The 57,671-nt window shown below is 59.0% G+C and carries 45 protein-coding genes and 2 pseudogenes (1 of these 47 running past the window's edge); 11 read left to right on the top strand and 36 right to left on the bottom strand.

Going from position 1 to position 57,671, the window contains the following annotated elements; all coding sequences use genetic code 11:
- Positions 1 to 550, bottom strand: the 5' portion of a protein-coding gene (locus ACNJX8_RS18420) for a Ku protein (protein ID WP_439361606.1). It extends 374 nt beyond the left edge of the window; 550 of the gene's 924 nt are visible here — the first part of the coding sequence; it begins with the start codon at positions 548 to 550; the stop codon falls past the left edge of the window.
- 545 nt (positions 551 to 1,095) lie between these two features.
- On the opposite strand from ACNJX8_RS18420, the gene ACNJX8_RS18415 reads away from it, so the two are divergent.
- The 3 genes from ACNJX8_RS18415 (at position 1,096) to ACNJX8_RS18405 (ending at position 2,660) form a co-directional block, all read left to right on the top strand.
- Positions 1,096 to 1,545, top strand: coding sequence for a hypothetical protein (locus ACNJX8_RS18415; RefSeq protein ID WP_439361605.1), 450 nt, complete (start codon positions 1,096 to 1,098; stop codon positions 1,543 to 1,545).
- Positions 1,546 to 1,547: 2 nt separating this feature from the next.
- Positions 1,548 to 2,276, top strand: coding sequence for an SOS response-associated peptidase (locus ACNJX8_RS18410; protein ID WP_439361604.1), 729 nt, complete (start codon positions 1,548 to 1,550; stop codon positions 2,274 to 2,276).
- Between the two features lie 123 nt (positions 2,277 to 2,399).
- On the top strand, positions 2,400 to 2,660 hold the full coding sequence (locus tag ACNJX8_RS18405; RefSeq protein ID WP_439361603.1) for a hypothetical protein: 261 nt from the start codon (positions 2,400 to 2,402) through the stop codon (positions 2,658 to 2,660).
- A 63-nt stretch (positions 2,661 to 2,723) separates the two neighbouring features.
- Here ACNJX8_RS18405 and ACNJX8_RS18400 read toward each other — a convergent pair whose 3' ends face one another.
- The 10 genes from ACNJX8_RS18400 to ACNJX8_RS18355 form a co-directional block, all read right to left on the bottom strand.
- Positions 2,724 to 4,565, bottom strand: a complete 1,842-nt coding sequence (locus tag ACNJX8_RS18400; protein ID WP_439361602.1) for a UvrD-helicase domain-containing protein — start codon at positions 4,563 to 4,565, stop codon at positions 2,724 to 2,726.
- Positions 4,562 to 6,700, bottom strand: a complete 2,139-nt coding sequence (locus ACNJX8_RS18395) for an ATP-dependent nuclease (protein WP_439361601.1) — start codon at positions 6,698 to 6,700, stop codon at positions 4,562 to 4,564. The genes ACNJX8_RS18400 and ACNJX8_RS18395 overlap by 4 nt, the downstream gene beginning before the upstream one ends.
- Before the next feature lie 184 nt (positions 6,701 to 6,884).
- Positions 6,885 to 9,395, bottom strand: a complete 2,511-nt coding sequence (locus ACNJX8_RS18390; RefSeq protein WP_439361600.1) for a hypothetical protein — start codon at positions 9,393 to 9,395, stop codon at positions 6,885 to 6,887.
- On the bottom strand, positions 9,392 to 10,975 hold the full coding sequence (locus ACNJX8_RS18385) for a hypothetical protein (RefSeq protein ID WP_439361599.1): 1,584 nt from the start codon (positions 10,973 to 10,975) through the stop codon (positions 9,392 to 9,394). Before ACNJX8_RS18385 ends, ACNJX8_RS18390 begins: the two co-directional genes overlap by 4 nt.
- A gap of 181 nt (positions 10,976 to 11,156) precedes the next feature.
- Positions 11,157 to 11,933 (bottom strand): HNH endonuclease, encoded by a 777-nt coding sequence (locus ACNJX8_RS18380; protein ID WP_439361598.1) that lies wholly within the window; start codon positions 11,931 to 11,933, stop codon positions 11,157 to 11,159.
- Positions 11,930 to 13,912, bottom strand: coding sequence for a chromosome segregation protein SMC (locus ACNJX8_RS18375; RefSeq protein ID WP_439361597.1), 1,983 nt, complete (start codon positions 13,910 to 13,912; stop codon positions 11,930 to 11,932). Before ACNJX8_RS18375 ends, ACNJX8_RS18380 begins: the two co-directional genes overlap by 4 nt.
- A complete protein-coding gene (locus ACNJX8_RS18370; protein ID WP_439410345.1) occupies positions 13,896 to 14,324 on the bottom strand; it encodes a hypothetical protein in 429 nt (142 codons plus the stop codon). The genes ACNJX8_RS18375 and ACNJX8_RS18370 overlap by 17 nt, the downstream gene beginning before the upstream one ends.
- Positions 14,325 to 14,605: 281 nt before the next feature.
- Positions 14,606 to 18,697, bottom strand: a complete 4,092-nt coding sequence (locus tag ACNJX8_RS18365) for an Eco57I restriction-modification methylase domain-containing protein (protein WP_439410344.1) — start codon at positions 18,695 to 18,697, stop codon at positions 14,606 to 14,608.
- Positions 18,697 to 21,483 (bottom strand): DEAD/DEAH box helicase, encoded by a 2,787-nt coding sequence (locus tag ACNJX8_RS18360; protein WP_439361595.1) that lies wholly within the window; start codon positions 21,481 to 21,483, stop codon positions 18,697 to 18,699. Before ACNJX8_RS18360 ends, ACNJX8_RS18365 begins: the two co-directional genes overlap by 1 nt.
- Complete coding sequence (locus ACNJX8_RS18355; RefSeq protein ID WP_439361594.1) at positions 21,483 to 26,630, bottom strand: DEAD/DEAH box helicase; 5,148 nt, start codon at positions 26,628 to 26,630, stop codon at positions 21,483 to 21,485. The genes ACNJX8_RS18360 and ACNJX8_RS18355 overlap by 1 nt, the downstream gene beginning before the upstream one ends.
- A gap of 598 nt (positions 26,631 to 27,228) precedes the next feature.
- On the opposite strand from ACNJX8_RS18355, the gene ACNJX8_RS18350 reads away from it, so the two are divergent.
- Together ACNJX8_RS18350 and ACNJX8_RS18345 are read left to right on the top strand one after the other, a co-directional pair.
- Positions 27,229 to 28,434: a metallo-hydrolase/oxidoreductase gene (locus ACNJX8_RS18350; RefSeq protein ID WP_439361593.1), complete on the top strand. Its 1,206-nt coding sequence runs from the start codon at positions 27,229 to 27,231 to the stop codon at positions 28,432 to 28,434.
- 66 nt (positions 28,435 to 28,500) lie between these two features.
- Positions 28,501 to 29,622 carry a hypothetical protein gene (locus ACNJX8_RS18345; RefSeq protein WP_439361592.1) on the top strand — a complete coding sequence of 374 codons (1,122 nt, stop codon included), beginning with the start codon at positions 28,501 to 28,503 and terminating at the stop codon, positions 29,620 to 29,622.
- 427 nt (positions 29,623 to 30,049) lie between these two features.
- Here the strand turns inward: ACNJX8_RS18345 and ACNJX8_RS18340 are convergent, their stop codons facing one another.
- Complete coding sequence (locus ACNJX8_RS18340) at positions 30,050 to 30,289, bottom strand: helix-turn-helix domain-containing protein (protein WP_439361591.1); 240 nt, start codon at positions 30,287 to 30,289, stop codon at positions 30,050 to 30,052.
- A 108-nt stretch (positions 30,290 to 30,397) separates the two neighbouring features.
- Here ACNJX8_RS18340 and ACNJX8_RS18335 point away from each other — a divergent pair, with 108 nt between their 5' ends.
- Positions 30,398 to 30,784: a hypothetical protein gene (locus tag ACNJX8_RS18335; RefSeq protein ID WP_439361590.1), complete on the top strand. Its 387-nt coding sequence runs from the start codon at positions 30,398 to 30,400 to the stop codon at positions 30,782 to 30,784.
- 17 nt (positions 30,785 to 30,801) lie between these two features.
- Here the strand turns inward: ACNJX8_RS18335 and ACNJX8_RS18330 are convergent, their stop codons facing one another.
- The 17 genes and pseudogenes from ACNJX8_RS18330 to ACNJX8_RS18250 all read right to left on the bottom strand — a co-directional run bounded on the left by ACNJX8_RS18330 (position 30,802) and on the right by ACNJX8_RS18250 (position 47,504).
- Positions 30,802 to 31,035 (bottom strand): DUF2274 domain-containing protein, encoded by a 234-nt coding sequence (locus ACNJX8_RS18330; RefSeq protein ID WP_439361589.1) that lies wholly within the window; start codon positions 31,033 to 31,035, stop codon positions 30,802 to 30,804.
- 3 nt (positions 31,036 to 31,038) lie between these two features.
- The gene (locus tag ACNJX8_RS18325) at positions 31,039 to 31,560 is read right to left on the bottom strand and encodes a TrbI/VirB10 family protein (protein ID WP_439361934.1); all 522 of its coding nucleotides are present in this window, start codon (positions 31,558 to 31,560) and stop codon (positions 31,039 to 31,041) included.
- Entirely contained in the window at positions 31,454 to 32,857 is a 1,404-nt protein-coding gene (gene trbG / locus ACNJX8_RS18320) for a P-type conjugative transfer protein TrbG (RefSeq protein ID WP_439361588.1), read from the bottom strand. Before trbG ends, ACNJX8_RS18325 begins: the two co-directional genes overlap by 107 nt.
- On the bottom strand, positions 32,854 to 33,558 hold the full coding sequence (gene trbF, locus ACNJX8_RS18315; RefSeq protein WP_439361587.1) for a conjugal transfer protein TrbF: 705 nt from the start codon (positions 33,556 to 33,558) through the stop codon (positions 32,854 to 32,856). The genes trbG and trbF overlap by 4 nt, the downstream gene beginning before the upstream one ends.
- A gap of 178 nt (positions 33,559 to 33,736) precedes the next feature.
- Positions 33,737 to 34,300, bottom strand: a pseudogene (locus ACNJX8_RS18310) (conjugal transfer protein TrbE); the annotation flags it as partial.
- Between the two features lie 175 nt (positions 34,301 to 34,475).
- Positions 34,476 to 34,997, bottom strand: a pseudogene (locus ACNJX8_RS18305) (ParB/RepB/Spo0J family partition protein); the annotation flags it as partial.
- Positions 34,998 to 35,117: 120 nt separating this feature from the next.
- Complete coding sequence (locus ACNJX8_RS18300; protein WP_439361586.1) at positions 35,118 to 36,086, bottom strand: ArdC family protein; 969 nt, start codon at positions 36,084 to 36,086, stop codon at positions 35,118 to 35,120.
- 415 nt (positions 36,087 to 36,501) lie between these two features.
- Positions 36,502 to 37,020 (bottom strand): hypothetical protein, encoded by a 519-nt coding sequence (locus tag ACNJX8_RS18295; protein ID WP_439361585.1) that lies wholly within the window; start codon positions 37,018 to 37,020, stop codon positions 36,502 to 36,504.
- 89 nt (positions 37,021 to 37,109) lie between these two features.
- The gene (locus tag ACNJX8_RS18290) at positions 37,110 to 37,748 is read right to left on the bottom strand and encodes an acyl-homoserine-lactone synthase (RefSeq protein ID WP_439361584.1); all 639 of its coding nucleotides are present in this window, start codon (positions 37,746 to 37,748) and stop codon (positions 37,110 to 37,112) included.
- A gap of 194 nt (positions 37,749 to 37,942) precedes the next feature.
- Positions 37,943 to 38,674, bottom strand: coding sequence for an autoinducer binding domain-containing protein (locus tag ACNJX8_RS18285; RefSeq protein ID WP_439361583.1), 732 nt, complete (start codon positions 38,672 to 38,674; stop codon positions 37,943 to 37,945).
- A gap of 672 nt (positions 38,675 to 39,346) precedes the next feature.
- On the bottom strand, positions 39,347 to 39,778 hold the full coding sequence (locus ACNJX8_RS18280; RefSeq protein ID WP_439361582.1) for a DoxX family protein: 432 nt from the start codon (positions 39,776 to 39,778) through the stop codon (positions 39,347 to 39,349).
- 59 nt (positions 39,779 to 39,837) lie between these two features.
- A complete protein-coding gene (locus ACNJX8_RS18275; RefSeq protein ID WP_439361581.1) occupies positions 39,838 to 40,875 on the bottom strand; it encodes a zinc-binding dehydrogenase in 1,038 nt (345 codons plus the stop codon).
- 103 nt (positions 40,876 to 40,978) lie between these two features.
- The gene (locus ACNJX8_RS18270) at positions 40,979 to 41,947 is read right to left on the bottom strand and encodes a Bug family tripartite tricarboxylate transporter substrate binding protein (protein ID WP_439361580.1); all 969 of its coding nucleotides are present in this window, start codon (positions 41,945 to 41,947) and stop codon (positions 40,979 to 40,981) included.
- 356 nt (positions 41,948 to 42,303) lie between these two features.
- Positions 42,304 to 44,514 carry a molybdopterin cofactor-binding domain-containing protein gene (locus tag ACNJX8_RS18265; protein ID WP_439361579.1) on the bottom strand — a complete coding sequence of 737 codons (2,211 nt, stop codon included), beginning with the start codon at positions 44,512 to 44,514 and terminating at the stop codon, positions 42,304 to 42,306.
- Between the two features lies 1 nt (position 44,515).
- Entirely contained in the window at positions 44,516 to 44,971 is a 456-nt protein-coding gene (locus ACNJX8_RS18260; RefSeq protein ID WP_439361578.1) for a (2Fe-2S)-binding protein, read from the bottom strand.
- Between the two features lie 945 nt (positions 44,972 to 45,916).
- The gene (locus ACNJX8_RS18255) at positions 45,917 to 46,345 is read right to left on the bottom strand and encodes a carboxymuconolactone decarboxylase family protein (RefSeq protein ID WP_439361577.1); all 429 of its coding nucleotides are present in this window, start codon (positions 46,343 to 46,345) and stop codon (positions 45,917 to 45,919) included.
- Between the two features lie 379 nt (positions 46,346 to 46,724).
- Positions 46,725 to 47,504 carry a TetR/AcrR family transcriptional regulator gene (locus ACNJX8_RS18250; protein WP_439361576.1) on the bottom strand — a complete coding sequence of 260 codons (780 nt, stop codon included), beginning with the start codon at positions 47,502 to 47,504 and terminating at the stop codon, positions 46,725 to 46,727.
- A gap of 555 nt (positions 47,505 to 48,059) precedes the next feature.
- Between ACNJX8_RS18250 and ACNJX8_RS18245 the strand changes: the two genes are divergently transcribed.
- The 5 genes from ACNJX8_RS18245 (at position 48,060) to ACNJX8_RS18225 (ending at position 52,084) form a co-directional block, all read left to right on the top strand.
- Positions 48,060 to 48,641: a VOC family protein gene (locus ACNJX8_RS18245; protein ID WP_439361575.1), complete on the top strand. Its 582-nt coding sequence runs from the start codon at positions 48,060 to 48,062 to the stop codon at positions 48,639 to 48,641.
- A gap of 294 nt (positions 48,642 to 48,935) precedes the next feature.
- Positions 48,936 to 49,406, top strand: a complete 471-nt coding sequence (locus tag ACNJX8_RS18240) for an Lrp/AsnC family transcriptional regulator (protein ID WP_439361574.1) — start codon at positions 48,936 to 48,938, stop codon at positions 49,404 to 49,406.
- An 86-nt stretch (positions 49,407 to 49,492) separates the two neighbouring features.
- Positions 49,493 to 50,191 (top strand): fumarylacetoacetate hydrolase family protein, encoded by a 699-nt coding sequence (locus tag ACNJX8_RS18235; protein WP_439361573.1) that lies wholly within the window; start codon positions 49,493 to 49,495, stop codon positions 50,189 to 50,191.
- 134 nt (positions 50,192 to 50,325) lie between these two features.
- Entirely contained in the window at positions 50,326 to 51,408 is a 1,083-nt protein-coding gene (locus ACNJX8_RS18230) for a cupin domain-containing protein (protein WP_439361572.1), read from the top strand.
- A gap of 100 nt (positions 51,409 to 51,508) precedes the next feature.
- Complete coding sequence (locus ACNJX8_RS18225; protein WP_439361571.1) at positions 51,509 to 52,084, top strand: maleylpyruvate isomerase N-terminal domain-containing protein; 576 nt, start codon at positions 51,509 to 51,511, stop codon at positions 52,082 to 52,084.
- 63 nt (positions 52,085 to 52,147) lie between these two features.
- On the opposite strand, the gene ACNJX8_RS18220 is transcribed toward ACNJX8_RS18225, so the two are convergent.
- The 7 genes from ACNJX8_RS18220 to ACNJX8_RS18190 form a co-directional block, all read right to left on the bottom strand.
- Complete coding sequence (locus ACNJX8_RS18220) at positions 52,148 to 53,134, bottom strand: amidohydrolase family protein (RefSeq protein ID WP_439361570.1); 987 nt, start codon at positions 53,132 to 53,134, stop codon at positions 52,148 to 52,150.
- 36 nt (positions 53,135 to 53,170) lie between these two features.
- Positions 53,171 to 53,806 (bottom strand): NAD(P)H:quinone oxidoreductase, encoded by a 636-nt coding sequence (gene wrbA / locus ACNJX8_RS18215; RefSeq protein WP_439361569.1) that lies wholly within the window; start codon positions 53,804 to 53,806, stop codon positions 53,171 to 53,173.
- A 279-nt stretch (positions 53,807 to 54,085) separates the two neighbouring features.
- Positions 54,086 to 54,280, bottom strand: a complete 195-nt coding sequence (locus ACNJX8_RS18210; RefSeq protein ID WP_439410343.1) for a hypothetical protein — start codon at positions 54,278 to 54,280, stop codon at positions 54,086 to 54,088.
- 5 nt (positions 54,281 to 54,285) lie between these two features.
- Positions 54,286 to 55,083, bottom strand: a complete 798-nt coding sequence (locus tag ACNJX8_RS18205; protein WP_439410342.1) for an ABC transporter substrate-binding protein — start codon at positions 55,081 to 55,083, stop codon at positions 54,286 to 54,288.
- 68 nt (positions 55,084 to 55,151) lie between these two features.
- Positions 55,152 to 55,928 carry an ABC transporter permease gene (locus ACNJX8_RS18200; RefSeq protein ID WP_439361933.1) on the bottom strand — a complete coding sequence of 259 codons (777 nt, stop codon included), beginning with the start codon at positions 55,926 to 55,928 and terminating at the stop codon, positions 55,152 to 55,154.
- A 53-nt stretch (positions 55,929 to 55,981) separates the two neighbouring features.
- Positions 55,982 to 56,725: an ABC transporter permease gene (locus ACNJX8_RS18195; RefSeq protein ID WP_439361567.1), complete on the bottom strand. Its 744-nt coding sequence runs from the start codon at positions 56,723 to 56,725 to the stop codon at positions 55,982 to 55,984.
- Positions 56,722 to 57,573, bottom strand: a complete 852-nt coding sequence (locus ACNJX8_RS18190; protein WP_439361566.1) for an ABC transporter ATP-binding protein — start codon at positions 57,571 to 57,573, stop codon at positions 56,722 to 56,724. The genes ACNJX8_RS18195 and ACNJX8_RS18190 overlap by 4 nt, the downstream gene beginning before the upstream one ends.
- Between the last annotated feature and the right edge of the window lie 98 nt (positions 57,574 to 57,671).

The raw sequence follows: 57,671 nt of genomic DNA, 5'->3' as shown, positions 1-57,671 counted from the left end.
GGATCTCGTCGAAATACTCGGCCTCGCTACGCACCTCGTACGGATAGCGCAGCAGCGTGCCGACCAGACCTTTGTCCATCGGCTCAAGCGCGATGATGTGCTCGCGGTTGGTCAGCACCACCCGGCCGATGGCCACCTTGTTCATCTCGCGAATGGTCTCTCGGATCACGGCGAAGGCGTCGTGCCCGACCTTGCCGTCAGGGCGGATGTAGTAGGGTCGGATCAGGTAGCGCGGATCGATGTCGCGCTTGTCGACGAACTCATCAATCTCAATGGTGCGTGTTGATTCCAGCGCGATCTCCTCTAGCTCCTCTTTCGTGACCTCGATGAACTGATCTTTCTCGACCTGGTAGCCCTTGACGATGTCTTCGTTCGGCACCTCGTCGCCGGTGTCCACATCGACCTTCAGGTACTTGATGCGATGGCCGGTCTGCCGGTTGAGCTGATTGAAGGAAATCTTCTCGCTCTCCGAGGTGGCGGGATAAAGCGCGACCGGGCAGGTCACCAGAGACAATCGCAGAAAGCCTTTCCAATTGGCGCGCGGTGCCATGTACGCAGAACTCCGGTCTTGGAATACCTGACTCAAGACGAATGGAGGCGCCGGGTTCCGACAAGCCAGAAAGCCCACTGCACGTTTTCTACGGAAGGGTATCGACTCTTTCGTTCCTGTTATGTTCTAATTGGGGTATGTCTGATCGACCCGCGAGCTGGCGCATGCCCAATCCGAAGCAGATGGAAAAGATGGCCGCTGCTGCCCGCCGACATTCGATGCGGCTCCCTGGATTGGCTCCTGACGCCGATCTTCCGCCGGAATACTGGCAGGCTCTTCTGGAAGACGCTCGCGTCGAAACAGGGCCGGCTCCCTCCTTCCCCAGAGCGCTGCGGCTAAGTCAAATTCCTCACCATGTCTTGCGGGTGGGATGCCGCCGATGCGGCAGGCTGGTCGAGATCCAGAAGGTAGACGCCACACGTGTGTACGGTGCAGACGCGATCTGGAAGGAGCTCGGCAGGCGGCTATTGGACAATACCTGCACGCATCGGACAGGGCGTTACGAAGAGGATGGCTGTTGGCCAACGTTCGACTAGGCACGGCGAATGGCCCCGAAGCACCATCCAACACCCCTTTCCGGGAGCGGCCGAAAGGCTCTCGGGAAGGAGCTCAGCAGAGCCCGTGCGATGACCGCGATCCTCGGCTCGCAGTCGGCTGAAGCCCGCGCCAAAGGCGAGGCACTCATCCGTCAGGCCGACAAGCTGCTTTGCGAGTCGTGGAACGAAAAGATGTGGGCCGATGGAGGACCGATCGATCCGTCCCCCACCATCGACCAAGCCGTGAACGGCGGATACTCCTGGCTCGAGATTGAGTGCTCGCGCTGCAAGACGAAGCGGGACGTCGACTTGGCTGCGCTGAGTCATCCCCCAACAACATTGGTCCAGGACCTCGCGAGCCGGCTTCGTTGCAGCAAGTGTGCTAAGGCCGGCCGACGGCCCGCGGCCACCCTCCTGCAACTGACAAGCCGTCCCCGCCAGGCACCGCCGGAGACCTGAACGTGTGCAACCTCTACTCGATGACCAAGAACGTGGACGCGATCCGCCGCTTGTTCGACGCGCTCAACAGCAGCGTCGGCAACTTGCCGAGCATGCCAGGCATTTTCCCAGACTACCCGGCCCCGATCGTCCGCAACGTGCCACACGGGCGTGAAGTCGCCATGGCGCGCTGGGGTATGCCGTCTTCCTCGGAAACGCTGGTGCAAGCGGCGAAAAAGCGAGCCGAGAAGCTCCAGGCTAAAGGCAAGACGGTCGACTTCAAGGAATTGCTGCGGATGGAGCCGGACGGCGGCACGACCAACATCCGCAATACCAGTAGCAAACATTGGAAGCGATGGCTCGGGCCGGACAATCGCTGCCTGGTCCCCCTAACTTCGTTTTCCGAGTACGACACCGTGGACGGGAAGAAGGTGCCGGTGTGGTTCGCGCTTGACGAGTCTCGCCCCCTCTCCGCTTTCGCGGGCATCTGGACAAATTGGACATCCGTGCGGAAGGTTAAGGAAGGCCCAGTGACAGCCGATGTATTCGGCTTCCTGACCTGCGAACCTAACGCGGAGGTGAAACGCGTCCACCCAAAGGCAATGCCAGTGATTTTGACGACCGCCGAAGAATACGACACCTGGCTGCGGGCGCCCTGGGATGAGGCCAAAGCGCTGCAACGCGCTCTTCCCGACGGCATGCTAAACATCGTCGCCACCGGCGAGAAGGAAGATCCACCGGCCCCAGGGTAGGTTCTACACAGGCCTGCGGAACACGTGGACAAGCTCAGACTCCGCAAAATGGAATCCCTGCCCCGTGCTAAGCGCGCGGAACGAGCAAGGGACGAGAGGATTCGTCCGGCAGGAGCGATCTTCATGCTGATGACGAGAGAAAGAAGGCCGGGAATCCGAACCTCGCGTGGTTGGGCGATCTCCGTACTCCAAGACGCAGGTGCCGTCCGTGAATGCGAGGAGCATGGTTGGATGAAAGATCGTGCCGACCCTCAAGCCCGCGACAGAGCGCTGGAAAACGCGAAACAATATCCACCGGTGGGGCTGTCTGCTGACCAAGCCGCGGCCGAGATTCGGGAGGTGCTGGAATCGTTCGGCGACACTTGTCCCGAGTGCCCGCCCTGAGAACGGGCTCGGTGAGCTTGCTCATAGAACCTGGTCCGCAGAGCGGATGCGCACCAGATGCGGCTACATTGCAATTCGGCGGACGCCAACCGGTGCGAGCAGTTCTTCGATCCATGCAACAGGCTGCCCTCGTTCACGACATAGCGTGAAAAAGGCGCGTTGTTTGGCTCTGGTGAACGCAACGAAGAACGAATTTAGCTCCTCGAGCCGGTCCGGCGTCAGACTCCACCAAGTCTGATTGTCGAGGCCGTAAAAGATCATGGTGTGAAACTCGAGGCCCTTGCTTTTGTGGATCGTCATAAGCGCCACTTGGCCGAGACCCTCGAATTCATCGAGAACGGATGGCCAGTCATTGGCGACTTCGACGCATTCCCGCAACAATTCGACAAAGCCTTCCCAAACCCGGTTGAAGTCAGCTAGACGGCGATAAGCGGGAAACATTTGCCTGACGACGGATACTCCCAGGAAGTCGAGAGCACGGCCGGCGGCGACTGCGGCGGTTTCCGCGTTGGGTTCGAGGGCCCGCATCTCCTTTCGGAGTTCTCGAACGAACTGCGTCAACCTCTGCTGAACCTTGTCCTGAGCAGCCTCATCAGCCGGGTCGACGGCTGCGAGAAAGTGAAGACTTTGGAGCGCCTCGTTCCAATGTTGCGAGCTCCGATTGGTTGAAGCCAATCGTAGGAGCGGAAGAAGTAGTCCAGTGAGGTCTTCACCAAGAAGATCCTGGATGGCGATCTCACCTACGTTGCGAGCGGCGTTCCGCAAGCGCAGTCCCCGTTCTGCGAAATGCGGCGACAGGTTCGCTTCGACCTCGTTCGCGCGCATTCGTACCAGAATGGCCACGTCGTGAGGCCGAACGATGTTGGCCTCGACTTGACCCGCGATCCAGTTTGCCAGCCCTGCAGCCTCGCTTTCCGTTGTTTGGAATTCCCAAATGGCTGCTACGTCTCCATCCACTTCAAGCCGGCCCCTTGCATCCGGAGGCTCGGCGTGAGGGTCAATTTTGCACGCAATTGCGTGCTGGACGCGGACGAGGTCGGCGTGCGACCGCCAGTTCGACAGCAGAGCGATGCGGCTGGCGCCGAACTCCTCTTCAAACTTTTCGAAGGCATTTGGCATGGCACCCGCCCACACCATGATTCGCTGCTTGTTATCCCCCACCGCAGTGAACTTCGCATTGCTGCCCTCGAAGGCAGCTTGCAGCAATTCGAACTGCGCATGCGTGGTGTCTTGGAATTCATCGAGGAAGACGAGAGGGAACGTCTGTTGAAGAGCTTTCTTGATCGCTGGATTCTCCCGCAGCGTCAGGTCGACGATCCGGTTGATCATTGCGAACGACAGGAGCGTCTCCTCGTCCCGATACTGCTCCCGCCAATAGGCCAACACCGCTCGGCCACGTGGTGTTTCGGGATCCTCATCAAGCGGCAAACGGGTGCGGGCGATAGCGGTTTCGAGCTGAACGGCGCTTATTTGGTTGAACCCGTGCCGATCGAGAAATTCGGCGTAGTCGTCGCGATACGGGAAGACGATTTGATAGTCCTGGAGCGGCCGATATGGACGCGGCACCGCGGGCCGGAAGCGGTCGAGAAGATTCTTGGCAAACGCATCGAACGTGAACGAATTGAAGCGCCGCGACTGTTCCGGGGGACAACGGCTCTCGACGCGGGCCGAAAGGTTTCGTGCAGCGTCTCGCTTGAAGCTGATCGCCAAAATGCGCGTTGGGGCGCGACATAGACCCGTTTGTAGAAGATACGCGGCCTTCTGGGCGAGGAACTCGGTTTTCCCGGCGCCAGCCCCAGCCGTGACCAAAACGCTTCGATCGACTTCGCGAAGCGCTTCCCATGCGCGCGGTTCAAGGTCATCGACGCCCTGCGGCCGCCAAGTCTCGGGATCGACGAAGGTCATTCCTCGGCGCCATCCAGTCCGAGCCGCTCCTTGACGCGATCGATCAGCGCCGCGATTTCCGGAGGCGGATCGCCGGCCAATTCCACTGTATCGATTCGACTGAGCGCTGCGAGGTGGGTCTCTGGCTTGCTACTATTAAGAAAGAGATATGGGTACCAGACGAACTCATCATCATACGCGTCGCCGTAAAGGGCCGGATTTCCTCCGGTCTTGAGTGTTACAGCCTTCTTTTCCCGGATCGCCTCTGCCGTGCGGCGCGGGCCGCGGCCTCCTGGATTGACCATCTCATATTCGGAAAACCGCCGCAGCATGGCAAAGTCGAGATCGATCGGATGGGAGAAATAGACACCATGTCGGCGGAGTAGCTGGACCCACTCTTTGTCTTCAAAATCATCGAGGAGGTCCCCATCGTCCAGCGCATCCAAAGCTTCCTGATCAATCTCGCCAAGATCGACATCGATTGCCTGCAGGTTCGCAACTGCGTTCCGGATCGCCTTGGCACCGCCGTGAACGCGCCCCAAGTCTAGGTCCAGCAAAGTTGCGTGTGGGATGTGCAAGTCGGTCAACAGCTTCCAGAAGTGCCCCACATACCTTCCACCAAGCGGCACAATGGCCACAAATGATGGGTCAAGGGGAATTCCCTTCGCTTCGGCGATGCGAGGAATGACGATGCGCTCGGAATCGCCTTCGCACAGAATGACAAACCTAGCGAAATACAGTTCCGGATGCGCTCGTACAGCGAGCCGGACGTAGCGGCTCGCATCCTCATCGTCGGTCGGAAGTGTAAGTTGCCGAACTACCGTTCTGCGAGAGGGACGGACAAGCCGCAAATAACGAACCTCAGCGGGCTCGATTCTGCTTAGGATCGCCGGCGAATGGCTGGATAGAAATACCTGAGCGGCCTCCAGCGCTCCTATGTCCCGCGCCTGAGCGACGATACGGGAGAGGAAGAACGGTGAAAGGCTGTTTTCAGGTTCTTCGATGACAAGCAAGGTCAGAGCGGCGCGCTTGAGCTTTTCCTGATCGAATGAAGCCTCGCCAGGCGGCAGCGCGAATGCATCCTTCTCAACCTCCAGCGTCGCTGCGGTCAGCGCGATATGAAACAATGATCGCTGTCCATCACTCAGATCTTCAAGCGAACGTTCCCGGGCCGCGTCATCCGGATAGAACGCGAACTCAGCTTTACGCACCAGTTCTTCAAAGCGGTCCTCGACGAGACGCAATGCCGGGGTGCTGTCCGTGTCGGCCTCATGAATTTGATTCCATCGCTTCGTCAAGCGCTCGATCACAAATCTCAAGGGTTCCTCGCGCTCAAAGGCCGTCTGAATTGCTGCCGCTGTGTTTGCGGTGTTCGTGCGGAAGTCGGCTGACCACTTGGCAGCCTGCCAGAGGCGCCCTTTGAGCAGGGCAGTGACCTGCGTTGCCGCGTCGCGTGAGGCTGGGACATAAATAAGCTGGATAGCACTGCGCTCTCCGCCTTGGACTCTCTTGCATTCGTCCCACTCGTACTCGCCGTTGAGCGTCGTTACCCAGCGAACGTCTTCATCGACGCTTCCATCCGGCGTTCCGTCATCCGTCCAGGTCGCCTGAAGGCGAATTCTGACCTTTAGCGGCTCGCCCGGTGCCGATGCTGCCATCTGCAGAAAGAATTCGGGAACGGCGTCACTGTATGCGTCCAGGTCCATTCCTTCGAGTTCTGGAAACGCCAGAATGCATTCGATAATCAAAGTCGTGCCTGAGGAAAGCTCTTCCTCGTCTGGGCCGATATGGAAGTCCTGGCGTCGCACGACCCGCTGGCTGGGGGTTACGCCGAATAATCGGGACAGCGCTTGGAAGGCCGCGGTCTTCCCGGAGCCATTGTTTCCAACGAAAGCAGTGACCCCGGGTTCAAATCTGATCTTTCGGGCTGGCCCGAAGCAACGAAAGTTCTTTATCCAGACGCTCTTGATCTTCACCGGCAACACCTCCCCAGCACTCAACCACAAATGGTAGGGCACGACAGGTGCCAGATCAACTGGCTGCGACAAAGTCGGCCGTTGCTTGAGGAACCCAAGCCCTGATTCGCGCATTGCGGAAAGAATAAGGAAGTCGTTAGCAATGGCGAAAGCAAAGAAGCAAACCAGCTGTGGTCGCAAGCAAGACCGCAAACGGGGTAGCTGGTGCTAAGGACTATGAAGTTCAAATATGAGGCGCGGAAAGCCGCCGCAGGCGCTTACGATGTAGCGATTGCTTGAGCATTCCCTACATCAAGTCGCCGTTTCGTCCGCCTGTTGGTCTCAAGAAGGCAAGTTTGATCCAGGCCAGAACACGCTTGTGACCCTAACCCGTGGTACTTGGTGCTCTCGCAGGCGACGGGAATGTCGTTTTCTTTCCCTTGAAGATGTTCCGTACAAGCGCCTGATGGGCGTCTGCTAGCGTGCCAGCATCAAGTCCCAAGCGAATACTGAATCGCTCGGACAATCGGCGCATCAGCAGCTCAACCTCGGCTCCTCGCAACTCTGCCTCGTCCATTCCCGTCAGCCGGTAGATTTTTTCAGCGAGGGAGACCATGTGCTTGGCGAGCGTGGCGTATTCGTCTTTCGAAACTGGCGCGCGGAGGGAGGCATGGAGGCACCAGAAACAGGTTGCCCAACATTCCAGAACGTCATCTGTGAGCTGGTCATGCAGCGCATCAAGCTTCACCTGCCGGATAGCGGGATTGGGGCCTCCGAAGAAGCAAAAGAGTACGCGCCCAAGAAGGCGGGGCCAGCTTTCTCCTCCGCCCTGTACGGGCAGGACTTGCAACGACGTCCTTGCTTGTGTTTCGCCGGTGTCAACGTCCTTGCCACTCCAGCCGGCAGCAGCCACGATCATCAGCAACGCGCGCAAGCGCAGTATATCGAACGTCGTAAGAGCGCCGTCTTTTTTACGTTCGGCTATCCGGTCACCGAAGGCGTTGACAGCATCGACAACCTGCTCGCGCGTGGCCTTTCTCTGCGCTGTTTTTTGTCGTCGCTGTTCGCGCCGCTTTTCCTCGGGCGATACGTCATCGGCTTCTGCCTCGAAACTCTCGCCGCGCTTCACCGCATCTTCGGCGTTAGTAGTTTCATCGCCAAGATCAAACGCTTTGTCGAGGTTTTGCCGGACGTGGATATCCGCATGAGCATCTGCGCTCTCGATACCTAGAATCCTATTGAGAAAACCGCGTACCAGCGACGCTTCACTAGCGCTCAGACTATTCCTTCCAGTCGAAACGCTATCGGTCCGAGGCCTACGCCCGGCGACAAACTCTTCATAGGTGAGTATTCTAAACTTGTCCGGCCGAGCGGTTTCTTCCCCACCTTTCTTGCTCGATCGCTTGATGGATAAGCCTTTATTCTCTGTCTGCAACAAACGCTCTGCCGACTCCAACGTGTCGAGTACGTCAAGCAACAGTAAACTCTCCTCGGTTTCTTCATTGAGCTCGGAGATCGCGTTTTCCGCCTGTTTGGAACGCGCCTCCCTGGCTGTCTCCCGGATTTTGTCGATGAGGGTCACGATGGCCGGTGTGGAGCGCGTTCCGTCGGCATACTGCAAGACGGCGAAGGCTGGCAGTTCTGTCAGGCCCATCAATTGGTGTTGCCTCACATTCCCGCGGATAGAGACTGGGCCGAGACGGCAATCCAGCTCCTTCTGATCGCTGTTGAACAGCTTGATCGCGGGTGTGGAATTTGGGTCGATACCCGCTGGCGGCATCCACATCAACGTGTCATAGTTGCATTCAAATCGCCCAGGCGATCGGCTGCGCCAGGCATCAAGATCAATATCGTTGTTGGCTTCGCCCTCCTCTAAGTCGGCAGGATCGATCTCGCGGCTCGGATTCAGCAGTTCGGATAATTCGAGCGTTTCGATTATCGATCCCGGCGGATACCGCCGATACATAGACACTTCTTCATTGCTGCCCGCAAAGCCTTTCTCGCCCAGCGCGGCAAGGGTGCAATTAGCACTTCCGAACAGGACGTGGTCTGCCTTGCGCGTTTGTGCGATCAAGATCTTTGCGTGCATAAAGCGGCCTTTGCGAAATTCCTTGCGGTCGAAGAGCCGTACGCCCTTCAATTTCTTCAGGGCTGATACTGGAAACTGTTCCGTTTGCGCATCAATGAGCAAGTCGATCTTTGGCGACGATAGCCTCTTGGCGATGAAACTCAGGGCCCTAAGGTTCGGATCCCAATAAGGGCTAACGACGATAAGGCGCCGCACGGACTCCCCATCGACAAGGTCGGCGAATCTTTCGCCGATTCCTCTGGGCTCGCCCGTGGTGAGAAGAGCGGCCGTCGAGCCGTCATTGAGGGTGATGCTTTCCGTTGTCGGCAACGCGCGCCGCAGCCACGGCGAACGGGCTTCGGCCCAAGCGATTTGCGCATCGAGCGCGTGGCCGGTTCGGTCACAGTGCCGCAGCGCATAAGTCCAAGCTTGCGCGATGAGGCGCTGTTCAGCGGTATCTTCCGCGCCGCAAGCAAGTTCACAAGCCAATTCGAGGTTGCCAGCGAGGCCTGTCGCCGTGATGTTGGCCGAGCTGACAATGATCCTGCCGCCATTTCTGCCTAGCTGGACGACCAATTTCGGATGGAATGCGCCGGTTGCGGATACACCATTGACGGTATATTGGCGTCCTGCGGAACGTGGCGGCGAGGAGCAGTCTACAAGACTGTGCGAGAGGAGAGCCGCATCGCAGAGAAGGATGTTGTTCCGACAGCCTGCGCCTTTAAGGCGTGACAGGACAACGCTCTCATAGGTGTCAAAATCGACCCCGAAACTAGTGATGATGCTGGTGTGGTAGCCACGCTCCCCAAAGCGTTCGTAAAGTTTCATGACGCTTGAAGCACCTCCACACCGCGGCGCGTAAGACCGTTGTCGTCGATCAGATGAATATCGCGAAGAAACCGGATAGCCGGACCTAGCCTCGGGTTTGTGAACACGGGACCGTCCTTCTCCCGGAGCCAAATGAGGCCGTCGTCTGCTTCGATCAAAAAAGTGTAGTCGCCCTGACGCTGGAATTTCCGGAGGGCGACCCACAAGTGCCGACGTATCACGCGCTCTTCTATGATCCGCGCCACGGCATCCGAAAACGGGGTGTCACCGAATTGATCGAGATACCGCCCCTCGGTGAGCAACGAATGGAATGCCGTGAGATCGAGGGTTTTCAGCTCTTCGGTAACCGCCTGCGTATTTTGACGGAATCTTCGGTGCAGGAGCGCAAGGAGCGTGAGCGCGCTCCGGGCAATTTCGGCTGAGCAGTAGTCGGCCACTCGGCGAGCGGTCATTATAGCCGCTGCGAGAGCTGCTTCGCTGTTTGCGGCAGACGGATCGCCAGTATTTTCAACGGCGTCCAAGCCGGCGACGAAAGCATTCCACGAGGCTGGCGGATTTCCCGTCGTTGACGTGACGTCTTCAACGCATTGCGCGATCAACGCCGACGGGGCAATGCCACGCGGGTAGTCGCCTAGCTTGTCGAGAATGAATTTGAGGAGGCATTCGAGAGCAACGTGGCAAAGATCGTTTGCCTGGTAGATACGCCACCTCTCGATCTGAGCCTCAAGTTCTTTTGTGCCCGGAGCAAACAACTGGCCCTTCCGGTCCTTACCCGCATAAAGAAGCCACCGAACGTCATCTGGCGTCGGAGCACGCTGGATCTGCTCTGCGACCTTCAGGATCAACAGCAGGCTTGAGCGCCGCGATATAGCCTCTTCGTCTTGCGGACCCGTTCGGGCAAAGAGAATGTCTTCATAGAGCTTTCGCTCAGGCCCGCCCTTTCGGATCCCGGATGGCGCAAGACGTGCAAACACGTCAAGCTCGCGAAGGGAGACCTTGCCTCGCTGGATAGCCTCATAGAATGGCGCGGATAACTCTCCCATCTCCTTATCAAAGGCTTGGGCCAGCTTCTCGCCGAGCTCGAGGCTTGGCATGGCGATCGCATGTTCCCGCGACGGGTCGAAGATGCCGATTTGAAAGAGCTGGCTTGCGTAAGCAAGCCCATAGGCGCCCCAATCGACCGCGAAATAGTAGTCCGAAGTCTCCCTTCTGGTTTTCGCGGCTTCCGCGAAGTCGATCGTACGGCTCGTTGAATCCTTGAGCTTCTCTTGAGCCCACTCGGTACCGGTGACGCCCCCCTCATCGCCGCGGCGCTGAGCGATCAGCGCATAGAGTGCTTCGGTGCGGCGGATCATCCGCTGCCAGGCCTTAGGATTGGTGTCGCCGATGCGCTTGGCATAGACCCAACTCAGCCAAGCGTACAATCCATAGTATCGCATCCGTAGGGTCACGTTACCGATGCCGGGTATAAGCGTTTGGTAGAGATGCACGCTACTGTTCTGCATCCCCAGCGGGTCGAGTCCGTTCTTCTTGCGGTACTCGGTCCATTCGGGAAAGCTCAATTCGGCCACGACGCTCAATGACACACCCGTCATTTAAGGGAAGGGAAAATATAGTTGGCGCACGCTGCGCCGTTACACAAGCTGAAGCCGAGAGAACTCCACGAACTACAGGCGGGGTCGTAGGCGACAAAGGATCTCAGGTCGGAGCACCGCGATAGACAGCGTACCGATCCATGCGAGACTTCCCGATTTCGCTCGCTCAACTCCGCATCCAAACGTGGTTACGATGATAGGCCAAATAGGGCTGATGCTCGTCGCGTAGCGCCAGCCTCGGCACTTTATCTATAGCAAGCGCTTCATACGCAGCCTCCTCCAAATGAGGAGAGGGCAAAACCGTACCATTCTCATTAAAAGTCACCAGTCCAGCGTCAAATGCGGCATCCCATAATGCGGATAGCAAAAGTCCGTTGTGCACATCGAGTCTCTGCGCGTCGGTGGCGCAGTCAGACCACGGCATCATGTGCGAAGCTCGTAGGAGATCTGAATCCGAGATTCCGCTCAACGGGCACCTCCCGTTCCAGTATTCGACGAGGGCGCGGCGAAAGATATCTTGTCCGATCCTAAATTTCTGGGCGCGTTCTCCTTCGGTTTCACCGAACTCCGCTACAGCCTTCACATATTTCTCGAGAGGAAAGTTGGGTAAGCTAACTGACAGGCGGTACACCGCTTGGACTCCAGCATGCAGCTCATCACGCGTAGCAAACATGAAGGCCCCGGCGTGACCTTTGGCCGAGGGAGTCGCAGCTTGAGCGTCCAACGCTCGCACCACTCCTGGCAAGGTAAGGGACAGAAAGAATGGACCGGACGCGCTCGCGGCGGCTAGTCCGATCTCCCCCGGCGCACTGGCTGATCGGAAAAAAATCCATCCACCGGCCTCTTCAGGACCAATGCGGTAGCCGTGTTCGTTCGCGGCGTCGCGCAGCTCAGAGAGAAGGACGAATGGATAAGCTGCAAGACGCGCTTCGGTGCTGGTCATAAGTCGACCCCGAGCAAGCGCTGGGTAGGTGGATCGCCATGCAATTTTAGCTGCAGGTAGGGACGTTCCCTGAACTCGGTTGGAGGCGCCGTAGTTGTCGTTACAATGTACTGAAACAGTGGCTTTCCGCCGACGCGCTCCAAATCCTGCACGATATCGAAGAGCCGTCCATAAATTGACAAGCCAAGATCGGCCTCACGTGGGCTGTCGTGAAGCAGAAATGACGGCACACGTGTCGCGCCTTCGATGCTCACGCACATCGCAGCGAGGTCGAAAGCCAAAACCTTGAGGGAGTCGATCGCGGCTGTCCTGCGGTCGCCGCCCATGTCTACCGAAAGATCAAGCCCGTTCCCGCTAAGGGTGATCCGGCCCTTTGCATCGTGGCCGACCAACCGTCGGACGATCGGGTCGAACTTCTCGCTCATGCGTCCGAAAACCCGGGCCTGTTTGTCACGAAAGGCGCCCAGCCGTTCTCTCTCAGTCTCTAGTTTTGCGCCCAATTCGCGCAGACGCTTGATACCCTCCTCCTGCGTTTCGAAGAGTTCTGCAAGGCGCTCAACATCGTCCTGGAGCCTGCGGGCGGCGTACCAAGTGGATTCTCGGGCATCGCGGGTCTTCTCGATGTTCGTGACGTGATCGACGGATCGGTCGAAGTGCTGCTTGGCTAGAGCAATCTGCGGCAAGAGCTTCGTCTGCTCTTGCCGCAGATCCTCAACTCGCTTCGCTTGGGAGTCGTGATCAGCTTGTCGTTGATTCCAACGCTGCCGGCAGGCGTCGGCATCAGGAATTTTGTGCGAGAGCTTGCAGCCCTCTGCCAGAGCGCGGTCGACGGGGACTTCGCATATCGGGCAGATCGGGCTTTCAGCCTCGACTTTCGAATAGGAAAGCCCCGGCAATTCCCCGCGTATCATCGCCAATGTGCGTTCTTCAGCGGGGATTAGCGCCCCGATACGGATACGTTCGCCTTCAAGGCGCGCCAATTCATTTCTCGCGGCCTCTCGTTGCTCGCGTGCTGCGGTGAGTTCAGCGTCGCCGCCAGTCGGAATCTTACTTGCCGACGCCAAGCGCGTACTGGCGGACCTGCGCATGAGGTCGATCAGCAATGGCATCTCTGGAAGCGACTGCCCCTCAAGGCCGAGGCCCGTAACGAGCCGTGTTTGCGTGCGTTCGATTTCCCACCGGCGATGGCCAATCTCTTGATCCAGGACTCGGCGCTCCTCGCTGAGGCTATTCACTTCACCACGCGTGGCCTGTTCCTCAGGCGTGATCGCCATCAGAAACGAACGGAGCGCCTCAAGCCTTGGTCCCTTCTCCTGTCCGCTCGCGGGCATCGGTGAATCGGAGTCCGAGGTCGGTGACCGCCAGTCAAGGACATCGTCAAATCGACACTCTTGGTCCCGCGTGAGCCAGGCCAGCGCGATCGGCCAAATAGGCCCGTTTGCTTGCGGGCGAACCAATTGGGCAAGCGCGGTGGTGATGATTTGCTGATCGATCGCCTCGACGAACGGCTCCATTCCCGTTGAAGCGCCCTCACCAGCGGCGATCTCGTCGAGATTTCCGCCCGGTACAGCCATATGTCGCCGACGCACGCCGAGCGGGCGAACGATCGCCCAGCAGATTCCGTCTAGTATGACCTCGGCACCCACGATGCCGTTCAAGAATGCAATGCCGATCCGATCACGCTGGGGCTCGGTGGCGAAGCGATCCTCGCCAAGGCAATAGCGGATAAGCCGGCAGAAAAGCGTTTTGCCGCTTCCATGCCCGACGGCATTTGTTTGACCGGCCAAAGCGGCATCATCTGCTCCATCAGGTGACCAGACGATGTTCAGGCCGGGGCGAAGCTCGATGTCCCGCACCTTCTCCCCACCAGGCTCTTTCCATATGACAAGTCGTCGAACCCAAAGCCGCGGCCCTTCGAACCCTTCAGCGGGGCTTACCGTCAGAAGCTGCGGGTCGAGAAGGTCAGGCTGCTGCGGCATTGATCACCCACTGCTGTATGTCAGCGGGCAGCGAATCCACCGCCGCGTCTAGGTTGATGTTCTCCAGAGCACCGAACACGAAGCCTGCACGACCGTCAGGCCATCCGGAAGTGTCGATGGCCTCCAAACCGGGACCAGATGCCCATGTCCCGCGCTGGAGATCCTCAACCAGCCGTCCATTGCCGCGGTGGTTTCGCAGAGCGGCGCCCCACGCTGTGTTGTTCCTCGCGACGAATGTCGCGACATTGCCGGCAAGAGGATCGGACTCCACCCCTATCAGGCGACGCCACTCAGCCGCTTTGGCGGGAGGCAGGAGCGGAACAAGTAGGCGCGGTTCTAGGACCAAGGCTGCGGCAAGACGAACATCGGGGATCGGCCTCGGCCCAACCATCGTTTTGAGAATGGCTGCCAAGACAACTCCCGTGTCACCGGGGTGCGATTGGGCAGTCCTAGCCCATGCGTTGTTAGGCAACGAGGCTGCAAGCGGCTGGCGAACCTCGATGGGTGTGCTCGCCACGTGCGTGGTAGATAGGCGGTCGTAGGCGTCAAGCGTGAGCCTGCGCGTGCGATACTCGCCTAGTGCGGACTCCTCATTGCGCTTTAGGCCACGAAAGGTTTCAGATGGATAGTCTGCCCCATGCGTGTCGGCTGGATCGAGCACATAGCGAAGCTCATCACGGGAAAGACCGTATTTCAGTGCAAAGAAGGCATCGAGTTCTGCTCGGACGTCTGCGCGTCGGCGGGATCGAAAGCGAACGGCGACCCTCCGTATCCAAGATCTTCGGCCCACGCTCGCATGGAGTGAGAGGTATAGGTGAGCTCAAGCACCCGCTCGGTCAGGAAGGCATAGTCGCTGCGGTTGAATTGGTGCGGAGCGAGAATCGGCAGTTGCTTCATGTAGTAGTATTTGAACGACGTCCCTCCAGCCTTTTGGCGCGCCGCATAGTCGAGGGGAATCGAAGTTAAGTTCGCAACAATCGGGAGCGCCGATCGGATTCCCAATGGGTGGTGCATCACAAGGATCTTGTCTCCCACCCCAGCTTTCGGGAACACACTTGCGATCACCGTTCGCTCGTCGGTGGAGCGGCAAATATCCCTCCAACCCATTAGCCAGCGCGGCTGCTTGCGGCTGATCAGGGCCGCAGTAAGTGCCAGCGGATCAGCCGGTCCTGCCTTGATGAAAGCGAGATCATCTTCCGAAAGCGGCGTCTCGCGGTGCATCTCCCGGGCGCTATCCGCCGCTTTGTGTAGCCATGTCGCAAATTTGGCACCAACGATGCCGCGATCAAGCGCGCGTTGTCCCAGCACATCCCGCAAAAGCGCGCCCGCGCGATCAGCGGAACGCGCGAGATTACTCGGCTGCAGATCGGCTGAGTCGAGTGTGCTGATCACCCATTCCGCTAACACCTTTAAGCAGCCATCCGCATTCTCCTTTCGAAAATACTGCTTGAGACGGGCGGGCAAGCGACCCACTCGCAACTCCATCTCAGCTTGTGGTACCCAGTACCACGGCTCTGCTTCGTAATCTGGATCGTTTCTGACGGCATCCGGCGTCGGCGGCAGCGAACCCTCGCCTGAGCGCTCCGAAAGGCCCGCATAAGATCCGAAGCGATGATCGAAATGGTGGATCATCTTGGCCTCGTAGAGCGGCACGAAGATCTGGCTGTCGCGGTTGCGCCAATCTAGCCCCTCGCGGTTGAACCCTTCGCTGGATAGCTGCGCCGCCGTTCGGAACAACTTACTGTCTGACGACATATCAAACAGTCGCTGAAAGGTAATGCTCCACGGATTGTCATCGCCGTCCGGATGTTCCGGCCGCTCGCGGATGAGAATCGGCGCTGCGCGATAGATTTTACGAGTTAGGTCCGCATCAAATTCGGTTCTGAAAATAGGTGTTGTGCCAGTGTTCGGATTCAGCTCAAGTATCTGAGCGGGCGTGAGTGTGAAATGACGCCGCTTGTCACCAAACTCCTCGTCCGTCCGAGAGAAGAAGCTTAGGTCGATCGCGGCAGGCCCAGTATTTGCCTGCCCCACGGTCAAGAGGCAAAATTTGAATCGTGCGTGACCGATATCGTCAAAGTACCCGAGCCCAGTCTGAAAATCATGGAGACTGAAGAGCCTCCGACTGGCGACAAGATCGCGGAAAAATACACTTGTCGAACTATCCGTTGCGATACCAGTCGGCACGATTATTCCGGCGCGCCCATTTACCCTCGTCAACTGGGAAAAGAGTTCCGCAAACAATGCATATGTGTTCACATCACCTGCGCCACTCAACGGGAATCGCTCTGTCTTGCGCACAAACACGCTCGCGGCTTCAGACGCGCGTTTCGCGAACTCAAACTCCTCCGCCAACTGGAATTGGGGAGAGCCCGGCACGGCATTCTTAAGTGCTTTGATGAGCTTCTCGCGTTCGGCCTTGTTGCGAGCCGTCGCAATGTCGGGGTCGCGAGCGGCGAAGAACTCCTTTTCTTGAAGTTTAATTCGTTCCCATGGTGGATTTCCGACCACAACATCGAAGCCACCGCGCGCCATAATCGCCGGGAACTCGAGCGGCCAGTGAAAGGCGCACACCGAGTGAGCAATTGCCTCCACCTCCGCCATAAGAGAGGCATTGAGCGCTTGCCCCCTCGCTGCCATCCAGACGTGATCAGTCTCCGGCATAGACGACGGAGCAATGTTGGAACGCTCTGCGGTTTTAGGAACAAAGAACGCGGAGACATAGGTATCGCAGGCGGTCTTCAACCGCAGCCAGTTGGCCCCACCATGCAATCGGGCGAAGGCAGCTTCTTTGGCGGCGACATCGGCTAGCGTCTCCTCCGGCATGGCCGTCAACGCCTCGGCCGCGCCGATGAGGCCAGGAGGTGGTTTCAACTCAGCAAAAAGGCCGGTAGCGCCCTTGCCTTCCCGCTGCTCCTTATTGCGGCGGGCATGAACCTTTGCGACCTCTGCATCGTCGCCCTCAAGCACCTCGTAGGCTGCATCGGGAATGCCGCCTCCGAGACTTGTGACGTCGAAGACACCGACGAGACTATCACCACATCGTATATGACTGTCTAGGAACGTGAGCGGCTTACCTGGTTCAAGCCCCTCAATCCAAAGCGCGACCTTCGCAAGCTCCACAGCCATTGGGTTGCGGTCCACGCCGTAAATAGAATGGCGTACGACGTGCCGCATTGCCGCTGGATAGTCCGGCGCTTCGCTGTCACGCAGTTGAGCAACGCGGGCGGCCAAGCGACGGGCCGCACCGAGTAGAAAATGGCCAGAACCGCAGGCGGGGTCTATTACCGAAAGCTGCAGGATTGCCTCTGCGCCCCCCTCTGCCTCGGCCCGCGTAAGTACGGGCTCGAGTGTCGAATCGAGCAGCGTCTGAACGAGACTGTCCGGCGTGTAGTAGCTGCCGGAGGTCTTACGCGCATTGCCCTTCGATTCGTCGGCTTCAGCGAAGCCAAAGCGCCGGCCATGCTCCTCGCGGACCGGAACAAGCTCAAGCAAGCCTTCATAGACGGAGCCGAGCTCCTCCGTGGCCATGTCGCGCCAATTTACGCGCACACGCCGCCCATCTTCGATGAGCCAGCTCAGGTGGAAGATGGCTCGCAGGAAGGCGCGGTTCGGCAGCTTTGCATCGTCAAGATCGACCGTCTCACCACGCGTGAAAAGCCCGCCTAACGCTGGCAATCCGAGTAGCTTCTCGCCGTGCTCCAGCCCCCGGAAGACGATCTTCGCCGCCTCCCAAGCATCATGATGGTGATCGTGCGAGGAACGTCGAGCCGACCGATCTCGCATATGGCTGAAGCCGTAAGCGGAAGCATAGAGATCACGAGCCGCTTCCGATGCGTCCGGTCCATGTAGAAGCTCGCGATCTTCAGCGACCGCCAAGAAGATCAACCGATAAACCACGCGTAGGAGCTGCTCAAACCAGCCATGCATGCTGGTATGCTTTTCATCGAGCTTCACCCGCAGGTCGGGGTTCGCATCCAGGAACCCCTGGCCAAGCGCCAGTAGTGCTTCCTTGACGCTCTTTCCAAGTCGATCGCGTGCCGCGGTTCCGGCTCGTAGTCCAGCCTCGCGCCAGCGCTCCAGCGCGCAATCGCCCGCCGCAGCATTTTCCCCGCCGAAACGTGTCGCATGGATCAGCAGCCACGTGGCAGTGAAGTCCGCGAACATCTCGTCGCGGAAGATCGCTCCCAAATCCGCTTCAATGTAGGTTGGGCGGGTGAAGCTGGCGTTGTCCCGCATGAGGCGGAGGCGGTCGCCAGCAAAAACCAGACCCCATAAGAACTCGGAGTTCGCGTTGAGCCAGTCCTGGAGCAACACGCTCGGCGAACGTCGCGGAATTGTACCATGTTCGTCGCCAAGATGCGGAAGCGCTTTGGTGAATGCATCCGCATCCGATAGAGGCGCGGCCACGACGATCGGCACCCTGCCGCCCTTTGCCTCAAGGGTAATACGGTAGGTATGCCCATTTTGCTGGTGAAGATTCGGGCCGTGCAGACCTTCAAATCCGAACGCCTCCTCAAGCAGGCTCTTAACGAAGACGGTCGTTTGAAGCTCGGTGGGCGCTGCCAATTTGGCATAAGCCTGCCAATGCGCCTGGCCGATCCTGAAATAGCGCGTGATCTCGTCACGCAGGTTCGTCCCTTTGGGGCAACCATATTCCGCGGCCGCTTTCTGGTCTGGAGCGGTGGCAGCGATCACTGCAACTTGATCGGGAGAGATCAATCCTCCCTCGATCGAGACGGCGGTGAGCCCAATATTGGCGGCGCGCTTGAGATGCCGGGCCATCACTCGCCCTCCGGAAGGAGGACATAGAGACCTATGACGTCCGCTGGCAAAACAGGAACGACCTCGACCGTCGCCCCACCGCGCGCGGCTTCCGTCAGCCGAAGATGGTCGGCGGAAAGCGCAGCTCCGCGTTCCGCTGCGAAGGCCTCCATCGCAGGCTGGTAGCTCACCAATCGTCCATGAGCTCTCTGGAGCTGACGCGCAGCAGCGAGTTCATCGAGATTTCCTGCTGCCTCGGCCTCGAGAAGCTCAAGGGCAGAATGTCCTTCAAGGATCGACGCTGGAGCTATTCCGCCGAACGCGATGCCCGTCGCTTCCTCGGCAAGCAGCAGCCGGTTTGTGCGGCCGCTGGTGATGAGCTTGAAACGAAGCCGCAACAGCATCAGCGTTGTCATCTGAGCGACGGCTCGCGTGCGCCAGGCACCGCACCGGCCAAGGGGACGGAATGCTGCACCCTCCGGATCCAGCGCCCCCTCCGCCAAACTTTCCGCCAAGCTTGCAACGAGGGGGTGGACGCGCCCGAGATGCGTCACGCCCGGCGCCGGATCATCCTCGAAGCCAACTCTTCGCGTCCCTCGCAGACCACGCGCCTCCAAGCGTTCCTTGATGGCGTCGGGCATCGCATCGAAATGCACTAAATGATGCTGTCCGGCCGTCTCCAATGGCGCACCGGCGCGCTTCAAAGCACGTTCCGTGAAGCGCGCAACTTCGGTCGGACCACCGTTTAGCGCGCGCATCTGCCGCCACTCCGGCAGCACTTCATCGGGCTTCAACGCACCTTGCGCATAGCGCGCGCGGCTTGCTTTCGCATTTTCCTCGGCGTCGCGCCATTTGCTGTCGAGCCGTTCGCTTGAGAGACCGAAATCGAAGGCCAACTGCTCCCGATGCCCGCCGGCGCGAAGCATAAGCGCTTGCATCAGCGCCGAGGTCACGCCTTCGCTGTCTTCGGGCATCGGAACCGAAATGCCCGTCGCCTTACGAATGGCGTCCGCTTTTCGCAGGATGACCTGCAAGACTGCGCCATCAATCGCGCTGTTGTCGCCAAAGATCGTCACTGAGCGGACGACAGGCGAACGCTGACCAAATCGGTCGACACGCCCCTCGCGTTGCTGATGACGGGTCGGATTCCAACTTAGATCGTAATGGACGACGGCATCGAACAGCGCTTGCAAATTGATGCCTTCGGAAAGGCAGTCCGTCGCGACGAGGATTCGGCTCTCGGAGTCTTCAAGCTGATCGATGCGAGTTCGCCGTTCTTCAGATGGCAGCCGTCCTGTTACGACTGCCACGTCAGCCTTTGGCCAAGCACGCTTGATCTCTTCGCCCAGCGCCTCCGCCGTTGCGATGAACCGGCAGAAGATGACCGGCTTGGATCCTTCCTGAAGTAGCGTTTTTAGAACCTTTAGCAGACGCGCCACCTTGGGATCCTCGCCACGACGGCGATCAAGGGATTCTGCAATCGCGATCAGCTTGGCGAGCTCACCGCGCTCCTCGGCGCTGCCGCTGGCGGTACCGGGCTCCACGTCTCCCTGATCGAGCAGGCCTTCGTCTTCGTCGAAGACAACGGGCTGCATCGCCTCTTCGTCGACCACACCGGATAAGCGATTGCGCAGTGCATTGATCGCGGCTGCCGGTGAGGAGCCGACGCATCGCATGAGTGCGAGCGTTCCCCAAAAAGCAAGCCGTCGGCTGCGCTGATCGGCACCGGCTCGCTGTGTAACAGCAAGGCAATAATCTAAGACACGATCGTGGAAGGCACCGAATTCGCCGCTGAGACTGAAGGGCTCATCCTTCACCTGATGAACAGGGAAAGTCCGTTTCTCGTGCCAGCCGGACTCGGTAATGTCGGGGCGCCGTCGCTGAACATAATGTTGAGCCAAACGGCGCGCATATCGCGTGCGCGCATTCTCGTCGCCTTGGGGACCTCCCCCGAAGTCCGGGCTAATGAGGCCTAGAAGACGATCGAACGCCGCTTCATCGCCACTGTGCGGCGTTGCCGTCAGCAGTAGCATGTGACGCTCCTCATCGGAGGCCAGGCGTTCGAGAAGCTCGAAACGCTGATGTCTGCCGCGATCTCCGCCGGTGCAGGCGTGCGCTTCATCAACGATCACAAGGGATGGGCAGGCCCGGGCAAATTCATCGCGGCGGCTGTCGGCCTTAATATAGTCAAGGCTTACGACGGTGTGCGGATAGGCCTCAAATAGGCTTTGAGCCGCAGGAAGACCACGCTCCAGGCTGCGCGCCTTGGCCGACGTCACCGCCACGGCGTCGATATCGAACTTCTCTGCAAGCTCACTCACCCATTGCTCGACGAGATGGGGCGGACACAGTACCGAGAAACGGTCGATCAGACCGCGGTCCAGCATCTCGCGGACGATCAACCCCGCCTCGATGGTCTTGCCGATTCCCACATCGTCGGCGATCAACAACCGCACCACCGAAAGCTTCAAGGCCATCATCAGCGGTACAAGTTGATAGGCGCGCGGCTCCACGCCGAGATGCGCAGCGCTTCGGAACGGGCCAGCCCCTCGGCGAAGCGACAGACGGAGCGCATCCGCTAGCAATCGCGCACCGTCCTGGGTGTCCCGCCGCTCGGGCGTTGGCGGAGCAAATCGCGCAGGCCTGACGGGATTGACTTCAAGCGCGAGCGCAATCCGTTGCGCATCGGCTTCTGAACCTGACAAGGGCCGCACATTGAGGATGTCGTCATCCGGAGACGGAAGGACGACCCATTCGCGTCCCCGCGCCTCGACAAGATCCCCCGGTGAAAATCTGACCGCTTCCACTACGCCGCCCCCAACAACTCAACCAATTTCCGCGGCGCGGCTTCGCCCGGCACCTCGGGAAGCTCGACGACATCCACCCCCAAGTCTGCGCATGCCGCGGCAAGCCCCTCCGATACACGACCTGACACCGCGAGCACCTGAAAGTTTGGCCAGTAAAGCTCGTATAAAGTGCCGTCGACCTTGCGCGGGGATGGTGCTGGCAATCCCCACCGGCCTATCGCACCTAGCCAGCCGCTTGCGGCCTCCACCGGCTCTGCCTGCGCGACCTCAGGCTCTGCAAGCTGGCAGAGAAAGGCCGTGACCTCCGCGTCGCGACGATCGATCAGATTATGGTCGGGCTGGTTGAAGTAGGAGAGCAGGCAGCGGTAACAGCCAGCGACACAAGCATCCGACCGCTCCTTGAGGCCAGTCCCACCCGGCGCGAAATCATAATGCATAAGATCCAGCGCCTGACGGGCGATCTCCGCCGTTCGGCGCGGATCGGAGACAAGGCGGTTCAGAACACCTGCTCCCCCCTCGGTCGCCTCGTAAAGCAGGATTGCCTTGCGGTCCTCGCGCGCAGGCAACGGCTCGCCCAAGAGTTCGCCTTCTTCAAGCTCGGCAACAATCTGGATGCCTCGCAGAAGAGCGTGCTGCAGGGTTGCCATCTGCCGCTCGTCAAAATTTGCAAGCGGCCGTACCAGAAGCGCGTTCTTATGGTCCTCGACGATCGGCACGATCCGCTGCGACTTCGGGATCGTGACGTCCATGTCATCATCATCCCCGCCGTTGAGCGTATCCTTTACCCATCGGCCTGACGTCGGATCGATGCAGAACCCGTTTATCGACTTTGACTTCCGACGGCGAAGTCCCTTGTTGACGCGCGATAGCTTCGCGCGCGCACCATAATCGAGATGCAGCAACGGACCCGCTTCCGAACGCAAGGTAAGCGTGCGGATATCGGGAACGCCCTTTTCGAATTGCCACTGGAAAACGGTCTGAATCTCAAAGCCGCGCCTTTGCCGGTCTTCATCATTCGCCGTGATCCGAGACGACGGCGCGGTTTCGACATTGTCGATCCGATAGACATTGTCGAGCCGATCCACACCGGCCAGCGAAGCGCCGCATGCGTGGCATCGCTCGAGCTTATCATCGGTGTGAGCCGCTCCGCACTCGCCGCACAGGATGAGGCTGGTGGTTGCCAGCTTGCCATCGTCGAGGCGACCGTGCGCCGGCAGCTTCGCACGGACAACCCGGTAGGCGCGCCCCTCGTGATAAATCAGGCTGTTGGGACCGAACTCGGAAATGGCGAGAAAACGCGGCCTTTGCAAGACGGCCGCACGTTTGGTCGCAGGGATGAAAGCATAGAGCGGGAGACGCGGGAAGTTGTATCCCGGCAGAAATCCTTCGGTCGCCAGATATCGATAAGTGTAAAAATCGGAGCCGTTCGAAGCCTGTCCGCGCTCGAGCATGTCAAGTTCTTCAGTCGCCCGGAAATGCCGGCGCGCAGCCTCTTTGCGTTCACCCGGTTTGAAGGACGTCTTCTGCTGGATTTGATGCGCCTCATCCTGCTCGCGGCGTGCGCTTCGGTAGAGCTCCCGCCACCGACTGAAGCTGCTTGCGAAATTCTGCGCGGCTTCCCGGTTGGTTTCATCGACGAATGCATCGATATCGGCCAGCCACGGCGCGTCGACCAACTCGACCGCGCTGACAGTCTGATCAAGAAGGCGGCGCATCGTAGGCTTCGCGGTTCCGCTTGCGGCAAGCTTTTCGAACGCCGCTTGGATTGGATCGGAGATCGGCATCTCCGGTGTTGCCATGTTCAAGTTTTCAGGGATGGATGGCTTCAGTGGCACCACGGCAGCCGCCAGCCATTCGGCATGGAGATGGCTCCGCAGCAGATCGCGATTGGCAAGATCGAGGGCTGGCGGCTTCACCACGCCCGCGACAAGCCCCTGCCGATTGTTGAAGTAATATTGGTCGTGAGGGGACTGCGCAGCACAATAGGTGACGACCAGCGCTGCTTGACCACTGCGGCCAGCACGGCCGGCTCGCTGCACGTAATTTGCCGGTGTTGGCGGTGCATTCCGGAGAAAGACAGCGTTCAGCGCGCTGATATCAACGCCGAGTTCCATCGTCGGAGAACAGAAGAGCGCCGGAAGGAAACTCGCCGGTTCGCCTTCCTGGCGCATTTCCTCCCGGTTCTGGGCGATCCTTTCGATATCCGACTTCCCGAACCGGAACCGATCTTCACGCCAAGCACGAACTTTCTGGTCGACCTGGGCGGTATGCTCCCGAGCCTCGAAGGCGAAAGGCAAATTGCCCTCCTGCCCCAGCATCTCCGCAACGTCTTCATAGAGCGTACGGAAGAAAGGATTTTCACGTTTGCCGTCGGCCCTCTTGGTCGCCGGAAAGAGGCGCAAGGCAGTCGATGACAGACGCCACGCAGGAGCTTCTCCGCCGGTAACCACCCGCCGGACGACCTGGTGATTTTCGGCCGCACGCAGGAGCGTGGCGATAACGTCGTCATACTCTTTGACGGGAAGCGGCTCACCCCACAGATCCTTGCTGCGGAGGGCCTTCCCCAAAGCCGTCCGCCAGCCGGCTCGTACAATTAGTACATCTTCCGCAGCGCTGATCTCGGCTTTGCTCGGCGGATCGAGCATCAGGAATCCGGCCTGGCGCAGTTCCTGTTCTTCATTTTGATCGATCAGCCAAGGATCGCGCAGGTGATTTCTGGACGTCTCGGCGACCTGCAATATCCGCTGGCGATCCAACGCTTCGGTGGCGATCGCAAGGCCGCGACGCATATAATCGAACAGCAGCGTGAAGAGCCTGGCTCGCAATTGGGGCGTGCTGCCCGCCAACCTCGGATTGCCAGCGAACTCTTCGTCGTCGCCCGCCAGTTCACCCAGCCCGGGAAACCGCACCTCCACGAGACCGGCTTCTTCGAGATTCGGGTTTGTGAAACGCCAACCTTTCCGAAGATCCGCCCATACCCGATGCGCGAGGATCGACGTCAACACTTCCTCGGCCGCCTGCCGGTTGTGGAATCCCTTTACGCGCGGATCGGCCATCCAATCGGAGAGCCGGTCAGATTCCTCCAGATCGAAACCAAGCGCTTTGCGAACAGCCTCACCGAACCGAACATCCGCGAGGCCCTTCTCGCCCGCGTCACGCACGGCACGTAAGATACCGCCGCGGAGCAAGCTGACGAAAATGAAGTCATTGAAATGCCCCGCCTGCAGGGCCGCATCCTGCCGATTGTCTGTGAAGCCCAGAAGCTTGCGTGTGCTTTCCTCAAGCGTGCCGTCGGCCTCCATCCACGCCAGGATGGTCGAGACGATGAGCGTCGTCGCCGAACTGCGGCCTTCGGCCGACAGGCCCGCCAGCTTGTTGATGTCGCGTGCCTGTTGCGGCGGCTGATGACGGCAATGGGGGCAGAAACGATATTTGCCGCTGAAGAACCAAGCTGGCACCCCGTCGTCGCCGAGCGACCCATCAGGCTTCATATAAAGGAGCTGCCCCTCATGCTTGCCGCGATGTCCTCCCTTAAGGCGCTCCTGTCCGGCCGGCGTAGTTTCCTGCCAATCGTCTGGATAGTCAGCGACGGCGCCCCCGAACTGGAAATCGGCATTGACCGCGGGAATTAGGAAGCCGGTTCGCGAACCGTCTGGTTCTGGGTCTTCACTCGCCGGCTCATCGATGGCCCGCGCAAGAACGCGGATACCATCGAGCGCATTTTCAATGCGCACGCTATGGTGTTCTTGGCCACATTCTCGGCAAAAGAAGACCGGATATAAGCGCGCATTCGGATCGGAGGGATGAAAAACCTGCCCCTCCAACACGACACGCCGGCCGGTCGCAGGTTCGATCGTTGCGTAGGCATGCCCAGCGCCAGAAATAAAGCGATGAAGCTTAAACGCCAGAAATGCACGGTCGCTGATGCCGCCGCGAAGATCTTCGCGGCGGCCCATCAAAGACAGCATTCCGGCAAGGGCGCTCCTACATTCCTCGGACGGAAGTTTTGTCTGGGCCACCAGTTTGGCAGTCGCGTCGCTCAACGTCATGGGTGGGCGACGGCGCAGCTTTTCGCCTTCAGCGAGTCCAATCTCGGTCTCGATCCAGCAGGCGAGCGGATTGCCGTACAGCTCCTTGTCGCTGAGGCCGGCAGGTATTGGTGCCCGGACCGCATCTACAAGTGATGCTCCGAGGCTTGCGCCGTTGATCCGGGGATCCGTTGCCCGGGCAAGATTTTCGTCGATGATCGAAGCCGAACTCAATTCTTCCCCGAAAATGAGCTTACCGACGCGAGCAACGGCACTTGCTCGCTCGATCTCGTCCTGCGCGCTCGACATCGTCGCCGACGTACCGATGCAAAGTAGCTTTCGCTCTTTGACAAGGCGGTCCTTAACGCGCCGCACCAGCATCGCGACGTCCGCTCCTTGGCGGCCGCGATATGTGTGCAATTCATCCAGCACAAGGAAATCCAAGCCGCACGCATTAGCGATAACGGCACGATCGAGTTCGTCCTGACGCGTCATGAGCAGTTCGAGCATCATGAAGTTCGTGAGCAAAATGTCGGGCTTGGCCTTGGCGATGGCTTGTCGATCTGCATCGCTCTCCTGGCCTGTATAGCGACCAAAGGTCGGACGCAGCTCCTCTTCCACCCCTGAGCCGCCGATGAACTTTTCAAGCTCCTCAAGTTGGCTGTTGGCCAAGGCGTTCATGGGATAAATGATGATGGCGCGCGTCCGCTGGGCCTCGCCTGCGCGCCGCGCGCGCACGACCGCATCGACGATCGGCAAGAAGAAGCACAGAGATTTGCCGGATCCTGTGCCGGTGGTTACAATGAAGCTTTCGCCATTGCGCGCCTTCACAACAGCACGTTCTTGGTGGCGATGGAGCTTGATCGGCTTCCGGTCCGAACCACTTGCGAATATTTTGCTGAGAGCAGGATCCAGCACATTTTGCGCGACGAGCTGATCTATCGAATGGCCAGCTTCGAAATGCGGATTGATAGTGATGAGGGGTTCGGGCCAAAAGCGCTGCTCGCTATAAGCAGCATCGACCTGTCCACGGATTTCCGGTGCTCGGATATCTGAGAATGAGCGCGCGAACGATTCGTATCGTTCTATCAACGCTTGATCGAGATCGAATATGTCCACGACGCCCCCTATCCAGTTATCTCAAATGGAGATATCCGGCTTATGCCCTTGAACTATCTATCATTATTTTGAACGACGCGATTGTATAGCGTGAGGTATTGGAAATTTTGTCAAGTTGTCCACGACATCTTCCAAGCTTCCACGGATCGCGGAACCGCCCCGACAAAGGCGTTCCACCGTCGCTGTTTTGTTCATGGTTAGCGATAGCTGACATCAATGTGTATCGAGCAGACCGACGGGGATCTTCGATGCAAGCCGCAATGACTATGGGCTGAAACGAAGCCACCATCGCCCCAAGCGGGTAAATGCTCAACCGTAGACAGCGTCAGGTTGTAATGCAATATAGACCTGCGAACTAACGATGACCCGATGCTTCGGCCTGTGGGGCCTACGAGCAATCTCAGATCGGACCATAGCCGCAATCTCGCGGTTTCCGGAACGAGCTGGTAACAAGGCCCTATACCGGGGGCATAATAGCGATTCATTTGACCTGTGACCGCAGTAGGCGGCTTAGGAGGCGATCTTCTTTTTCTTCTTTACTGAGCCACCCCCCGAATTTCCAACCCGACGTCTTTACGCTAGGCTTTCCCGTGTCGACATGCTCAGCACCGGTTCTGCCGCGCGGGGATCGTTCGAATTTGACTCCATCGATGCGGATTACGCCGATGGTGTCGATGGAGCAATTCAGGGTGCTTTCAACGAAGGCGTAACGAAACCCTTTGCGATCATTCGCATCGTAACCACGCCCCATCGCTTCGAGGAGGTTGCCGGCGCTCCGGGCCTCCCGGGCCATTGGTTCGCGTTAGACATTGACAAGACAGGATCGGCTACGTCGATACCGACCTGGCACGCGCAGCTTCAACCGAATGGCTTTCCGGCCCATTCGCGCGGCGTAACGACTAACATCACCTATCTCGGAACGGATCGCGACGGAGGCCCGGCTGGCCCTGTGCCGCGAAGCGTTGGCGCGGCGGTCACCAAGCAGGCTACCGTTCCGATCGTCGTCATTGCAGCTTGCGCGCTTCCCTCATCACCGAACGCCGCACAAACCATCGCAAGCGTTCTCGGCTCTGTGACAGGGGTCACAACCCTGCGCGTTAGGGACGTGGGCCAGGCAAGCTTTTCATCCTTGTGCGACAAGGACGGCAAAGCGGTGCTTCACTATGATGTTGGCTTTCCGATTTCATTCAATGGACATACGTCCCCTAACAATTTCGACCTCGATGAGACAGAGAAACCGCCCGTAGTTCTGTCGCATTGGGATTGGGACCACCTTCATGCCGCATTCCTCCACCCCCACCTGAAGGACTGCGTTTGGCTTGTACCAGATCAGAAACTAGGCCCGGGCGCTGCGCGGCTCGCGCGCATTCTCGCAGCAAAAGGCAGGCTGTTGATCCATCCAGCCGGGACCTTGACTGCTTTTCCGAACGGCGAAGTCGCTCACGCCAGCGGACCTCGGGCAAGCCTCAATGACGCGGGGTTGACAGTTCGGGTGGCTCTCGCGAGCGGCCGCTCGGTCCTTCTCACAGGGGACGTCGATTACAGCTTCCTCGCTCATCCCAGCATTGGATCACTGAACTATCTTGTCGCCACCCACCACGGCGCTAGGTTTGCTTCGGGCCAGGCAGCAATCCCGGCTCCTGTGCGGGAGTCGGGCACGCTTTTGCTCTCCTATGGAAAGCGCAACGTGTATCGGCATCCGCACCCCGACGCAATAAAGCTGCATACTCGCGCGGGCTGGGTGTATCAAATATCGACGGCGCGCAATGGTACGCAGTTGCGCGGCGATCGAGAGGTCAATTAGCTGCCGCGCTCGAGGTCGATGTTTAGAGTTTCGCTGCTGGCCAGGAAGGGCGCAGGGGGATAGTTCTTGAGCAACGCAAGAGCAGAACTACTTCTCACCAAGGCAGGCATTCCTTTCGAACCGGAGCCCAGATGGATCAAGGAGGGTCAAAAGCCCGACTTTTACTGCAAGGGAAAACAGGCGTTCTGGTGCGAGGTCAAAACCTTAGAGAGACCTGATGATTCCGAGAAGCTCAGCAGTGCGTTTCACGATCTTAGAAACCGCACCGCCAATATCGAGCAGACCGGACAGGGCATTGCCTACATTCATGACGACTTTTCCGAGCGCGATGCCAAAAACGTCGTGCAACTTCTGAAGCGCGGATTGAAGCGGTCTGAGGACGGCGACGCCCCCGACAAAATCGTGGCGCTCGTCCCACGGGATCCCGATCGAAAGCAGTTTGTCCGATTTTCTGTTGCAACTGGAAGCCGCGGCACTGCCGAATTTCACAGCTGCGTATCGCGAACAGGGTTTTACGGAAGTCCGGATGGCATCTTCGCCAATCCGTTCGGACAGCAGGTGACACAACACTTCTCAACCGGAACGAAGCGTACCGCTGTAGCTGGTGCATTCCTGCACCCGAATGAGACATTTCTCGTAGCCATCGTCGTTTGGAGGCATTCGGATCGTTTCGCGCTGATCTCTGCGGCGTCAGCCTTGCCGGCAAAGCGACTGAAGAATCCCCAACGAATTCGCGAAGTGCTGAGCGACGCAAACGATCAGCTCAAGAACGGTACGAAATACAAGGATGCGCCGTGCCTCCTGACGATCTTCCACGATGGGCTAGACGTTCCAGATGAAACGATCATCAAAAGTGCGCTCTACGGGAATCTGAAGTTCGTTTTCCCTAAGGGACGTCCCGAAAAGGGCAAGTTGATTTTCGACAAGGATGGTGGCTGGACGCCCGAGAAGAATCGAACAACCAGCGCTATCCTGTATGTCCGAAATGACGGACGGCCACTTCTCGTTCACAACTACTGGGCGCGCAAGCCATTCCCGACCGGTCTCTTTGATTGTAAAGAGGTGTCCCTGCTGCCGAAGGGAACGTTTCAAGAAACCGACATTGTCAAGCGCCCGATTTCGCCATCAATTCTAACAGGGATCGCAGGCTTTCTCGGAAAGCTATGGAAGGCGAAATTGAAGCGCTAGGCCATAGCCCGCTTCTTTCCGAGTAGGCTCTTTTTATGCGGAGGCCCTATATCTCCAACGATAGTCGGCCGCGGGAAACGGAGGCGCTGCCAGAATGTCTTGACCCTGCGCAATGATGTGGCACCAGCGCCTCGCTAGCGTGACGGACTGTAGAGCAGCCGCCGCTTATGTTCCGCATTGCCACTTACCTGGTAAGCCACAAGACCACGACACCGTTGAATTCGCGGTTTTTTGCTTGCTGTACCGTAAGAGCCGTTAAGAGTCAGGCAGCTGACGGCAAAAGCCGTACAGCAATTTGGTCGTGTCCGCCCATACCAAAAAAACGCCTCACGAGACGCTTTAGTTCTCGGCAATCCCCCCGCAAAGGACTTGGAAAATAATAACGCACTTTGGTGGGCGCACTAGGCTCGAGCCTGGGACTCGCGGATTAAGAGTCAGCGGCTCCGCTAGTTCGTCGTCTGCGACGACGAACCAGCTCCTCGGGGTCGACGTCCAACGCCCGAGCTATCCGCTCAAGCACTAAGAGCGAGGGATTCCTCTTGCCCGTTTCGACGCCGCTTAGATAGGTCTGATGGACCTTGGACCTGTCGGCGAGCTCCTCCTGGCTGAGTTTCTTTGCTCGGCGCAAATCCTGAATATTTAAGCCGACTCGGTCCTGCAAGCGCATGCAGGAAAATCGAGAGAAACAGCACTATCAGCCCATAGACTATAAGTCATAAAGCGACTAAGCTGGCGATTTCTAGTGCAAGTTCAGCGAGCTATGTCGATAGAACAAGTGGACCTCACTTTTGGCGCCTTCGCCAAATGCGGCCAAGCCACGGCAACCGTTGGTTACCGTGACGCATCGACAGGAAGCGTGATAGCCTCGATCGAAATTCCGGCCCAAGTGATCGAACGGGCGGTTCTCGAGAATTCTTCCGTGGAAATCACCTTGTTAAGCAACGGAGAGATTGCCTCCGTTGTCGTTGGACCGGCATCTGACTGCTTGTCCGCAAGGATGAGCGTCTCCCTTGACCACCTGGTGAACGCGTTGGTAACCAGCGAAAACCTGGAAAGGGAAGAGGCGACGGAAGCGGAGCTAAGAACACTACTCGGACGCCTTTACAAATCCGTTGAATTGGTTGAGCGCACGATCCGACTCCTCGGAGGTAGGATGAAATAGGCCCGCAGAATTGATGCCTAGGATACGACGCCCATCGACTCGCCATTTCTCTTCTTGCTGCCCCTCCGAAAATCTGCGTCGCTATCAAGAAACGCCTCGAGCATGAACGGTATCAGCTCAGCTACCTCCTCCTTGGTGCCGTACGTCTCTGCATAAAAAGCGGAATACTCGCGCAGCCGCTGCGCCAAGGTTGGCGTGAGCACGACGGTTATCTTCACTGGAGTCCGATCAGGCAGCTTCGCAAGCTTCATCTCTCACCTGCCCTTCACTGCTGTCTGAGCATCCTGGTACGGCTTCATCACCAGATCCTTCGAAACAATCACCCGCAGCGGCCATCCGGGCCGCACCGTGATCGTCGGCTGCACGTCGAGCTCGCGCTCCACCAGGCGCTGTCCCGCACGATTAGTCGTTTGCTGCGTGCTTTCCCGCAGCGCCTTCACGAGATCGCTCTCGTCGTTTCCGATCGATAGCTGGGTTCCCACCCCGATCAGGGTCGCCAAGGCCACACCCTTAAGCAACTGCCAGGTATGGAAGTCGACCTGGTCCTCGAGCCCGGCATAGCCTGCAACGTCGGTAGCCGGAAGGTTCTCGATCACGATCGAATTGCCGTTCGGCAGGATGAGCCGGCTCCAGACGACCAGCGCCCGCTTCTGACCAAAGGCGACGACGCTATCGTACTTGCCCACAATTCTCGTCCCCTGCGGGATCAAGAGATGCTCTCCCGTCACCGTGTCGTAGACGTTCTCGGTGACCTGACCTATCGTGGCGCCAGGCAGGTCCGAATTCAGCCCCGTGACGAGGCTCGCCGGAATGATCGACCCCGCCATCACCGCATAGGTGGATGGCGCCGGTTTGAGCGCATGGGGATTGGTGGTCTCCGTGTCGGCTTTCGCTCCCACGAAGGCCAGCTTTCGTGCCTGCGACGAGGGAATGATCTCGCTGGAGCGGTCGATCATCGCCTGCGCTGTCTTTGCGAGTTCTGCAGCGGATGGCCCCGTTTCCGGTGTTGAAGGCCGGAACGCGGATGGGGAAGCAGCCGGCACCTCGGTCGTGCTTGCCTGCCTGCGCTTGTCCTGCTTCTCCGACAGGCGGACGAACAAGCCCGACTCCTTCGCCTGCTGAGCGACGCGCGTCTGGCGGAAGCTCGGCGGCGCCGAACATCCGATCGACGATGTAGTAGGAACCGCGGACCCGGTAGTTGACGAGGTTCGGCCGGCCGTCGGCTCCGGCGACGAACAAAGGCGGCGCATCGCCTTGCGACAGGCCGGACGGCATCTGGATATAGACCTTGCGGCCGTCGTCAAAGGCGCGCACTGGCCGCCACGGAGGATCGTCTCCTTCAATGCGATAGCGGAAGTTGAGGCTGTCAAGCCGGACGCCGCGGTCGGCGACCCGCTCTTCGTTTTCCTGGGCGACGGCGTTCTGCTTGTGGAGCGCGACGAGCGTGTCGGTCGGATAAGTCCACGAGATGGACGCCATATAGGTCTGCTTGGTCGAGACGAGCTCAAGGTGATAGGCGCGCCGGTCAGTCAGGACCACGAGATTCGTCTGAATATCCGGAAGCGTTGGCTTGACGAGAATATGCACGCGCCGGGCGCTCCCCTGCCCGCTCGACGTGTCGCCAACCACCCAGCGAACCGTATCGCCCGTGGAGACGTCGATCAGTTCCTCACCGGCTTGAAGCGCGATGGTCGAGACCTTCTCCGGGCTTGCATAGAGCCGGTAAAGCGCACCTTCCGTCCAGGGGTAAACCTGGATAGCGTTGATGTACCCGGCGCGTGTCGGCTCCATCCTCGCCGCCTTGTTGGCTTTGGCGATCGCCTGCTCCGGCGGCAGCTTTTCCTCCTTGGCGGCCTTTGTCGGAAAGGGTTTCAACTGGCCCGGCAAAGGCAGGACCTTGGGTGTTTCGACGACTTGCACCGGCGCCGGCGGATCAGTTTCTGGGAGCGCCTTCTCAAATGTCATCTCATCATAGGGCGCTTCGAGATTGAGTTTGGTGGCGCATCCGGCAAGCCCAAGGGACAAGGCTAAAACGCTGGCCGACGCGAGCTTGGTAAGGACTCTGGAATTCATTTGGCGTCTCCGATGAGGTCGCGCGACCAGTTGAGGGAATGGACGTAGAGGCCGAGGGGGTTCTTCCGCAGCGTTTCGGCATCCGCGGGCGGCTTGAGAACGGTGGTGACGAGACCCGTGAAGCGCTCGGTCTTTGCGATCGCGCCGTTCTCGTAGGTGTTCTCTCTCCAGCGGATCTCGAAGCTGTCGCCGGACGCACGCACCACGGACGTGACTTCGGCCGTCACGGTCCTGGAGCCGATCTTCGTGAACGGATCGGCTTCACGGGCGTAGTCGTTCAATGCTTGCGCGCCGCGGTCGGTGACGAAGTCGTAGGCACGCAGCCAGTTCGCCCGGACGATGACCGGATCGATCGACAGCGAGCGGACGTTCTCGATGAACCGCGCAAGGAAGTGCGCGATCTGTGCGTCTGACGGCTGGTAGGCCTCGAGCGCCGGCCCGACTGCTCGGACTTCACCAAGCCGATCGACCTCGACCACATAGGGAACGACACCGGAGCGAGCGATCTGGGTGAAGATCGTCAATCCGAGGACGCTGGAAAGGCCGATGGCTGCCAGCGCTGCAAGCCGCCAGTTGCTGGCCTGAACACGGGCGGACCCGAGTCGCTCGTCCCAGACCTGGGCTGCCTTCTGATAGGGCGTGACAGGTTCTGGCGTTTCGCCGTACCGGACGGATACGCGCTCAAAGGGGTGACCAGCCATATCCTACTCCTCTCCCAGTTTCGGGCCCGACGAATGCCCACCTTTGTCACCCTCTTTCAGCGTGTGGGCTGCGACTTGTGCCGCTTCCCTTGCGTGTCCGCGTCCTGACGGCGCCGCTGCACGCCCTGCGCCTGACACAGGCGCTCCGTTCGCTGCGAAGCCAGTGCCCGCGCTCGCGAGCTGAACCGAGGCTTCTCAGCGCCGACCAGAGCGTCTCCTTGACGTCGGGCGTCACGGTCACGCGCTCATGGGCGAGCACGCCACAGAGCCAGTCGAGCGCCCAGAGTCTCGCCCCCTCCTCCGCGACGTCCTTGAGCGGCTGAAACGCGATGCCGCCCTTGGCGCCCAGCTCGTACCAGGCGCCCGACAATGCGAGCGTGGTGACCCGCGCCGAGCGGCCCTTGTCAAACGTGATCAACTGGGCGTTCGGATAGCGTCGGAATTGAAGGGCGAGCATCGAAAGCAGGACCGACTTGCCCGCCCCCGTTGGACCGACGATGATTGTGTGTCCGACATCGCCCGCGTGAAGCGACAAGCGAAACGGGGTCGCACCCTTGGTCTTGGCGATCAGAAGCGGCGGTCCATCAAGGTGCTCGCACCGCTCCGGTCCAGCCCATACTGCCGACAACGGGCACATATGGGCAAGGTTCAGAGTGTGAACGATGGGCTGGCGGATGTTGGCATACGCTTGGCCCGGCAGACCGCCAAGCCAGGCTTCGACCGCGTTGACGCTCTCCCGGATCGGTCACGATGTCGCCCTTGTAGGCCTCGACCGGAAACAGCGCAGCGCCCGTTGCAATCTGCTCGCTGCCGAACAGCCATTGCTTCAACTGGTGCCCTCTTGGCGCGCCGTCGGCGCCGCCGTCGGGTCCGTTCTCGGCTTCAAACGCCGCGACCCAGTCCTTTTGCTGGCTGCGGGTGGCGGTGGCGAGCAGTTGCAGTTCCTCGGGCTCGATATCACCATTCCGGTAGGCGTCCTTGATCGCGCTGTTGAGGCCTGCGAGCGCAAGGCGCTGCTTGACGTAGCGTTCGGTCTGCCCGAACGTTTGGGCGATATCGGCGACGGCTCGGCCTTGCTTCAACAGCTTGGCGAACGCTTCGTATTCCTGCAATTCGTCCATGGGAGCGCGTGCGACGTTCTCGATCAGGGACGCTTCCAGAGCGTCAGCATCGCTGTCGGCTTCCGTCACCGCGCACGGCAGCAGGACGTTGTTGGTCGTCACGCCCTGCTCCTCTGCGACCTTGCTTGCCGCAAAGTACCGGCGTCGTCCGGCGACGATCTCGAAGACATCGCCGTGGGGCCGGACCAGCAAAGGCTGAAGCACGCCGCGCGCGCGGACCGAGGGCAGGATGTCGGAGATGTCAGGGGCTTTCCGGCTATGCCGGACATTGACGTTCGTAAGCCTGAGATTGCTAAGGGCGATGTTACGCAGTTCCATGTCAGTTATCCTTGTCCTTGAGAACAGGCTCATTGATTGCGGGCGACCTCGTCGAAGAGCCCGATGCCGAGAGGCCGTTTAGGGGGCGAGCGACGGCGGCTGCCGACGCCCGCCCCGTCGTCACGGTCCAATCTCGGGCTGCATCGCAGTCGCTGAGGCTTCGCCGCCTTCTCCGAAGGCGAGCAGGAAATCGGCGGCCTTGGAGGCCTTGCTTGCGGCGCGGAAGATCGCGCGGCTATCGTCCCGAAGGACCTTCAGCCACGAGCCGAGATAGTCGGCATGGCGAACGGTGGGCTTGATCGACAGCGCGGCGCAGACGAAGGCTGCGGTGAGTTCGGCGATCAGCTCTTCGTTGGCGTAGAGTTTTGAGCCGAATGCGCCTGACAACTCGCGGTTCAGGCGCGAGAGGTGGCCGGTCCAGTGCCCAAGCTCGTGGAACAGCGTGCGGTAGTAGTTGATCTGCTCAAAAAAAGCGGGCTGTGGCGGGACGTGGACGGTGTCGTCTGACGGCGAATAGAAAGCCTTTGCGCCACCGATGCGGATATCGGCGCGCGTTGCGACAGTGAGCGCTTCGGCCTGCGGCACGATCTCGCGTTCTGGCAAGGGCGGCGCCTCGGCGAGGCAATGATCCGGCAGGTTGTCGCACTGATCGACATTGAAGACGGTGTAGCGCCGCAGGAATGGAACGGCCGCCCCTTCCGCGTCCTGCTGGTCTTGAGAGATGCGCCCTACGCCACCCTGCTCGCGCTTGGGAACGAAGCGGTCGGCATAGCAGACCGTAACGCCGTGCTCGCCCTTGCGTACCGCCCCGCCAAGACCTGCGGCTTGGCGGAAGGTGAGCCATCGCCCCGAGGCGAAGCTTCCCTCGAACAACCGTCCCCACAGGATCAGAACGTTGATCCCGGAATAGACCTTGCCCGTGGCTGCATTTCTCGGGAGAGCGAAAGCCTGATTGCCGCCCCCCGTGCCCCATGGCCGGGCCCATGGGAAGATGCCAGCCTCCAGATCGGCAACGATGTGAGCCGTGATTTCTTCGTAGAGACTTGCCTTCGGCTTGACCGCATGATGGCGGGTTGAATTCTTGGACATGACGATCTCCGCTCGCTCCTCTTCCGCGTCCTGCCCCCGAAAGGCGGGGTGGGCGGCGAAGAGCGACCGGAAAGCCCCGAACGTGAAGGCGGACCGCACCGGAACGGCCGGAGCGTTAGCGGAGGACCGCGCCAAGCACACAAGCGACACAGAGAGCCCAAGCGAGGCGCGGTTGCGGACCGCCGGTTCGGGGCTATGCGGGAGCGCCGCCCACCCCGCCTTCCGGGGGCTCATCAAAAGCGCCGGCCGCGTGCGGCCGGCTCCTCAAAGCATTGCCTCAAACGGATCGCCGGCGCGTCACCGAGGCCGTCGCGCACTATCGATCACGCAGACAACACGCGAGCTTAAAATCCGTGGACGACGTGTTTGCGCCAGGGATCGAAGCCGGAGGCCGAGACCGCGAAGCGGGCTCGGTTCACGAGAGCCCGGTCCGCAAGCGGCAGCTTGCGGGAGGCGCCATTGAGGAGAGCAATTCCTGGACCCTCCGACTGACGGCCGGATCGTTTAAGCACACGGCCCATTCGAGCAGAGCTTGTCGAATCGTGGTCGCGAGGATGCCGTGATGCGCTAATCGAGTTAAAGCGAGGCACCGGTCGGGTTCATCCCGTGCGGCCGACAAATCCGAGAGCAGCCGTATGTCATAGCCTTGCCGCGCCCCTTCCAATGCCGCGATCAGCACCTCTTCCTCAAGGAATGCTCCGCCCAGAAACACGACGCCCGCATCTGATTCCCTGAGGCGTGCCGCAAGACGGGGATCCTGCCATACGGAAAGGGCATCGATATCGAATTGCTCTAGCGAAGCGGCAATCTGATCAGGAAGAATGCCCTGCTCATACTCGCCAACTGCGATTTGGGGAATGCCAAAGACCTCGCGGCAAGCCGGCAGCAGAGCGAGATTTACGCGGGCGCCAAGGGCGGACGCCTGAGCGTCCACCCCGCCGCCTCGTGTGATGTTCAAAAGAACGATACAGCTATGTTGCGGATCGGCTAGCACGAGACGGGACCTCGGCGACTACCCAGAGATCAAGCGGCCTTGCGTTCCGAAGCGAGCGGGGTCAGAACCGGTCCGTCCACCTCGGCCTGCCGGTACATGGCTTCGAGCGCCTGATCCGAATCGTGAAGTAATCCGGCAAGCGCGATGGTCTGCCCAAGCGGCTGCGGCTCACACAGCCGCTCCAACGGCCAGCCGGTTCGTCTCAGGATGCGCTCCATTCGCGCATCGGTGACAGTCACAATGGATTGCGCTCCCGCTGCTCGAACCCACTCCAGCATCGCGGCAAACAGCACGAAGGTGGCGCGATTGAACCCGCCTCGGCCGGGGTCGACACTGCGCTTTGTGTCGACGCAGAAGCGCGAGCTTTCGAGAATGCCCTCGTCGCTTGGCGCCGCCCCGTTACCCAGAAGATGGGAAAAGGTGTCGGCGAGCATGTTTGGGCCTGTCGTGGGCAGGAGCCTGACGCAGCCGAGGACCTCATTCTCCTCTGAAACCACGAGAAGATATGTCGGACTTAGAGCATCATAAACATCGATTTCCAGGTCGCCTGATACTGACACGCTCCAGTCCAGCCGGTCTTTGAAAACACGGCGGCGGAGCCGATACATCGATCTTAGAAGATCCAGATGGCGACCAAATTGAGACCTGTGAAGCGCGATGGCATGCATGTCGACCTCCTCGAATGACCGGGAAGGCTTTGACAGCAGAAAACGGATACGTGATCGCCTGTCAGATTTTGCAGGTGGCGTGAGATCCGCCGGATCACGTTAGACTACTTTTGCTGGAATACAATGCGCCATGCGTCGTCGAGGCGCGCGCGCGCCCTCCGATCTGGCTTCGCTGGAAATCGAATGAGAGGCCGTCAGCTCAACAGGCCCCGGCGCAAGGCCATCGCTACACACTGGGCGATCGACGCCGCGCCCAGTTTGCGGCGCGCGTTCTCAAGATGAAAGACGACGGTACGCGGTGCGATCGCGATCAGAACGGCAATATCGGCGACCGTCTTACCCTGGGCCGTCCATGCGAGGCACTGACACTCGCGCTGGGTCAACTCATTTCCAATCAGTTGCCGCGTGATGAAAGCAGCTTCGAGCCGAGCGGCGACATGGACGTGAAAATACAAGCCGGCCTGATGGATGATATCCTTGCACTCGCCAGCGATACGATCGATATCTGTCTTGCGATCGTCCGTCGCCAGCGTAAAGGCCGCCATTCGTCCGAAACCGCCCCTGATCGGCACAGTGATGCCGGATCGAATGCCAAAGGTGGAGGCCTCATCAAAGAACTGGCGCTGTGCTCGCGAGCCGGCGGGCGCGCAGGCCACCCCACCCCAACTGAAGAGATCCCGTTCGACCTTGGCCCGGAGGATCACCGGGTCGAGCTGCTGATATCCTAGATGAAAGTAGCGGTTGGTCCAGGATTTTGGGTAGGACGAGATGAGCATTGGCGCCTCGTCCGTTAAGCGCAAATAGGCAAATCGCTGAAACCCAAGCTTTTGCGCGAGCCGCGCCGCGATCCGTTCAAACGCGTTCGCATCGCCCGCCGTCTGGATAGCATCGATGAACTCCTGGAAGGTATTCTCGATCGAATTCATTTGTTCGGACCATCTCGGCATTTGTCTGCCGCTTCTCGTCGATCGTTGATGGCTTTTGGTGCATTTCGGCGAAGGCGGATCCACGCTTGCCGGTCGGCATCCGCGCACCTCCGCTTCCTCAATTGGGATTGCCGTGCTTCGGCCGGCGCAGAGCATCTTGGTGTGTCGGTTGCGGGAACTTAATGCATCATCATCGAACACGGCTCACCGACGCGCAGGTGGCAAATGGGTCTCCAATTATTCCTCATCGACAGGATTCAACAATTAGGTCGCAAGAGAGCTCGCACAGAGAACGTAGGATCCCCTTGATGACCACCTGTATCGCAACGAGCGCTCCAGCAGCGCCATTATACAGCAGATATCGGACGTCACCAATCATCGGCGAACCTTGCATGTTGCGTGTGGGTCTGGCGGTGCCGTTCGACCACTGGAAGACTCTCACCATCGTGACCGGCCTGTGCGACTGTGGCCTGACCGCGACCGCGTTCTTCTACTGACGGATGATCGGAGTCCGTTTTCCCCAGCGATGTCGAAGAAACCCTAGCGCCTTGATCTGAATTCCCTGATGTAGCCCGAAACCGATAAGCTTGCGCTCGCCCGCGGGATCGAACTCGTACGTGATTTCGAACTGGCGAGCCTGCATCGAGCGCGGGGGGCCAGTTTCCAGGTTGATCAGAATTCGCGACCAATGAGCCTGTCCACCGACAATCGGCGGCCCCCTAGAACGGTGATCGCAAGGCAGCAGGCCGTCCATAAGATCGAGTACTCCATCGCCGACCAGCCCCTTGCCGAGGTCACGTAGATGGTGACGGTCAGAAGACCAGCGCATACCGCTGCGGCAGGGCGCGTCAAAAGGCCGACGGCGATGAGCAGCCCACCGACGAACTCGATCGATCCGGTGAGATCCACGAAAAACGCGGCAGGCTTGAAGCCGATGGCCTGAAAGGCCACAACCGTCTTTGCAGGATCACCGCCAAACCATCCGAACAGCTTTTGCGCGCCGTGCGGGACGAGCAGAAGCCCAGCTGTGACACGGATCAGGGGATAAGCGAGGGGTTCGAGGCCGTTATAGAGGGGTTTCAGAAACGGCAAAAACATTCTCATCTGACGGATTTCCTTCTATTCTTGCAATCTACGCAGCGAATAGAGGTTAGGGGCGGAGCTTATTTCAACGTCGGGTCAAGTACGATCTTACCTAGCACCTCCTGTGTTTCCATAAGGTGATGCGCGTCCGCCGCGCGCGAAAGTGGTAGCACTTGCTCGATTACCGCCTGAACCTTCCCGGCTGCGGCGGCAGCAAAAATCTTCGGAATGTCGGCGCGGGAGTAGCCTGGCCGGCCCCTGATTGAGATGCTTTTCTGATAAAGATGAGAAAAATCTATTGGCACAACCGGGCCGGCGTGCGCTCCCGCCGTGACTAGGCGACCGTTGGAGCCGATCGCGCGAAACGCTGCCGGCAATACCTTTGGATTCGCAACGTTGTCATAGAGCACGTCGACACCCTTGCCTCCCGTGATCCCCATGATTTCCGCATAAAGGTCCTGAGAGTTGTAGTTCACGGCATAGTCTGCACCAAGGGACTTCGCCAGTCTGGCGCGATCGTCCGAACCTGCCGCGGCAATAACCTTGGCACCGACCACGTTTTTCGCGATCTGAATCCCGAGCGTCCCGAGATTACCTCCCGCGCCCATGATGAGCACGGTTTCGGATCCTTTGAGTTCAGCGACATTGACGAGAAGATTCCAGGCGGTCGGAACGTGTCGCATGACGACGGCGGCGTGATGAAAGTCGATATCCGACGGGATTTCGACTGCGACAGCGGCCGGGACTGTGACTTTCTCTGCGAAACCACCGGGTCTGTTTATGCCCATCATACCGAAGGGTCCGCGATAGTCCTCGATGGTGATACATGCATCGAGCGGCATCATGCCCGCAGCGGCCACGCGCATACCCGTGAGCCACCCGGTGACGCCTGGACCAACCTTGTCGACCACACCGGCACAATCAACCCCGGGGATAAGAGGCAGAACAATGCCACGATGACGCTCGTGCCCAGCACGAACCGAAACATCCAGTACCCGATTAACCGTAGAGGCGAGAATGCGAATGCGAATCTCGCCTTTCCGTGGCTCTGGCTCCGCCACGTCCTCGTAGCGCATGACCTCGGGCGGTCCAAACTCACGAAGTACGATCGCCTTCATTCAATGCACTCCTCGAACACAGCGGTATTTCTCGCCGCGAGGCATGTAGAGGACATTGCTGTCCGGGCCAATTGACAGCAGCGCTCCGTCGCCTACGTCGCTCTCAGTTAATCTTAAGGCCGATCTCGCGGATGACGTTTCCCCACTTGTCTGATTCACTTTTCATGAAAGCTGCGAACTCACTCGGCGAAGTCGCGATGGATTTGAGCATGTTGGGCGCCAAGAATTTTCGCTCGAAGTCGGGGTCGGAGAGGATCTGCCTTACATCTTTGTTGATCTTGTCGACAACGGGCTGAGGTGTACCTGCCGGCGCAACCAGGCCGACCCAAGTATAGGCCTCAAATCCCGCAAGCCCGCTCTCCGAAATGGTCGGCACATTCGGCAAGTTTGATAGCCTCTGGAGACCGCCCGTCGCCAGAAGCCTGACAGATCCTGTTTCCGCAGCTTCCGCTGCCGGAGCGGGTGATACCAGCATCATGGAAACAGTTCCCGCAAGGACGTCAGACAAGGCGGGCGCCCCGCCGCGATAGTGGACAGCCAGTAGCTTGAACTGACCGAGCTGCTGCATGAGTTCGAAGTTGAGATGCATGCTCGATCCTGCGCCGACAGTGCCGTAGCTCAGGACCCCTGGCTTGGCCTTTGCAAGCGCCATCAGTTCTTGAAAAGTGGTGGCCGGGATGGAGCTATGAACAATCAGAGCTTGATCGATGCGGCCTATGGCCGTGATGGGCGCAAAGTTTTTGAAAGGATCGTACTGCAGCGCTGGGTACAGGTGCTGGTTTATGGCGAAGGTGGCATCGGGCGCGACGAGCAGCACGTAACCGTCAGGTTGCGCCCGAGCGACCGCCACGGCGCCAATTTGACTATTGGCGCCAGACTTATTCTCGATGATGACGGGCTGCTTCCAAATTTCGGACAGACGCTGTCCGAGAGTTCTCGCGATCGTGTCGACAAGGGCGCCCGGAGCTGTCGGAACGACGATCGTAACCGGCTTGCTTGGATATTGCTCCTGAGCAGCTGCGCCCACTATCAACAGACCAACAATCCAAAGAGTATAAAGAACCCGCTGCATTTAAACGACCCATGCTGATAGTGACATTAATCGACCACTTTGCTGATCGCGCCGCACCCCGACGGCAACCCCAAAGCCTATCCACAACGACCAGCCCGCCTCGGCCGACAACACCTTTTCCTGCACGTGAGCAGACTGGCAAGATGCGCTGTCAGGCATCCCAAATCCGATAAGTCGTCGATCTGCGAACTCGACAGCCCTGTGTGCCTCTGGTGCGCCCGTCAAGCGTTCGTGACCAGCCTTGCAATCGCTACGAGACGGCCTCTCGAGAGAGCACCCGTGACAATGCCGGAAGAAACCAGAAAGCCAGCCGAAACGCAGGAGCGCTCCGGCTGGAGTCTGGGAGGTTACCCGTATCAAGCAATTGCTTTTTTCACCCGCTCGGGCAGGAACGGCGTGTGTCGCAAACGCACCCCGCTCAACGCCATAATTGCGTTAGATATGCACGGCGCAACCAGGGGCGTTCCCGCTTCACTAACCCCGGTCGGAGGATTGTCGGTCTTGATCACCTCGACGTGAATTTCCGGAATGTCGTTCATTCGCGGGATTGCATAGTCATAGAAGTTAGACTGTTCGACTGCGCCATCCTTGATCGAAATGCGTTCGCTTAAGGTCAAGCCGACGCCGAAAACGATGCTTCCCTCCATCTGAGCGACGACATTGTCGGGCTGGACTGCGAGCCCGCAATCAACGGTGCTCCAGAAATTATGCACCGTTACCTTGCCACTGGCTTGGTCGAGCGACACTTCTGCCACGCCCGCAACGTGAGTGTGCTGAAAGTCCATATAGGCCAATCCTAAAGCACGGCCGGAGCGCTTCTTGCCCCATTCCGCCATTTGGCACACCCGCTCTACCACCTTGCGTGCACGCGGGCTGCCCTTGAGCAGCTCCAGCCTAAATTCGAGGGGATCCACGCGACGACTCCGCGCCACATCGTCCATGAACGCCTCGGTGGCGAACTTGTTGGCGTTCGCTCCAATGGCGCGAAGCGGACTGGTGCGAATACCAGTCTCTTGATAGATCTGCTCGACGAGAAAATTCGGTACGTCGTAACCGTCTACGTCGGTGCCGCTCATCAGCATGCCGTCCCTACCGCCGCGTTCAACGAAGCGCACGGGATCGAGATATTGCGTTAGTCGATCTGCCGCAACGCGATGGTGCCAAGCGATCAGCTTGCCCGCTCCGTCGAAGCCAGCGCGCAAGAAATTAGCGGAGAGAGATCGAAAGCGGCCGTTGCGAACGTCATCCTCTCGCGTCCATATCGTCTTTATTGGGCGCCCGACTTCTTTGGACAGCATGACCGCATCCATGATGAAATCAGCGTCGCGGCTGCCTCGCCGACCGAAGCCGCCTCCCAGCAAGAAGTTGTTAAGCTTCACCTTGTCTCGGGGGATACCGAGAAACTTGGCCGGTGTTGACTGCGCGATAGACTGCCCCTGGGTGCCCGCCCAAATCTCGACAGAGCTGCCATCCGGGGCCACGGAGGCGACCGCATTTAGCGGCTCCATTTGCGCGTGATAGGCATAGTCGCATCGGTATTCGCCTTCAACGACGCTGGCCGCCTTCTCAAGTTCGGCACGCGCCTGCCCCCGCGCATTCCAGTTCAGTGCGGGCCCCTTCATATTCTTGGCCCTTGCCCCAAAAGCGTCGAGCCCCTTGTCGCTGTCGAATCCCCAAGCTAAGCCGGTCCGTGTCCACGTGACTGCACCATTGAGCGCTTCGCGTGCCTTTAGGGCAGCCCAGACGGTATCGGCAACGGCACCCACTCCGTGCGGCAGCCGAACCACAGAAACGACCCCTGGAACCGCCTTGACCGTCGCCTCATTTATCTTGTCGGGAATCGCCCCCTCGATCGGCGCGCGCAATACCACACCGTAGAGCATGTTCGGGACTTGGACATCGATCGAGTAGGCCGCACTGCCGTTCACTTTCAGAGGCAGTTCGATCCGCATGCGATCCTTGCCAATCAGGCGAAAGTCGGCGGGTTTCTTGAGCTGATCCACCGTGATCTCAGGAGCCGTTGCGGGCACATCTGCGAACTTGGCGATATCACCATAGGTCAACCTCCGCCCCGATTTCCTATGAACGACCACGCTCGGCTCGGTGGCAAGCTCTTCGAGAGGAACGCCCCATTTACGTGCAGCATTTTCCAGCAGCACCCGTCGCACCTGCGCGCCGGCGACCCGCAGCGGCGTGTAATAACCCTCGAGGGTGTATGATCCCGCGGTATACAGCATCCGATATACTGGACTGCCATAGATCTCATCAACTATCGGGGCCGGTACGACGTTGACGCGGGACCAATCAGCATCGAGCTCCTCCGCAACGATCAAGGGCAGCGCCGTCATTGACCCCTGCCCCATCTCAGCGGCGGGCGACATGATTTGGATTGTACCGTCCCCTGCAATGCTGATCCACGGGCTCATCGTCTTTCCGCCAGGATCAGTAGCATTAGTTATCGCGTTGGCGTTCTCTGGGAGCGCGATCGCGAACGACAATCCGGCCGCGCCGATCATGACCTGACGACGTGATAGAAGCGCTTCAGATTTCTCGATGCGCTTGCTCATGTCATGCCTCCCGCGACGCGCGCTCAACCGCCCGAATGATGCGCTGATAAGTGCCGCAACGGCACAGATTGCTGCTCATGTGTTCGACGATCTCGGAACGCGTAGGCTTAGGCTTTTGGTTCAGCAAATCAGCAGCACTCATAATCTGTCCGGACTGACAGTAGCCGCACTGCGGTACGCTCTCAGCGAGCCAAGCCTTCTGAACCGGATGGCTGGAGTCGGCTGAGAGGCCCTCAATCGTAGTGACCGACCTACCAGACAACTCGGAAAGCTGCGTCTGACACGAATACGCTCGCTTTCCATCAATATGGACCATGCAGGCGCCGCAAAGTCCCGCCCCACAGCCAAATTTTGTGCCGGTCAGCTTGAGACTTTCGCGGATCACCCAAAGGAGTGGAGTATCACTCGGCGCATCGACAGACACCGGTTTGCCATTGATCGTAAAACTAGTTGCCATGTCTTCCTCCAAGTAGCGCAACAGAGCTCCTGCGCGCATGAACTATTAGAACTTCCGCATCGTTCTCGTCGGTAAGCGCCGCGCATGCAGGTCACCGAATCGGTCAACAAAAACGGACGGGTTCATGGCGGATCGACCGCTCAGCGATGAGCGGCGAAAGGACCTTTTTTGATCACTGACCCCAGCTATCGCCATCATTGGGTAGGACTGCCCACGATCGGTCGCGGAGCAAACTGGCCGGCGTGATGATTTTGCTTGTGCGGACCATTGCATCAGCGACGAGTCCATGGAGTTCGGTGCCCGTCGAACGGAGCAAAGTTGCTTCATTCCAACCGTAACTTCGCGAACGGTGCCGCCTGGCACGGCAGCCTCGAGCTGGACGTTGCTCGGCTCGTGCAGCCGCCGCGTTCTTTTCGAACTCGCCCGCGCGCTCATTGGATCGTTTCTCCCAAGCCGCATTGTTACACATTGAAAAGGGTGTTTCTTGCCAAATTTGGTGATCGGATCGCGTAGAGTTGGTGGGTATTGCCAAGTACCGGCATATTCCAACGTTTCTGCACGACGATTGCAGAGCACCTAATGGCGTGAAGCGCACGTGACGATCGAAGGCCCTCCCAAGCAATCACTTCAGCCATGTCTGTTTTGTATTCGCCAAGAAGGTGCGCGCTGTTAGACTCGGACCCCGGACTGCTAGCGCAACTCACCACGAGCGCCCAGCAGGAAGCTTGACGGATTCGGCTCTCAACGCTGTTGGCGCTCCAAAGCTGAATCTCGTGTCGCATCACGCCAGCCGACCCTCCGGCTTCTTCGACGTCGGGGAAATCAGCCCTCAACATCTCGAAGGCGCCGGCGCAGATCACTCGGCCGAATGGGCTCCCGATAAAATCCTCCCGCTCGCCGATCTCGTCTTTGCACCGAGCCACTCATCTCTGGCGCGCCTTCTCGCTAAGGCCGCCTCTCGGTGGTCTTCAACTCCACAGCTGTGGGTTCAGGCTTGATCCGCAGAGCTTTGGTGAACCGCGTATTTCCAACATACCAGGCTACGAGGGCGGACAAATCTATGACACCCTGCGCGCCGAACGCGTCGAGCGCGGCCTGAAAAGTCCCATCATCCACCTCGCCGGCGCCAGCAGCCTGCTCTACAAATGCAAGCGCCGCCCTCTCCTCGCCAGAGAACAGATCTGACTCGACCCAGCTATTGAGGGCTTCAATTTTTGAAAAGGGCACACCGATTTTGGTCGTCACTCCGACGTGCACGCTCCATTCATATGCGCCGTCGTTCAGTTGGCAAATACGCAGGATCATCAGTTGCTGTAGCGGCCTGGGGATCGAGGATTGCCCGCGCAGAGCCGTCGCATACGTTGCCTGAGCCATCAACATCGCGGGAGAATGGCACAATGTCCTATGAATATTTAGGATTTCACCGCCCCGAGCGCGAATTGCCGAAAACGCCTCGGTGATCCGATGATCTTCGACTGTACTGTCCCCGAGCCGGGATGAATTCCCAGACGTACGCATTGCACACACCTCCAAACAGGGCTTGTTGCAATAGACATGGCGCGCGCTCGGCCTGACGCAGGCGCGGATGGAGAGCTCGACAAGAGCGCTCAGTCATCGAGAAAGGCTCACAGATGCGAGCCTCTCTCAAATTGTAATATGTCCGATTTTATGACGTGTCAACGTTTGACGTCGGCGCTGTCGTTACGGCCGAAGCTATCGAGTTCAGGCGACAAGGGCGCGGAGCCCAATCTGACTATGTGCGATTGCGAACGGGGCCGCGACGCGTGGCCGGAGCGACCTCGGCTTTGGAGCCCTTCATTCCATCGAGAAGCAAGGCAGTCATGGTTCTCAGTTCCGCAAGTCCGGGCTCGACCGATGGCTTCTCGGTAGCGTGGAGCCACCAGCGCACAGACGCGAACATGAGATAGAAGATCGTGCGAGCGGCCAGATCGACGTCGATATACGGCATGATCTCGCCCGCATCGCGCGCCTTGGATACGAGGTCTCGAAGATGACTGATCGTCTCGAGGCGAATACGACTGAACTCGCGGGCATGGGGAGACGTGGTGTGAAACACATTCTCACGCAAGATGGTGCGAAAAAGATCCGGCTCTGCGGCGTATGCAGAGTATACCGGCCGAAAATGGGCGACGACCGCATCAACGAGAGATCCCTGATAGACGCCGGCTTCTCGGCAACGGTCTATCACAGGAGCCATGAATTCATTGAAGATGAGCAGTACCAGCTCTCGCTTGTTCTCTGCGTAGAATCCGAGAGTCCCAAGAGCGACACGCGCCTCCTTGGCGATGTCGCGAAGCGTTGTGCCGTCGTATCCTACCTCGGCGAACTGACGGCGCGCGGCCGCGTAGATTCGCTGAAACTTGTCGACTTTATTCTGTTCCCTAAGTCCCAACGTCTCCGCATTATCCGCATGCGCGCCACGGATGCGATAAACGTCGTGAGCCTGTTCCTTTTCACGAGAAATAGCGCGCTTGCTGGAACGCTGCGTCTTCGATTTTGCCTTTGATTTCATCGCATCCGCTGATTGTTATCTGCCGAACCTTAATCAGCGCTCATGTCAAGGATCTCATTTGCCTACGACTGCACCGTACAAAGACTCATGAAATTGACAATGCTGCTCGCAGATAGAGTGCCCCAGAAACCGACGCCATCTTTTGGCTTGTTCAGCAGCAAACCGACTGCAAGTAAAAATTGTACACGGTACATTTTTCTTGGTCAAGCACTGGACGCGATTCAGACCTTGTGGATCGCTCAAAGACACCCATGGAGCGGCGGCCAGGCGGCATCAGTTTCCTGTTGAGGGTGACGCCAACCGTGTCTCTCACTGGGAGGCAAGCCAAGCGGCAGCCAGCCTGCGCATTGCATGAACAATTACTGGACAAATATCATTTTCGGTCTTATACCATTTTCTGTCGCCATGGCGCGCTTGAGAACTTCTGGGGCCCGCAAGGATGAGAGGCGAAGCACACGACTTGAAGATCGGGAAAGTCGAGCGAACGCAGCCTGCTTTACGGACGGCATTCGAAATGCGCGTGTGATGGTCTGAACAAGAGGAGGAGTTTGACGGATGACCACGAAAGAGACGACCTCGCACCTGTCCAACCTTAATCCCAAGGTCGGCGGGCGCGAAGAAAAGGTCGACAATGCCTTCGGATTGTGGGGATTGGACCACTTCGCATTGACCACCCAGAACGTAGCGATCATGGAGCGTTTCGTGCGTGAATTCATGGGAGGCGAGCCCTATTATTACGCGGGCTTTGATGAGACGGACAAGAAGATGGGCCGAAAGCCCCACCTCTTCCTACGGATCGGTCACTCGCTTTTGCAATGCACAGAGGAAGCAGGCCCTTCCACGCCGCAGCCCGACGACAACAACATTTCCCCGCACTGGGGCTTCAGGACCACGGTAGCGGGGCTGGATATGAACATTGAGCGCTTGAAGAAGGAAGGCATCCCCTTCTTCGGGCCAATGAGCCACCGTGATATCGATATTGTTTCCGTGTATTTCAAATCACCCGAGGGCCACAAGTTCGAGATCTGCACTTGGGAGGGATACCCCGAGGACAAGGCTCGGATGATGGGAGCGCCCGGTGTCGGCTTCATTCCATGGAAAGATTTGAATCATAACTGGCCACATACGCGGGGCTGATCCAAATCCGGATGGTCAACACGGGGCCGCGGGACGGTATAAACGATCCGCGGCATTGCATTCGCGAATGAGGCATGTGATGCCGCTTCGCGAATGCGGCGGTCTCAAACCGCGTAACCGCACTGCAGATCTGATCCTGCTTTTAGCCATCTTCGAAAATAGGTTCTGCGCGAGCAAGGACGCGGTTTCGTCAACTGAGTTTTTGACATGCCCTTCACACAAAGCGCTCAGGCCACTCGAACCAGGAGCCGCGACCTGGTCACCTGCAATGACGATAAGGTGGTGAGACTGAGAATGTCGGTTTCCAACCTAGATGCGATCGACAGAAAAATCATCAAAGCTCTTCAAAGCGATGGCAAGATCACGATTGGAGACCTCGCCGAAAAGGTTGGTCTGTCCGGCTCTCCGTGTGCCCGCAGGGTGCGGCAGCTTGAGGATAGCGGCATCATCAAAGGCTACGCGGCCATCATTGATCAGGAGAAGGTCGGATTATCGGTCAGCGCCTTCGCATCAGTCAAACTCGAACGTCAGACTGAGGAGCATGTCGAGCGCTTTGCAACAGCCGTTATGAACTGGCCGGAAGTTATCGATTGTTACCTGATGACAGGACAGCGCGACTTTTTGCTACGAATAGCCGCCAGCGATCTGCGGGCCTACGAGCGCTTCTTGAGGGAGAAGCTGGCGCGCCTTGAAGGCATAGCGTCAATTGAGACCAGCTTTGCCTTGGTACAGATGAAGCGTTCTGAGGCACTGCCAGTTCCGTAAGCTGGTCTGACGACAGTCCGATACCCAATCTCTCTCGCTCGGGTTCGGGGTACGATTGAAATTGCACATCGAAGAGGGGCACCAGATTGAGTTTCGTGTTCGACCCAACTCCTACTCCAAGCGCCGCCGTCTATGGCCAAATCACACGCTTTCCCGTCAGACGTATCTTCTGCGTCGGGCGAAACTACGAGGCCCACGCACGCGAAATGGGCAAGGACCCTTCTCGCGAAGCACCGTTCTTCTTCACCAAACCCGCAGATGCAGTGGTGGACGACGGGGCCATCGTGCCCTACCCGCCGTTGACAAGGGATTTCCAGCATGAGGCCGAGCTTGTCGTCGCGATCGGACGGGCTGGGTTCAACGTGCAGGAAGACAGTGCTTGGGACTTAATCTGGGGTTATGCGATCGGTAATGATCTGACGCGCCGAGACTTGCAATTGGAGGCACGTGATAAGGGACGGCCCTGGGACTGGGGCAAGGCTTTCGACAAGTCAGCCGTATGCGGGCCGATCCACATGGCTTCACGCGTGGGTCGGCTCGCCTCGGGTGGGATCCGGCTATCCGTCAACGGTACCGTTCGCCAGAGCGCCGACCTCTCCCAGCTCATCTGGTCAGTGCCGGAGATCCTCTCGATTCTCTCACGTGCTGTACGCCTATTGCCGGGCGACCTCGTCTATACGGGTACCCCCGCAGGCGTTGGCGCATTGGTGCCTGGAGACGTCTGCGTCGTCGAGATCGAAGGATTGGGCGCGCTCACCACCACGATTGCAGGGCCGATTGGATGAGCTGACTGGTCCTCCGTAACTACGTAAATCTCGATGCGAGGCAAGTTACTCACGGCCATGCCGTTCATTCTCTGCCCCGAAACGAGCGCAGCAACTCACGCGGTCATCACTATGCGACGACTAGGCGAGAAAACATGACTGATCAAGATCACAGCAACATGATGAAGCCGGAAGACACTCCGGAGCTACGTCGACTGTATGCGGATTTTGAAGCCGAGTATCTCAAACCGCTATGGACGCAGATCGACGACCTCATGCCGGCCGTGCCTGCCCCCAAGGCGGTGCCTCACATATGGAAGTGGTCACGGCTCCTGCCGCTGGCGCAACGTTCAGGTGAACTCGTTCCAGTGGGACGCGGCGGGGAACGGCGCGCCATCGGACTCGCCAATCCAGGCCTCGGTGGCAGAGCCTATATCAGTCCCACGCTCTGGGCGGCGATCCAATATCTCGGTCCTCGGGAGACCGCCCCAGAACACCGGCATGCTCAAAATGCCTTCCGGTTCGTTGTAGATGGTGAAGGCGTATGGACCGTCGTAAACGGTGACCCGGTGCGGATGAGTCGAGGCGACCTCCTGCTGACACCCGGCTGGCATTTTCACGGCCACCACAACGACACAGACGCTTCGATGGCATGGATCGACGGTCTCGACATTCCATTCTCCTACCAGAACGACGTCGGATTTTTCGAGTTTGGGTCCGATCGCGTGACTGACTACGCGACGCCACGCCTTTCGCGCGGAGAGCGTCTCTGGTCGTATCCTGGCCTGCGGCCGCTTTCGCAGCTCAAGGACACCGTCAGTTCGCCTCTCAGCGCGTACCGATGGGAGTCCACCGACCGCGCACTGGCTGAGCAACTGCTTCTCGAGGACGAGGGACAGCCGGCAACGGTCGAGCAAGGGCACGCAGCGATCCGCTACATCAATCCGACGACCGGCGGTGATGTTATGCCGACCATCCGCGCCGAGTTTCACCGCATTCGCGCGGGAACGTCTACGGCACCACGACGTGAGGTCGGTTCGTCGGTGTTCCAGGTCTTCGAAGGCTCAGGGACGGTGTCGCTCAATGGCACCACGACAAAGCTAGAAAAGGGGGACCTCTTCGTTGTACCCTCCTGGGTTGGCTGGACACTTGAGGCTGAGACGCAGTTCGATCTGTTTCGGTTCTCGGATGCGCCCATAATGGAGCGTTTGCACTTCGCCAGGACTCAAATCGACTAGTCCGAGCGCCAGGCCCGCTTGAGGTCTGATCCCGGCGTGCCTGAGGTGCAGAGAAGCCGGCATAGGAATGTCCCGGCTATCAAAGGTGCGGATGTTGACAATGACTAGTCGCGTGGAAGAGGAAGCTCAGAGGCAATTGTGTGAACAGCCGGGCCCAGGGTCACGATACGACTTCCCGAAGGTACCCAAGCGAGATCTTTTGTGGGCACGCCAAGGGACAGCCTACTTCGCTCGCAAGCTGAACGAACTCTCGGACAACGCGCTGAACGCGCCCTCCCTCATTCCGTGCTGGACCCGTCGCCATGTCGTTGCTCACATCGGCTATCAGGCCCGCAGCCTTGCCCGACTTGCCGAAGCGGCGCGCAAGGGAACGGCCAAGGAGGTTCTGGCAGAACCTGAACACCAGTATGAGGACGTCGCTTTCGGCGCGACCCTTCCCGCCCATGCGCTGCGCCATCTATTCCAGCACTCGGCGGTGCATCTCGACGTTGAATGGCGAGATCTGACCGCTTCCCAGTGGCAGTCGAGCGTGTTGTCTCTGAAAGGTGATCCTGTCCCGCTTTCGATAACGCCGTGGTCTCGAGCAACTGAGATCTGGAGGCGAGCCATTGACCTCGATAACGGCGGCTCGCCAAGCGATATTCCTATCGGCCTGCGCGATCAGACGCAGATGTAGTGCTTCGCTCGAAATAAGCTTCAACCTGCGTCGTGGAAACGATTTCGGCTCGCATAAGCGCTATTAGCCCGCGGTACTCGGAAGGTTGAGCAGTGTCTCTGCGTTGCCATGGGCAATACGCTGTCTGTCCGACGCGCTAACAGGAAGGTTATTAAGGAACGATCTCCCCTCCTCCATCGACCCATAGGGATAATCCGTAGAGAACATGATCCTGTGCGCGCCGACCTCGAGCAACACATTGAGAAATGTCGGCATGAAGTTGAACCCGCCAAACGTGTAATGCAGGTTTTGGCGCAGATAGTCGGCGACCGGCCGCCTAAGTTTTGTCATTTGCTCGGGAAAGGACCGGTTCAGCCGCTCGATCATGAAGGGTATTCCCTCCCCGAGATGGCCGATGACCACCTGGAGCGCCGGATAACGGTCGAAAACACCGCCGAGAACCAGCCGGAGAACGTGGGTGGCGGTCTCGATGTGCCACCCCCAGGCCTTCCCTGCGAACACGCTCGAGATTGCTGGAGGGAAGCCGCCGTACAGCGCGTTGATGACCGGCTCGGGCGGCGGCGTCGGATGGAGGTAGATCGGAACGCTGAGGCTCTCAGCGCAGGAAAGAACCGGACTGAAATAGGGATCATCGAGGTAGCGGCCGCGAGCATGACCGTTGATATTGGCACCTTTGAAGCCGAGTTCACGAACGCAACGATTGAGCTCGATTGCGGCCTGGTCCGGAGACTGGATCGGCAGTGATGCAAAGCCCGCCAGACGGGTCGGATGAGCTGCGATCGCGGCTGCGAGGTAGTCGTTTGAGTCCCGTGCGCATGCGATTGCTTCCAGAGCATCGGCTTGTTCGACCCCGGGAGAATTAAGAGAGAGGACCTGCATGTCGATGCCGGCAGCATCCATCTCGGCGATCCGCGCGTCTCCGATATTCATCAACCGATCGAACAGTTTTGCTGCGCCCGGGCCTTGTCGCATGCGTTCTGTGCTGGCCTTGCCAAGGCCGGAAACGAACATCGGCGTAACAAAGTGCTCTTCAATTGCAATGACGCGCATTTCGCCCCCTCCCAAGTCTGACAATCAACGCAACATCTAACCGAGCGTGCGCCCCCGGACTAGCCATGAGCCAAGAGTGGCAGCTCGCTCGCCCAACACGGCTGCGCCCTCAAGATCGTCCGCGCTGGGCCTCACCCGAGCGCCGGCGGGCTTCGTCGTGGCGGTCGCACCATATGGTGCGGCAACGAGATTGAATATGGGATCACTGTAGCCGGGGGTCACTACAATCATGCCGAGATGCATCATGCTCGTCAGAATACCCATCAGGGTCATCTCATGACCTCCGTGTACCGTGGAGGCCGACGTAAATGCTGAGCCGACCTTGTTTCGAAGATCTCCTCGTTGCCAGTTCTCGCCGAGACGGTCGATGAACCGCTTCATTTCGGCCGACATTGAGCCAATGCGTGTGGGCGCTCCCATCAACACGACGTCAAACGCGCTTAGATCGTCTGGCTGTGCGACAGGAAACTGTTGAATCTCTGCGAAGGCGGCCCCGGTATGTCGGTGCGCAAGCAATTCCGCTTCATCCGAGAGCTCCGGGACGCGATAGACCTTCGCGGAAGCGCCCTGGACTCGCCTAGCCCCTTCGGCGAGCGCCTCAGCGATGCGCACGGTATTCCCACTTCTAGAGTGGAACACAACAACCACCTTTACGCCATTGTCACTCGGCATTTTAACCTCTCATCCGGCCGCATTGCGGGAAGTCCTCCAATTGCCGGAAAACCGCAAACTGTCGCAGGTCGCCCCTATTTATCGTTCCGAAGCCTTTCGGTGAGGGTCCCACGGGATGAAGTCGACGCGGCAGCGCTTCTGTGGGGACCTGCCCGTTGCGTCCTTGCCAGCCCGACCAGGCCATCTGCTTCCCAGTCCCCACTTCCCGCGCTACCGGAGTAAGAGTAAGGCCGAAAAAGGATAGTGCTCCAGCTCGCTGGTTCCCTTTCAGATCGCCTCTCACTCCCGCTTCATCGCCGCCTCGACCAGGCTCAGATCCATGGCGTCCGAAAGATTGATAGGCTGCTTGATAATCTCCAGCTTCTTCATCAGCTCCAGGTTGGCTTGCATCGCGGCCACGTTCGGCATCATGTTGGGGTCGCGATAAAAGTCTGCCTTGGTGAAGAGCCACTCCTGCCAGGCCGTTTCAGGCATTTTCGTCACTTTGCTGCGATCTTGACGACTTCAGCGTGATTGGCCGGATCCGAAAACCAATGCGCGACCCGCCGCATGTCGGCGAGAAAATCGATCAGCGCCGCGCGGTTCTTCTCTATGAAGGTCTTCTTTGCCACCCACACGATGGACTGACATTCTCCTACAGCATCCGCAGCTGTGAACAATACGCTGGTGCCGTCCCGAACCTCTGGCTGCGCCGAAAATGGGCGGGTCACGGCGATCAAGTCCACCTTTCCACTCTTTAGCATCGCGCCCATCGTCGGAGCGGCGGCCTCGACAATGTTCACGTCTTTGCGTTCGTCGATGTTGTTCTTGCGCAGCATGGCAATGAGAAGCATGTAGTTTGCGCTGCCGCGCGCGCTGACGGCGATGGTCTTACCCTTGAGGTCCGGGATGGTACGAATGTTGCTGCTATTTCGAACGAGGAATTCTGTCGAATAATACTCAGGTATCCCGTCCTGCAGCTCACCAGCGATAATGCTGACGTCCTTCACCCCGTTTTCGTAGGCGACGGCGAAACCGGTGGTCGAGATGTCGGCGATATTGAGGTCGCCGGAGGCAAGGCCCTGAAGAGCCTCGGAGGTTCCGCGGAAATGCGTCACCTCCAGCTTGTAGGTCTTGCCGTTGTTTTGCATCAGGTCCTTCTTCTCGAGTACGATCGAACCCCAGTTGGTCACCGGGACAACCCATGACAACTTGATTGTCACGGGTTGTGCATTCGCGACTGCATGCATCGACAGTACCAAGCTTGCCACGGCTGCGATTCTCGCGAGCAGCATCATGTCCTATCCTCCCGTTGATTGTCGCCTTCAGGCGACGATTGTCCCTTGCACGCCGGATGCCGATCCGGTCACACCGTCGTCGGTGCGGCTGCTTCCTGATGCCAACGAAGCAACTGCCGACGCAGCGTGCCCAGCATCCTGATCAGAAGAAAGCCGAGCACGGCAACCTCAACGATGCCTGCGAAGACCCCTTTGGAATTGGAGTAGCGGGACGCATTCATCATGTCCGCTCCGAGGCCGGCCCCGCCGGTCAGCATCTCAGCGACGATACATATGATAAGCGAGAGCGGCAAAGCTACCTGTAGCCCTGTTAATACTTGAGGAAGGGCCGCCGGCAGCAACACATCCCAGACCAGTTCGGTATCGTTTGCGCCCATGCTCCTTGCAGACCAGATCAGATCCCGCTGAACTACTGTAGCGGCGGCGATCGTCGCCGTGAGCACCGGCAGGACTGCATCGATGACGATCATCGAGAGCTTCGTCGCATCACCGAAACCCAGCCACAAGACGATGATCGGCAAAAAGACGATCTTCGGAATGGGGAACGCGATCGAGATGATAGGGTCAAAAAACCACCGAATAGTCCGATTGCGAACAATCAACACGCCAAGGAAGATCCCGATAGCACTGGCGATCGAAAAGCCTACCATTGTACGGTAAAGGGTGAGCCACAAGCTGTACCAGAGTTCGCCCGATATCGCGCTTTCGTAGATAGTTGCGACCACCGAGCTGAACGACGGCAATTGAAACGGCGAAACCAATCCGCTCCTGGCGAACAGCTCCCAGGAGATCACGAGCGCCACCAACGCGATCGCATTGCGTCCAATGTTCGCAACGCTTGCCATCACGGCCAAAGTTCCGACCGAGTCTTGCCGAGACGAGGCCCCCTGAATGCGCGCTAGTCGCGCCATAGTAGAAGTCTCCGCGTGAACATCTGATACATACGATCAAACCCAAAGCCTAGAAACGCGACGGTGATGATCACCGCATACATCGGAGCGTAAGAGCCGGCTGACCCATAGTAACCGATCAGGTAGCCGAGCCCGTCGCGGCCTGAGATCAGCTCGCCCGCCACCAGTAGCACGAACGAGAGTGCCAATGCGGTACGAACTCCGTTGAGAAGCTCGGACAGCGCGCTTGGAGCGACCACGTCGAACAAGACACCGAGCCTTGATGATCCCATGCTGCGCGCTGACCAGATGAGCACCGCATCGCTCGATCGTGCGCCGTTGTAAGCACCGATGGTGATTGGGAGCATGCATCCGAGAAAGACGAGGAGCACTTTTGATGCATCACCGAATCCGAGCCAGATCGAGGTCACCGGGATAAGGGCCGATTTTGGTACCGGATAAAATATCTGCACCAGCGGATTGACGATCGCATTCAGCCCGCGCGACCAAGCCATCAAGATCCCGAGACCGCCGCCGAACGCAATCGCAATCGCAAGGCCGGATCCTGCGCGCTCAAGTGAGGCAAGAGCATTGGACGGCAGCTCGCCCTCGCGGACCAGCTCGACCAGCGATACGATTACCGTGCTCAAGGGCGGCAGAATGTACGTCGAGACAAAGCCCGCTCGCGAGACTCCCTCCCATATCAACGCGATTATGAGCAGCGGAGCGTAGTAGACGATGGTGCGTTTCATCGGGCGGCAGCTTCCTGAGCAAGCCTGGCTTCCGCTCTGACCAGTTCCTGGAGCTCGTCGACCTTCGCGACGAATTCGGCGCTGCGCACAAACGCCGGATCGGACCGGTCGAATTCACAGGGAACGATGGTTTTGATACGGCCAGGGCGGGCCGACATGACCACCACGCGCTGCGAGAGATACGCAGCCTCCTGCACATCGTGGGTCACGAAAATAACCGTCTTAGGTGACCGCCGCCAAATACCCAGCAACTCATCTTGCATCAGGCTGCGCGTCTGGGCGTCGAGGGCCCCGAACGGTTCGTCCATCAGAAGGATCTTGGGGTCAATCGCCAGCGTACGCGCGATCGCCGCTCGTTGTTTCATACCGCCCGACAGCTGCGAGGGAAAGCTGTCCTCGAAGCCGGCAAGACCAACCAGTCTGATGAATTCTCGAGCTCTGCTTTCGGCGTCGCCCCTCGACATGCCCTGCTTGCGCAGCCCGTAGGTGACGTTCTGCAATACCGTTCGCCAAGGGAATAGTGCAAAGCTCTGGAAGACAACACCTCTGTCCGGCCCCGGGCCGCTGATATTGCTGCCATCTACGGAAATGCTGCCTTTGACGACAGGCAGAAAACCACCGATCAGGTAAAGCAAGGTGGACTTTCCGCAACCCGACGGCCCTAGCAGGGATATGAATTCGCCCGCCCTGATGCTGAGAGACACGTCCTGGAGCGCGACGACCGGCCGCTTATTCGCCGGCACATAGACGTGCTCGAGATGTTTCACCTCGACGCTGGAGAGCACGGTATCGGCACAGACCGGCGAGCCTTCGGTCGGCAAGCCGCTCCCAACATGCGTATCGAGCATGCTTACACCACTTTCTTGAGGAAGCTCGGCTCGCCGCAGCGGCCGGTGTACTCACGGGCCTGCAAATCAGAGCAAGCCCCGCAAGACTCGAACCGAGA

The organism is Bradyrhizobium sp. SPXBL-04 (genome assembly GCF_051853035.1).
GTDB classification, from domain to species: Bacteria; Pseudomonadota; Alphaproteobacteria; order Rhizobiales; family Xanthobacteraceae; genus Bradyrhizobium; species Bradyrhizobium zhanjiangense.
The sequence above is the reverse complement of the archived record's forward strand: the minus strand, read 5'-3'. Positions and strand labels throughout refer to the sequence as shown.

Coding starts and splice junctions, on each gene's coding strand:
- ACNJX8_RS18415 (WP_439361605.1), top strand. CDS start 1,096: ATGGCCCCGAAGCACCATCCAACACCCCTTTCCGGGAGCGGCCGAAAG.
- ACNJX8_RS18405 (WP_439361603.1), top strand. CDS start 2,400: ATGCTGATGACGAGAGAAAGAAGGCCGGGAATCCGAACCTCGCGTGGT.
- ACNJX8_RS18400 (WP_439361602.1), bottom strand. CDS start 4,565: ATGACCTTCGTCGATCCCGAGACTTGGCGGCCGCAGGGCGTCGATGAC.
- ACNJX8_RS18390 (WP_439361600.1), bottom strand. CDS start 9,395: ATGAAACTTTACGAACGCTTTGGGGAGCGTGGCTACCACACCAGCATC.
- ACNJX8_RS18380 (WP_439361598.1), bottom strand. CDS start 11,933: ATGACCAGCACCGAAGCGCGTCTTGCAGCTTATCCATTCGTCCTTCTC.
- ACNJX8_RS18375 (WP_439361597.1), bottom strand. CDS start 13,912: ATGCCGCAGCAGCCTGACCTTCTCGACCCGCAGCTTCTGACGGTAAGC.
- ACNJX8_RS18365 (WP_439410344.1), bottom strand. CDS start 18,697: ATGGCCCGGCATCTCAAGCGCGCCGCCAATATTGGGCTCACCGCCGTC.
- ACNJX8_RS18350 (WP_439361593.1), top strand. CDS start 27,229: ATGCTCAGCACCGGTTCTGCCGCGCGGGGATCGTTCGAATTTGACTCC.
- ACNJX8_RS18340 (WP_439361591.1), bottom strand. CDS start 30,289: ATGCGCTTGCAGGACCGAGTCGGCTTAAATATTCAGGATTTGCGCCGA.
- ACNJX8_RS18330 (WP_439361589.1), bottom strand. CDS start 31,035: ATGAAGCTTGCGAAGCTGCCTGATCGGACTCCAGTGAAGATAACCGTC.
- trbG (WP_439361588.1), bottom strand. CDS start 32,857: ATGAATTCCAGAGTCCTTACCAAGCTCGCGTCGGCCAGCGTTTTAGCC.
- trbF (WP_439361587.1), bottom strand. CDS start 33,558: ATGGCTGGTCACCCCTTTGAGCGCGTATCCGTCCGGTACGGCGAAACG.
- ACNJX8_RS18300 (WP_439361586.1), bottom strand. CDS start 36,086: ATGTCCAAGAATTCAACCCGCCATCATGCGGTCAAGCCGAAGGCAAGT.
- ACNJX8_RS18290 (WP_439361584.1), bottom strand. CDS start 37,748: ATGCATGCCATCGCGCTTCACAGGTCTCAATTTGGTCGCCATCTGGAT.
- ACNJX8_RS18285 (WP_439361583.1), bottom strand. CDS start 38,674: ATGAATTCGATCGAGAATACCTTCCAGGAGTTCATCGATGCTATCCAG.
- ACNJX8_RS18280 (WP_439361582.1), bottom strand. CDS start 39,778: ATGAGAATGTTTTTGCCGTTTCTGAAACCCCTCTATAACGGCCTCGAA.
- ACNJX8_RS18275 (WP_439361581.1), bottom strand. CDS start 40,875: ATGAAGGCGATCGTACTTCGTGAGTTTGGACCGCCCGAGGTCATGCGC.
- ACNJX8_RS18270 (WP_439361580.1), bottom strand. CDS start 41,947: ATGCAGCGGGTTCTTTATACTCTTTGGATTGTTGGTCTGTTGATAGTG.
- ACNJX8_RS18265 (WP_439361579.1), bottom strand. CDS start 44,514: ATGAGCAAGCGCATCGAGAAATCTGAAGCGCTTCTATCACGTCGTCAG.
- ACNJX8_RS18260 (WP_439361578.1), bottom strand. CDS start 44,971: ATGGCAACTAGTTTTACGATCAATGGCAAACCGGTGTCTGTCGATGCG.
- ACNJX8_RS18255 (WP_439361577.1), bottom strand. CDS start 46,345: ATGGCTCAGGCAACGTATGCGACGGCTCTGCGCGGGCAATCCTCGATC.
- ACNJX8_RS18250 (WP_439361576.1), bottom strand. CDS start 47,504: ATGAAATCAAAGGCAAAATCGAAGACGCAGCGTTCCAGCAAGCGCGCT.
- ACNJX8_RS18245 (WP_439361575.1), top strand. CDS start 48,060: ATGACCACGAAAGAGACGACCTCGCACCTGTCCAACCTTAATCCCAAG.
- ACNJX8_RS18240 (WP_439361574.1), top strand. CDS start 48,936: ATGTCGGTTTCCAACCTAGATGCGATCGACAGAAAAATCATCAAAGCT.
- ACNJX8_RS18230 (WP_439361572.1), top strand. CDS start 50,326: ATGACTGATCAAGATCACAGCAACATGATGAAGCCGGAAGACACTCCG.
- ACNJX8_RS18225 (WP_439361571.1), top strand. CDS start 51,509: ATGACTAGTCGCGTGGAAGAGGAAGCTCAGAGGCAATTGTGTGAACAG.
- ACNJX8_RS18220 (WP_439361570.1), bottom strand. CDS start 53,134: ATGCGCGTCATTGCAATTGAAGAGCACTTTGTTACGCCGATGTTCGTT.
- wrbA (WP_439361569.1), bottom strand. CDS start 53,806: ATGCCGAGTGACAATGGCGTAAAGGTGGTTGTTGTGTTCCACTCTAGA.
- ACNJX8_RS18210 (WP_439410343.1), bottom strand. CDS start 54,280: ATGCCTGAAACGGCCTGGCAGGAGTGGCTCTTCACCAAGGCAGACTTT.
- ACNJX8_RS18205 (WP_439410342.1), bottom strand. CDS start 55,083: ATGATGCTGCTCGCGAGAATCGCAGCCGTGGCAAGCTTGGTACTGTCG.
- ACNJX8_RS18200 (WP_439361933.1), bottom strand. CDS start 55,928: ATGGCAAGCGTTGCGAACATTGGACGCAATGCGATCGCGTTGGTGGCG.
- ACNJX8_RS18195 (WP_439361567.1), bottom strand. CDS start 56,725: ATGAAACGCACCATCGTCTACTACGCTCCGCTGCTCATAATCGCGTTG.
- ACNJX8_RS18190 (WP_439361566.1), bottom strand. CDS start 57,573: ATGCTCGATACGCATGTTGGGAGCGGCTTGCCGACCGAAGGCTCGCCG.